The sequence below is a fragment of the Photobacterium arenosum genome (genome assembly GCF_014841115.1).
GTDB lineage: Bacteria > Pseudomonadota > Gammaproteobacteria > Enterobacterales > Vibrionaceae > Photobacterium > Photobacterium arenosum.
Window position 1 is genome coordinate 286,531 of the sequence record NZ_JACYTP010000002.1, and the last position, 57,671, is coordinate 344,201.

Sequence of the window (57,671 nt, forward strand, 5' to 3'; positions counted from 1 at the left end):
TGACAAAATCTGACAGGTATGGCCAATATAGTGACCCGGACTGATAACAACAACAGGAAATAACAATGTCCGATAAAGCACTTGGTAACGAACTGGTATTCTTCCATTCACCGCATACGCGCTCGTCCAGCGTTCTGATCCTGCTTAACGAGCTGAATGTGCCTTTTAAACTGAATGTGCTGAATATGCTGGTGGAGGAGAACAGACAACCGGCCTATCTGGCGATTAACCCGCTGGGGAAGGTACCGGCTTTACTTGATGACGGTGCCTTGATTACTGATCAGGTAGCAATCTATCTGTATCTGGCTGACTTATTTTCCTCCGGCGGCCTGGCTCCCGGCCTGAGCGATCCGCTGCGTGGTCCCTATTTGCGTTGGATGCTCTATTACTCCGCCTGCTTTGAACCCGCTGTTTGCGACAAAGCCATGGGGTGGGTGCCCAATGAGCAAAAGGTCAGCCCTTACGGAGACTACGACACTGTGCTCGGGATACTCATTGAGCAACTCAGGGCAGGCCCTTATTTGCTGGGAGAGCGTTTTACGGCGGCTGATCTGTTATGGGCAACAGCACTGAAATATTGCACGGCATTTGGATCGGTTGAGCCAGATCCTGTGATTACTCAGTACCTGGCGCGGGTCACTGCACGGCCTTGCTTTACATATGCCAAAGATCTGGATACCAAACTGGCGGCTGATCATGAAGCCGGGCGTTTAAAAATACTGGAAGCAGGGGAATTCGCACGCAGGTAGCGGTTTTCTGCCCATCGCGCAGACACCAAAAAATGGCTGGCTCAGATGGCATTCATCAGAGCTAGCCATACACCGCAGGGGCATGAATGCCCCTCTTTTTCAACGCGATGTCTTGTACAGAATCATCACCTTGAAAGGAGACGTTATCGTTGTGAGTCTAACGTTTCATTATTTTTCACAACATCTTGCGCTTTACCATAGCTCTCAATCAGGAGTTGGTAGGCCGGGAAAATCTTGGTATAAATTGCCGCCCATTCCATCGCATCTTCACGATTCCAGGTGCCTTGTAGCTCAGATGCAACAGCGGCGGTATCCATAGGAACCACACCAGCTTGTACCACTCTGGCAAGTGTGATCTCTTGGGCCATTTTCGAGTAGGTGCCCGAGGCATCCACAACCGCAAAAACCTTATAGCCATCGTAGACAGCACTGATAGCGGGAAATGCCATACATACACTGGTAATCGTGCCGGCAATAATGAGTGTTTTTCGCCCTGTAGCTTTTACAGCATTGACAAAGTCAGGGTTGTCCCACGCATTAATTTCACCTTTTCTAGCCACATATTGAGCATGCGGAGCGTTTTCATGTATCTCTGGAATCAACGGACCATTAGGCCCCTGAGGTACGGACGCTGTTGTAATGACAGGAAGCTCTGACAAAGTAGCCATTTTCGCTAAGGCAGCAGCCCGTTGGCGTAGTTCTGGCATAGGCATGTCACCGACGGTTTGGAACAGACCACTTTGGTGATCAATCAGTAGCATTACGCTATCGGCGGGATCGATTGTTGGTTTTGTATTTCCGAAATTAGCTGGAGAGCTCATTATTAATTCCTCAGTAAGTGCTTTATTTAGCTGATTTTTCCAAATTGGCCGTTGTTGTAATCAAAGATTGCCTGTGAAATTTCTTCACGGGTGTTCATTACAAAAGGGCCGTGACCGACAACAGGCTCGTTTAATGGCGCGCCATTCAGTAACAGCGCAGTTGTCTCTTCTTCTACACTGAAGCTAAAAACGTCTCCTTCACGTTCCATGACTGCGAGTTCAGCTTCATGAACAAGATGTTTGTCCTCAATCTTGACCTTACCTTTCAGAATGAAAAGCGCAGTGGTATGTCCTTCCGGCAGTTGAAAGGAAACGTGATGATTGGCTTTTAAACGCAAATCCCAAACATTCATCGGGGTAAATGTGCTGGCTGGCCCGGTAGTGTGTTCATAGGAACCGGCAATGATGCGAGCGATACCGGCATCGTCTGGCAGAGAGGCTTCAGGTATCTCCGCGTTGGTAATTCCCTGATAGTAAGGCGATGTCATCTTATCTTTTGCCGGTAAGTTCACCCACAGCTGGACCATTTCGAAGGCCCCGCCAGACTGAGCAAACGCCGGGCTATGATATTCTTCATGGATGATCCCTGAAGCGGCAGTCATCCACTGAACATCACCAGGCTCGATCGTGCCACCGGCACCGGAAGAGTCACGGTGTGATACGCCGCCGTCATAAACGATGGTGACGGTCTCAAAACCGCGATGCGGATGCTGGCCCACACCCAGTTTGTTTGTTGTGGGTGGAAAATAAGCGGGTCCGGCGTAGTCCATTAATAAAAATGGCGACATTTCTTGTGCAATATCAGCATAAGAAAAAATACCCCGTACCGGAAAACCATCTCCGACCCAATGATTACCGTTACTTTTTTTAATAAACGAAAGCTTTTTCATCATTCAACTCCTCAAGATTGCATGAATCTTAATGTAGTTGATACTCAGTTCTTTTATTAGGTAGTAAAATTCAAAAACACTTTTCAATGAGATGAACAATGGACTTTAATGAAACCGCAGTCTTCGTGAAGGTTGTTGAATCCGGAAGCTTTAGTGCAGCAGCAAGGCTGATTGGCTCGCCGACATCAACCATCAGTACGCGTGTTGCGCGGCTTGAAAAGCGGCTCGGCGTGACACTATTGCAACGCACAACCCGAAAATTGCAATTAACCGAGGCGGGGGAAATTTACTTTAAGCATGCCGCGAAAGGGCTGCATCATATCCTTGATGCAGAATCGGCAGTCGTGGAGTCGGTGGCGGAACCGGCGGGTCGCTTGTGTATTACGGCACCGGCCGATCTCGGTGATCATATTCTGTCTGAGATCATTTCGACAATGAGGCAGCACTGCCCGAAAGTCACCCTGGAGTTGGTCTTAATGAACCGGTATGTCGATCTGATTGCAGAAGGTATTGACGTTGCGATCAGGACGGGATCGCTGGCCGACTCAACCTTAGTAGCAAAAAAAGTCGGAACGGCATGCTGGGCACCCTTTGCGAGTCCGGCATTTTTAGAAACAATTGACCCCCCCGAAAACCCTCAGGATCTTCGTCATTACTCGTGCCTGCAATTCAGCGCATTAGGTAAAGCATCCTGGACACTGTACAACCAGAGCAACAGCGTCACTGTCCCTATGCCCGGTACCGTCGTGGTGAATGATGTCGGGCTCATGCATGCCATGGCGATTGCCGGCGAGGGCATTGCGTTATTACCGACGTATTTGTATGAAAATACGGGTCATGCAGGCAAGTTAGTGCGTATTCTACCTGAATGGCACGCAAAGGCTGATCCGATTCATATTGTTTATCCCCGACAACAATTTATGCCACCAAAGCTGAGGTATTTCATTGATTTAGCTTCAGAGCTGTTGGAGAAAAGGCTCGGTGGTATCAGTCGGTCATCGATGGCTGAAGGGTAATATTTGCATTGATGGCGGACAACGAGCTTACCCGGCTACAAACATGAGAGTTGCCGCCCATCGGCTTTCTTACCTAATGCAAGCAGAGGAAAGTACTGCTCCTTGCTAGCACCTCAAACAGTATTGACTTGCGGGCCGTAACCCAATAACCTCATCATATTCGAAATTTCATATATGATAGAGCCATGTGTGACGCATTAACGTTTTACAAATCACTGGCCGAGGAAACTCGGCTTAAATCATTGTTATTGCTGATGTCTAAGGGCGAGTTATGTGTGTGCGACCTGATGTCTTCGCTGGATCTGAGCCAGCCTAAAGTGTCTCGCCATCTGGCTGAACTCCGGAAGAATGGTCTGGTCAGCGATCAACGTCGTGGCAAGTGGGTGTATTACCGGCTGAATGACGAACTCCCTGTATGGATGCAGGAGGTTTTGAACCACACACTGAAAAACAATCAAGCGCTGATTACGGCAGAACTGCATTCGCTTTCTGCAAACCTATGTGATTTTTAGGAGGTTATTATGCCTGAGGTGCCAGAACTGTTGCCAAATATAGAAACGGATGAATTTCACATTCCGGAGACCGATATGCTTTGCCGTCAGTATGCCACGCACCCACCGCGAATTCTGCTGCTGTACGGCTCACTCCGCGAGCGATCGTATAGCCGCTTAGTGATAGAGGAATCTGCTCGGTTGCTCACCGCCATGGGCGCGGAAGTACGCATTTTTAATCCTGCTGGCCTGCCTCAGCCTGATACCTGCGAGGTGTCTCATCCTAAGGTGGCAGAACTGCGGGAGTTAATGATGTGGTCGGAAGGCCAGGTATGGTGCTCACCGGAGCGGCACGGTGCGATGACAAGCATTATGAAAAGCCAAATCGACTGGATACCGCTGAGTATTGGCTCCGTCAGGCCAACACAAGGTAAAACGCTTGCAGTGATGCAGGTTTCAGGAGGCTCCCAGTCGTTTAACGCGGTAAACCAGATGCGCATTTTGGGCCGATGGATGCGGATGTTTACGATTCCCAACCAGTCTTCGGTGGCGAAGGCATACATGGAGTTTGAAGAGGATGGCAGAATGAAACCGTCCGCTTACTATCGGCGCATCGTCGATGTGGTGGAAGAATTATTTAAGTTTACCTTATTGCTCCGCGACAATAAGGATTGGCTTGTTGACCGCTATTCTGAGCGTGTAGAGAGTGCTGAAAAGTTATCTGAACGTGTTAATCAGCGAAGCATCTAATTGAGATAGAGAATCTAACATGACAAATACACAAGCCTGCGCGGATGTGGCTGTATCCCATAAAATGCGTTTTCTGGACAGGTATTTAACCGTCTGGATTTTTTTAGCCATGGCGGCAGGCGTCGGCCTGGGGGGGGCTTTTCCTGAGGTGGCGCAATGGAATGAATCGATGTCAGTGGGAAGCACCAATATTCCGCTGGCGATTGGCTTGATTCTGATGATGTACCCGCCGTTGGCGAAGGTGAACTACAGCTTGCTGGGTGAGGTGACCCGGGATAAGCGTGCCATCACCCTGTCGCTGATCATGAACTGGATTATCGGCCCGATTCTGATGTTTTCACTTGCGGTGATTTTCTTGCGTGATCAGCCGGGATACATGGTTGGGCTGATTTTGATTGGGCTGGCACGTTGCATTGCAATGGTGCTGGTATGGAATGATATCAGTGGCGGCAACAAAGAGTACGGGGCGACCCTGGTTGCCCTGAACAGCGTGTTCCAGATTTTCACTTATAGCTTGATGGCCTGGCTGTTTATTACGGTACTGCCACCCATGTTCGGGCTGCAGGGATTTGCGGTTGATATTACCATTATCGACATCGCTGAGAGTGTATTGATTTATCTTGGCATACCTTTCCTTGCGGGCTTTCTGAGCCGCAAATGGCTGGTCGCCGCTAAGGGCGAGGATTGGTACAACCAGGTCTTTATCCCGCGCATTTCGCCGATCACCTTAATTGCTTTGCTGGCGACCATAGTGCTGATGTTCAGCCTGAAAGGCGAAATGATCATTGAGCTGCCAATGGATGTCGTACAGGTAGCGATACCGCTGGTGATTTATTTCTTGATCATGTTTTTTGCCAGTTTCTTTATCGGCAAAAAAATGGGCTTGCCTTACGATCAGAATACCTCGATTGCTTTTACCTCATCAGGCAACAATTTTGAGCTGGCTATTGCGGTGTCGATTGCGGTTTTTGGCCTGAATTCCGATCAGGCTTTTGTCGGTGTAATTGGCCCATTGGTGGAAGTACCGGTTTTGATTGCCTTGGTGAATGTCGCGCTGAAAATGAAGCGTAAGTATTATCCGGCCTAGTTGCGTATCTAGCACGCCATGAAATCCCGTCCAGCCTGCTGCGTGTAGTGGCGCAGAAAAGTGTGTTTTTTTGCCACTACACGCAAAAGGTACGGTTCAGTTGCTCTCTGGTTGATACCGAGAGCGACTGAAATCGAGGGCTGCTGATACTGGGATCTACTGAGCTATTTCACTCGTTTCTTGTGCATTTTTATCGACTATGTCCTGCAATCTGTCTTTGATCTGCTGGCTGGATTCAGTCTCAATCTGCTGTCGGAGTTGCTCCAGAGTCGTGTTGTCCAGCGCGCGATAACTGAGAGAATTGGCGGCCACTTCGCGGGTGGTGACATTCGTGTCATCTTTGAGCGTCTGCAACAAATAGTCGGTGGCATCCGAGCCGGGGACAAACCGCAAGGCATGGGTAGCCCGCTGGCGAATGTCGGTATTGGATTGCTCGGTATAAGTGTGCAAATCTCCGAAGCTCAGGTATTGCCCCATATTTCCCAGCACTGTTAGATGATGAAGGGTCGCCGAGGTATCGGGCGCAGATCTGAGTTCCCGCAATTGATCAGAGACATAAGCGTTGGCTGTGGTGCTGTCTTCCACACCCATACGCTGAACCATGGCGCTTTTGGCCAGATCGACATTGGCTGGCATCGACGCCGCCAATGGGCTGTTGCCGACCATATTGGAGAAGCGTTCAAAGGTTTGTGTATTGCCCTGCGGCGACAGCGCCAGCGACGCCATGATTGAGGCCGCCGCCTGATTCTCATTCATCCTGGTATTCAGCGTGGTTAGCATTGCTTCCTGCGAAGCGCGGCTGGCCACTGTACTCAGTGCACTCAGATACAGGCTGAACCCCGGTTCATGAGTACCAAATTTCGCCAGATCATCGGTCAGCAGATCCAGATCGCCGGGATAGGCGCGGGCAAAGTTCTGCAGCAGGGCGCTCAGCTGGCTTTCGGCTTTAACCCTTTCCAGACCATCCAGCGACAGCATGGCATCATAAAGGTCTTTAATTTCCTGATAAGCCTCTTCCGCTGAGGTGTTGATACCCTGAGTTGTCTGATCTGACTTTTGTTGCTCAGCACTCGCTGCTTTCTGAGCGCCGGCCCCCTGACTGGCTTTGCCCCCGGTGGAGAGAAACACCTCAGCGGCGGTTAACTCGATCTGACGCTGCGATTGAACCTGTTGGATCAGGGCTAGTTCAGCCTGACTGATGCTCTGAGACCATGACGTCAGGTTAAGCACCAAGCGGTTGTTATTGCTTGCCAGCGCCTGGTCGTTGAGCAGATGCTGGACGCTTTCATCCACAGACAACGATTGCAGCATTCTGTCTTGCTGATCCCAGCGAGCCTGATGGCTGAAGGAGTAGACAGGCTTGAGTGTGTTTGCCAGTCCGCGGGCCTGAGCCAATCCACGGGCTTGGTCATAGACGGCTTTGTCCAGTTCACGGCGTTTGAATAAGGTGTAGCTGTCGGTTGCCGGCGTCGGCGTGGTGTCCGGCTGCAGGCTGTAGAATGCGGTGAACTCGCCGTTGTAATCCTTTTCTGAGCGTTGCCATTGCGCGTTGCCGCTGAGCGTTTCCGGAATAATGTGTTGCATCATGAAGGCGATTGTCTCCATGGATTTCAGCGACGGATGAGGCTGTGTCAGATAGACTTCCAGGATCTCACCTTCAGCGGAGCTGATGAACTCTATCCCTTGCTGCACCTGCTGACGAATTGCCGCCACTATCTCGGGATTGGCCTGCTGATTGACGACGGCAGTGATGTCCGGCGACGGTATTCTTATCAGCTTGTAGATGAGATCATCCTGGAATTGCCGGTACTGGAACATTTCACCGGTAATATCAAAACGGATCGTTTGCTCAACTGTGGTGCCAGGGGCCGAAAAAGCGATATCGGCACTGTATTGCAGCGCAAAGACTTGTTTAGCAAATGCCTCAGAGGCGGTGTTGTCACTGTGTGAAGACGGCATGCCAGTGTGCTGAAAAGCCGGCGTATTGCTGTTCGTGCTTGTTTGCGTGGCGGGTGGCTGGACTAAGGCAGAATCGGATTCATGGTCAGGTACGGCGGAAGCGGGCGATTCTGAGAGACGAAACAGCGCGGCACCTGCGGCTACGCAGCTGACCAGCAGCAGGATAAAAAGTAATTTGTTCTTCATAGAATATTGACTCATGACACAGAGATGCTCCCCGCACTGTGGATGCGGGGAGGAAGGGCGCTGAGATTACTGAACGGGCAGGAAAGTGCTTCCTTGCGCTAATGTTTTCTCAAAGGTGTAGCCAGGCCATTCATAGATGGTCAATTTGTACTTATCGTTCACCGAACCGTAAATATTGCCACCGGCCAGATTGGCGGTATTGGTAATGCCGTAACCAAACGCAAAACCATTTTGCGGCGCATCCCAGCGACCATAGGCTTCAAAGGCCAGATCATCCGAGATAATAGACACTTCACCACCGAGAGAGATTTTATTCAGCAAAATGCGGGCGGAGGCTTCAGTGAATCCTGTCACATCGGCGCTGGGCACGGCTTTGGCGGTCAGTGCTAGATTGTCGTAGCCTGCTTCCAGTGCCACGTTGAGCTTGGTCCTTACGCCGACACCAACATCCAGAATGACAGGTCCCAGCGGGATACCCGCATACAGGCCAAGATCCGGAATGGGCAGAATCGGCAGGTCTTTCTTCAGCGATGGCCCTTCTTCTGCGGACATGGTGTATTCCTGAGAAAGGATATCGGTACCCATCACATTGACGCGACCATCAACGCCGAATTGCGCTGCATTGGTTGCTGTGGCACCTGCGGTGACAGACGCCACCTGAATATCATTATTCAGTAATTTGCCATCAATACCGGCAATACCTTCAACACGCAGGCAGTTGCTGCGGCCTTGCACGTTCAGATAACCTTTAATGGTAGAAGAGGCCAGATCCTGAGAAGAATCATCCACATCTTTGGTATAGGAGCCTCCGAACCTGGCGTCGACAAGTGCCTCACCGGAGGTAATACAGTCGGCGTACAATGAGGCGTGAGCAACTGGAGTCAGGCTGAATAAGGGTAAAGCGATGAGCGCTAATTGCTTAAATTTGGCCATAAAGGTTTCCTTATATAATAGGAGTGTTAACGCGTCTTGAGGTTTTTCTGGAATACACGAACGTGATGGATACCTTTTAAAAGTACGTTTTTGCTAATTTATTATTATCTAATGTTGTGGTTTTCTAATTAATCTTTTTTGTGAAAATAAAAGGAACGTTTTTCATGTTTGTATATGGGCTGGAAGCGAATAAAGAGTTTTCTGTTTTGCTGTTCCTTGTGGTGTATTGTTCACTGTTTTTTATTCTTTTATTGAAATTATCAAAATGAAAAAATAAAGTCCATCTAATTTTCGTTCGAGCGCCGTTTTTATCTGGACGTTGTTAATGTGAGCAAAACGGGTTGCCGTTAATTATTTGTAATGAATGCTACGAAAGGCGGTTGGTGTTGGGTTTTTATAAGCTTTCGGTTAACAATGATTTTATTAATTCTTTTATTATACTTTAGTAATATCTAATGCTTTGGCGGAGAAGAGGTGAAAGATTTAATTCGATGTTATATGAAGGGGTAAGCTGACGTGTATAAGTCAGACACGAAGGGTTGATAATAGTCCTTAACTGATATCATGGATGCTAACGGCATTTTACCGTGAGAGCAAAGCAACCATTATTCTTCATCGATGGTATTGAACCTTTGTGCAAGATAGTTAATGAGCGTGCGAACAGAAGGTAATAATCCGCGCCGGGTTGGGAATATGGCATGAATAATTTCCTGGTGAGGAGACCAATCAGGCACCACTCTGACGAGCAGGCCCTGTTTAAGTTGCTTTTGCACCATAAGTAATGGGAGCTGAACGATACCCACACCAGCTAATGCTGCAGTACGTAAGGCAATCATATCGGTCGTGATAAAGCGGGGAGTATGCTGCACTGTGATTTCAGATTGATCCGAACTAAACAGCTTCCAGGTGAAAACCTTCTGCTGACTACTCAGCCCGAGACTGGGCAGGGTAGTCAGATCATGCGGGGTGACAGGCGGGTTGAGTTGTCGAATCAGATCCGGGCTCGCCACCAGACACTGACCTCGCACCGCTAAGATACGCATAACAAGCTCACTGTCCTGGATTGGGGGTGGCCGGACACGGATAGCGATATCGATGGCTTCTTTGACCACATCAACCCGGCGGTTAGTGGCTTCCAGATGGATGGTAATCTGCGGATACATGGCCATGAAATCAGCCAGCATCAGTCCGATGTGCTGATGTAACAATGCAACCGGACAAGTTATACGAATAACACCTCGCGGCTCAGCCCGGGTTGTCTCAATGACCTCTTGCGCCGCCTCCGCTTCTACCAGCATGGCTTTACAATGTTCATAATAAGCACGGCCGATTTCCGTCATTATAAACTGGCGTGTGGTACGTTGAATGAGCCGGACACCGAGCTTGTCTTCTAAGTTAGCAATGCGGCGGCTGAGCTTGGATTTTGGGATACCCAATGCCTTGCCGGCGTGAGTAAATCCTCCATGATCTACAGCTTGAACAAAATAGTAGAGATCGTTCAGATCGTGCATCGTATACATTGTTCTGAAAATAGGACACTGATACTCATTTTAGCACCCTACTCTTCCCTGCGAGCAGTATCTACTTTTATACGATGCTGTCATCGGCCACCGTTCATGGCAGTTCGTGAAAAGCGTATGGCACTCACAGAACGGGGAAGGAGAAAACCATGAGTAAACAATATGTTCGGCTTGATAAAAATAATGCAGCAGTGTTGCTGGTGGATCACCAGACCGGTCTTTTGTCACTGGTTCGGGATATAGACCCTGATAAATTCAAAAATAATGTGTTGGCAGTCGGTGATTTAGCAAAATATTTCGGGCTGCCAACGATTCTGACAACCAGTTTTGAAACGGGTCCTAATGGTCCTCTTGTTCCTGAACTGAAAGAGCAATTTCCGGATGCGCCGTATATCGCCCGGCCGGGGCAAATCAATGCCTGGGATAATGAAGATTTTGTGAAAGCGGTTAAATCGACCGGTAAAAAACAGCTTATTATTGCTGGTGTAGTGACTGAAGTCTGTGTTGCATTCCCGGCATTGTCAGCGATTGAAGAAGGTTTCGATGTCTTCGTCGTCACCGATGCTTCCGGAACTTTCAACGAAGTGACCCGCCATTCTGCCTGGGATCGTATGTCTCAGTCGGGCGCGCAGTTAATGACCTGGTTCGGGTTAGCCTGCGAGCTTCACCGTGACTGGCGAAATGACATTGAAGGACTCGGCGCATTATTTTCAAATCATATCCCGGATTACCGCAATCTGATCACGAGCTTTAATACCCTGACTGAGGGTAAAAAGTGAGTGTTTTATTAATATTTATTGATTACCGCCGAGCCTCAGCTAGCCTAAGTAGGTACTGGGGAATCGGTGTTATTTAAATACTTGAATAGATCAGCTGTTCGAGCGCGTTTTCTAAATAAAAATACCGATTGAATTTAAAACAGAACTCAGAAAGATAGCGTGGGAAATACTTGTCGATAGCGTTGCAAGTGCCATACGCTGACTTTTTTATCTTAATAATCATTGCGTTAAATTACTTTAACTAAAGCAGATCCATGCCGTCTTCTCCAGCACCAGTGATAATCATTTTACGGTGTTTTACGATTATATATACCTGAGGAAGTTGTACTCAATGGTTCGTGGAAACGACCACTGATGACAGCGGTTAAACAATAATTGACTGAGTATCCGCACCTCAATGTTTAGAATAATGTTGGGGTGTGGGTTCGCTCAGTGATGAAATGTGATTCAATGATTTTATCTGCTTGGTTGTTACAATTTCTCAGATCTTCGATAATGCTACGGAACACGAAATCAGAGCATTAGTCTAATAATTGTCCAGGCTGTTGGACATAGTGCATTTATTACTACCCAGTCAACAAGAGCAAACTAAGCTGTCAGTAATGAGCTGGGTTGAGTGTAGTCTTGTAATGACAGGTATCGGGTGTCGTGTCAGTGTTAAGTTGGCTGGATTGGTCTTGGTGTCGGTATGCTTTGTTTCGCCTGCGACTCATGCGGCTTGGCATACAACCACCTCGATAGGGGGGCATGATACCTGGGTACCCGAGGCAGACTCGGATACCCCAGGGGGGAATCTTGGCCTCGGCCTGTTCTATTCCAATGCCGACAGTCTGGCTGGCCAAGCCAGTATTATTGCTTATTATGATAACGATAGTGATCATCTGGATCCTGATCATGACCCTTTCTGGACCATGGCAGGCGGCTTGCTATCCCAACCTCTGGTTAACCTGGATGATTCCGGCATAACACTTGGCTGGCAGACGGGTGTCAGCTGGCTTCAGAATACGGTGTTCGGCGTGGAAGAAGCCCTGCAGGCACAATTGGGAATTGTAGTGAATTATCAGCGCCAGGCAGACGCTGTCGGGCTGGCACTTGGCGCCGGCTACTACGGGCTGGAGTTCGATGACGATGTCCCAGAAACCAGAGGCTATAGCCGGGAAGCACTGAAACGCAGCAGTGACGCATTAGCCTGGAAGCTGTTTTTTCGGCGCTCTTTAAAGAATACATTTAGCTGGGAGGGCTACTGGCAGCAGTGGCGAGATCAGGATAACTGGCTGGAAAACCAACTCTCTCTGGCGATCCATTACCCGATTCTCCATCCCGTTATGAATAGCCTGAATGTCTCGGTGTCATACACCCGCTATAACCTGACGCCTTACCGTGTCCAGGGTAAAGCGCCGATCCTGCCTTGGGACGAGAATGTATTATTCCGGCTCTATACTGAGATCCCACTCAACTGGTAAAACGTTGGATTGTGGCTCTGGAGTCATAGTTAAGGCTTGCTGCAGGTTGTCTGCCATGGCTTCAGAAGCCAGCATACCCCGGCAGCTGGCCCAGTGATTACCGTCGACACCGATGAGCTGCCCGCTGGAAACGGCCTTCAGCGATTGCCAGGCAGGCCGTTGCTGCCACTGTTCTAGAATACTGCCAGGTTCCATGTTGCCGGATAGCAGAATGTCGGGATCCATGCTTGCGATATCGTCAAAAGTCAGCTGTCTCAGTGCTCTGTCTTCTTCGCCGACTTTCTCGGGCACCGTTAGCTTGAGGGCTTTCAATACGCCGCCAGGGTAGGCGGCCCCGGAATAAGCGTATAAGCCATTTTCGGACGCCACAGCGAAAAGCACGCTCTTACCGTGAAAGCGGCTGAGTGCGTTCGCCGCACCCTGCATAGTATCTTTGTGTTGCAGAAGCCGTGCCTGCATGACATCAGGATGGCCTGCGATGTCGCCAATCTTCAGGGCAACGTCAAGGTTCTCCTGGTAGGTTTCACCGCGGGATGCCAGCAGTACCGTCGGGGCAATCTGGCTGAGCGTGGCATAAATCGCCTGATGCCGGTTAACATCGGCGATAATCAAATCCGGTTTCAGCGCCGCGATCTGTTCAAGATCGGGTGTCGCTCTGCCACCGACGGATACCCATCCCTCCAGCTTCGCCAATACCGCAGGATGCAGATTGAGCGGATCATTATCATCGGCAATCCCCACGGGGCTGATATCAATAGCTGCCAGTGCATCAGCGAAGGCATACTCCAGTGTGATAATGCGTTGGGGTGGTGCGTCCAGGGTAAACGGGTTCCCAAGACTGTCGGTGATGGTAGTGGAAAAAGCTGTGGGGCTGGTGAAAAGGAAAAGAGAAAAGGTTATCCAGCGTAAATATCCCAACAGTGACATGGTACTCCCTTAAAAGTCAGAGAAAAATTTTACTTTTACTTGATAATGAAGTGCATTTCATTGCGCGACATTCTAATGGCTTTTGTTGGCAGTACAAGGGGGAGTGATGAGCTGGCCGTCAGTATTGGACCATGATCAATGCCTGTTGGGCATATTCCTCATCTGTCGCGAAGTGAGAAATATGCAGCAGTAATGAGTATGAAATTACGGCATGCTTGTGCTAACACATTGAATTTCACCTTATCTTAACTAGGTTTACCTTACAGCCTGTCTTGGAGTGGCGCTAAATGAAATCTGTTGGGTCATTGCAATTTATGGTGCTGACACTCTTGTTACTGGCTGGGTGCGACAATCGTCCGTCTTCTCTGGCACTGGGCACTCTGGAGCGCGATCGTATTACGTTGACGGCGACGGCAAATGAAATCATCCGCGACATGCCGGTAGCCGAAGGTCAGTCAGTGAAAGCCGGAATGGTGCTGGTCAGGCTGGACACGACCCGCCAGGCCGCTACTCTGGCGCAGGTTAAAGCCGAGCAGGCCAGAGCGGCGGCTTATCTGCTTCGGCTCACTAACGGTGAGCGGGTGGAAGATATTGCGGCGGCTAAGGCGCAGCTTGAACAGGCGAATGCCCGTCTGACCGATGCTGAAAAAACCTATCTGCGCAGAGAGAGCCTGGTGCGGCAGAAACTGATCAGTGTGGCCGAGCGGGATACCGCAAAAGCTGAGCGAGACAGTGCTCGGGCGCAAGTGGCTGAGGCGCGGGAGAATTTTACCAAGCTGACCCGGGGCGAAAGAATTGAAGACATTCAGCAGGCGCAGGCGGAACTGGAAGCGGCAACAGCCAATGTGGCGCTGCAGCAGCGGATTTTCAATGACCTCACTGTCGTGGCGACTCGCAACGGTATTTTGGACAGCCTGCCGTATAATCTGGGCGAGCGAGTGCCCATGAGCGCCGTTGTTGCCGTCATTCTGGCTGACAGCCAGCCTTATGCCAGAGTGTATGTCCCTGAACCATACCGAGTTGCATTGCAGCCCGGCAGCGTGGCAAAGGTGTATGTCGATGGCGTTTCAGAGCCTTATGAAGGCACTTTGCGCTGGATTGCGACAGAGCCGGCCTTTACTCCTTACTACGCGCTGAATGAAGACGACAGGGCGCGGTTGGTTTATCTGGCTGAGTTCGATTTGTCGGATGCCGAGACCTTGCCAGCCGGCGTACCTGTCCAAGTGGAGATGCCCCTTGAGTGATCTTGCTATCAAGGCAACAGGGTTGACGCGGCGGTTCGGCGATTTTACCGCAGTGAACAAGCTGAACCTGCAAGTACCCAAGGGCAACATCTACGGCTTTCTGGGGCCGAATGGCTGTGGCAAATCCACAACGCTGCGTATGTTAACCGGACTGCTGAGCCCCAGTGAGGGAGCGATTGAAGTGCTTGGCCTGCGTATTCCTGAACAGGCGGAAGCGCTACGGATGAAAATTGGCTACATGACGCAGAAATTTTCTTTGTATGAGGATCTGTCAGTCAAAGAAAACCTGCAGTTTGTTGGTCAGATTTATGGTTTACCAGGCAGAGAGCTGAAACCCAGGGTGGCAGAGCTCGGCAGCATTTATAACCTCAATGAATTGATGAAACAACGGGTTGGCAGCATGAGTGGCGGGCAGAAACAGCGGCTCGCCCTTGCGGCGGCTGTGATGCACAAGCCCGATTTACTGTTTCTGGACGAACCGACCTCAGCGGTGGATCCCCAGTCGCGGCGTGATTTCTGGGAGCAGCTTTTTGACTTGTCTGACGCTGGCACCACCATTCTGGTGACGACTCATTACATGGACGAAGCTGAGCGCTGTCACGGGCTGGCGATTATGGAAGCCGGTGAAATAAAGGCAGACGGCCCGCCTGATACCTTGATGAAGCAGATGGGGATCAGTGTGGTTGAAATTCAGGCACCGGGACTCAGGCAGATTAAAGACAGTTTACTGGCCATTCCGGCCGTGGTGTCTGCAGCGCAGTTAGGTATTCGTCTGCGGGTCTTGGTGCGCGCAGAAGAATCTGACCCTGTGGCCTGGCTGAAACGTCAGGTGCCGGCACTGGCTCAGGCTGAGCTGGATGTGGTTCGCCCCAGTCTGGAAGACGTTTTTGTGACCAGCACAGGGAGCAGGTAATGAATGTTATCACCTCCAGTCTTATCAGAATGAAAGCAATTCTGGTGAAAGAATTTCGCCAGTTGTCCCGCGACAGAATTACCTTTGGCATGGTAGTGATGATCCCTCTGATACAGCTGTTGTTGTTTGGCTTTGCCATCAATACGGATGTGCGCAATATTCCCGTGGCGATTGTGGATCAAAGCCAGTCTCAGTATGGCAGGGTGATTACCGAAGCGGTTAAAGCCACTCAGGTGGTCACTGTGGTTGCTACTTACGCCACGCCCAGAGAAGGCGAACAAGCCATTACTGCCGGGACAGTACGTGGTGTGCTTGTTCTGCCGAGGGATCTGGATCAACGATTGGCACAGCACAGAAAAGCCGGGCAATGGCTGGTGGATGGCTCTGATACTATGGTCAGTTCTGCCTTGCTGCAATTACAGAATATGCCGGTTGATCATCTGGTCTCGGATTACAAAGCGCAGCAGTCGAGTGTGATGACACCAACCTTTGAAGTCGCGCTGTACTTCAACCCGGAGCGGCGAACGGCGGTGAATATTGTGCCGGGTTTACTCGGCGTAATACTCACCATGACCATGATACTGTTCACCTCTGCGGCGATAGTCCGCGAGCGGGAAAGGGGGAATCTGGAGTTGCTGATCACCACACCTGTGCATTCCCTTGAACTTATGCTGGCAAAAATTGCTCCTTATATCGTTATTGGTCTGATTCAGGTGGTGATTATTCTTGGGCTGGGTCATTACATTTTTGCGGTGCCTATTAATGGCCCGGTCAGCCAGATTCTGTTGGGCACCTTGCTGTTTATTGCTGCCAGCCTGACTCTGGGGCTGGTGATCTCGACAATTGCCCAGACTCAACTGCAAGCCATGCAGATGACAGTGTTCATTCTGCTGCCTTCTATTTTGTTATCCGGCTTTATGTTCCCGTATGAAGGTATGCCCGTGGCTGCCCAATGGATTGCAGAAATTCTGCCTGCTACCCATTTTATGCGCATGATACGGGGCATAGTGCTGCGCGGCGCCGATGTGGCTGTGCTGTGGAAAGATGCACTTTGGCTGCTGGGTTTTACCTTGCTCGGGTTGCTGCTGGCTTCCTGGCGATTTAAGAAAACGCTGGACTGACCCGGCTCCCATCCTCACTACGTCCTGAACCCCTGACGGAAATTTATATCGCCATTGGCGACAACGGGCTGATATCATCCTGTGCGTTTAAGGTTGTCGTCAAATGGATCGGATGTCAGGGGGTTATGTGGGTAAAGGCGTTTTTCTGTCAGTGATGTCGTCGTGTCTGTTCGGGGCGCTGTATTACTACTCGACCCTGCTGCATCCTCTGAATGGCGAAGCTATCTTTAGCTGGCGGCTGTTACTGACCTTACCGTTTCTCACCGCTTTTCTGCTGTTTAGCAAAGAATGGCCACAGGTGATGGCTATTGTGACTGAAATCCGCCAGCGACCTAGCTTATGGCTGGGCTTGCCTCTGTCGGCTTTTCTGCTGGGTTTGCAGTTCTGGCTGTTCATGTGGGCGCCGATCAATGGCCGTGCTCTGCCGGTTTCTCTGGGCTATTTCATGATGCCGCTGGTGATGGTGGTGCTGGGCCGTTTCGTTTATCAGGACAGACTGAGCGGGCTGCAAAAAATCGCGGTTCTCTTTGCTGCAGTCGGTGTTGCCCATAAGCTTTGGCTTTCGGGAGGTTTGTATTGGGAAACGCTGGTGGTGGCGATAGGTTATCCCGGCTATTTTATGCTGCGGCGTAAACTCGGCACAGACAGTCTGGGCGGCCTGTGGTTTGATATGGCCATCATGATCCCACCGGCCATCTGGTGGTTGTTTTTCGAGCACGAAAGCCTGAGCGTTTTTGCCCAGCACCCTCATCTTAGCTGGCTCATTATGGGGCTGGGTGTCATCAGTGCTTTTGCGGTTGGCAGCTACATTGTGGCGAGCAAACTGCTGAGTTTCAGCCTGTTCGGGTTATTGAGCTATGTGGAACCGGTATTGCTGGTGGTGGTGTCTTTGGTACTCGGGGAAAGCATTGCCGACGGAGAGTGGCCGACCTACCTCTTTATCTGGGTGGCAGTACTCTTTCTGATCTTGGATTGTGTGCGTCAGATAGTGACCCAGAAGCAGATTCAGTCGGCAGTAAAGGCAGAAGAGTGAAGCATGCCTGCGCATAGCAGGCATGCCGGGGGAAGATTAATGATCCAGATACAGGTAGTTCTGCCAGCTCTTCATGCGAATTAATATCTTACGCATAACTGCCAGGTGGTGTGCGTGATCTGAATACACGGCAATTTCCATATTGGCCCCTAAAGGCAGTTGGTACTCACTGAGATCGTCAATCATTTTGAACCTGACCAGCGGCCGGCCCTGGCGCATTAGCATATCGGTGCCAATCAGCGTCCCTTGTGCTTGCGCCTGACCTTCACCAATGGCCGGTAATACATCAATGACTTCGGCTTTAAACGTTTTCCCCGGAATGGCACGGAAAATGATATCGGCTTCAAAGCCGGGTTTGAGGCGCAACAGCGAGTTCTGACGAAACGCACCTATGATGAAGTCATCGTTGGTATTGATAAAGGTCATCACTGGGCGCAGTGGCAATGGCACAGCCATCATGCCCGGGCGTAACAACACCTGAGTCACAAAGCCATCTGTAGGGGCACGAACGATAGTGGAATCCAGGTTAAACTGGGCTTTGACCAGCTGCGCTTGAATCTGAGCAACAGCTGTATTCTGGCCATTAATGTTAGACTCATAAGCCAGCTTTGCCCGGCGCTCATCAGCTTGCGCGGCTTCCAGTGCCGCTTCGGCGCTGCGGTAGAATTGCTCACGGTTATCAACATCGGCTTTGGTGAAAGCGCCGCGTTTATACCCTGTCGCATAGCGTTGGTACTGCTGATAGGTGCGATCGCGTTCTGCCTGCGCTTTGATGCGGGTTGCCATTGCCGCTTTGTAGCTGGCTTCCTGCCCAAGTACATTTTGTCGGGTTTCTGCAAGCTGGGCTTCCAGCCTGTCAACTTCCGCCTGAAAAGGCGTGGGATCAATTTTGAATAGAATATCACCTTCATCCAGCGGGGAATTCGGGGTGACAGGCACTTCAATGACCTTACCGCGCACGTTCGGCATGATAGGTGTGGAGACGAAATATTCACCGCCCAGGCTGGTATGGGGGTGGTTATAGTTCATGAACAGGACCAGAGCGCCGACAAGGATGATACCGCCAAGTACGGCCGTCGGCACTGTCCACTTATTTAACGGAATCCGGAAAACTTTGAAGATAAAAATACAGATGGCCGCGTAAGAGAGGACCAGTAACGTTTCCATTATTGATTACCCTCGCTGTTATTATTGCTGTTATTCATTGGCTGTCGTTGTTGTTTTAACGCGGTAAGTTCGGATTGCAGTAGCTGGAGTTGCATTTCCATTTTGGTTAACTGGGTCTGAAGCAATACTTGTTCATCATGAACCTGTTTGAACCCCCAGCCTCTTTCTTTACGCCACAGGGTCGCCCATATCCATAAAAATGGCCACAGAGCATGTAATGTGAACAGGCTTACCCAGCCCGCATAATGAATAGCATCCTGATGAGGGTGTTCTCGCTCTTTGGCGATCTCATAAGGAATATCGTGAATCGCTATGATGCCGTAAAACAAAACAAGGGCTACAAAAATAAGTAAACCCAATGCAAAATAATCCAAGAACATATATTTACCGTCAAATTTTAACCATGATATTAAGAATATAGCTAATAAATACACTTAGCAATTATGAGGTTTTTGTCTTTCAGGTTTAATACAGATTTCATCAGGCCAGCACTAGAGGCTGGCCTGACAAATATACTATCAGATTAATTGCATAGTTCAGCTATTAAGATGCATCATCAGCGGCTTTTTTTGCCTGGCTAATCCAGTTGTCAAATACTTGCTGGTGCGACTGAATCCAGCCGTTAACATGGTTTTCTATGTCTTTCTGGGAATTCTGGCCCTGACTCATACGCATATTCTGAGCACTGACGTCATTGATATTCAGTGTCATGATTTCAAACAGTTTGGCCGCAGCCGGATTGTCTTCAGCAAACTGTTTGTTGGCAACAATGCGCATGCTGTTCATTTCAAAGCCGTAGTTTTTACCGTTAGGCAGGGCGGTATCCACTTTTGCCCGCTCGCCCGGTAATGACGAGAACGGCACTTCCAGCCATACCACATCTTTACCCGGAACCAGCACACCGCTGACCCAGTAAGGGGTCCAGGTGTAGTACAGAATGGGTGAGCCATTGCGGTAGCGGGAGATGGTATCGGCAATGATGGCGGCGTAATTACCCTGGTTATGGGTGACTGTGTCACGCAGCCCGTAGGCATCCAGTTGGTGTTCGATCACCCCTTCACATCCCCAGCCTGGGTTACAGCCGGTCAGATCGGCTTTGCCGTTTCCGTTGGCATCAAACAGCTTTGCCAGCTCAGGGTCTTTCAGCTGGCTGATATTGGTGATGCCGTATTTATCGGCGGTTTTTTTATCAATCAGATAGCCCTGAGCGGCTCCGGTGATGTAATAGCCTTTGCGGTAGAATTTATTGTCTCCGCCTGATTGGATGAATTTGTCTTTATGAAGGGGTGCCCAGTTCACGGCCAGGAAAGTGGCATCGCCATTGGCAATCGAAGTGTAGCCTACATTATAGTCCACCTCTTTAGTGGGCCGGACGTCGTAACCCAGTGCCTCCAGTGCTTTATTGACGATCAGTGTCTGGAAGGTTTCTTCCGCCACTGTACTTTGTACTGGCTGTACGGTAACGCCTTCACCGGGTAAATCTGCTGCTATGGCAGGGAAAGAAAAGGCGCCGGCAAATAATGCCGTGCTCAGGGAAAGTGACTTCCAGGACCTTGTCATTGTCTTCTCCTCAGGGTTGTGAATGTGTTGTCAGATGCGGAGCCTGGTCTTTTTTGAACCGGCGATAAATGAACCCGATAGGGCCGTGTTCATACCAGTGACGGTAAGATCGGCCGCGCTCGGACGCTCCCATTGCCTGTGTCAGCCGGTCGAGCAGGATAGCCAGAATGACAATACCCAGCCCGCCAATGGCGGCCAGCCCCATATCCAGACGGCCGATACCGCGCAGCACCATCTGGCCCAGTCCGCCAACGGCTATCATGGAGGCAATCACCACCATAGACAGTGCCAGCATCAGGGTTTGGTTTACCCCGGCCATAATGGTGGGCATGGCCAGCGGCAACTGAACCTTATAGAGCATTTGTTTCGGGTTCGCGCCAAAAGAGTGGGCGGCTTCAATCAGTTCCTCAGGCACCTGGCGGATCCCCAGAATCGTTAGCCGGATAATCGGAGGCAGGGCAAAGATGATGGTTACGACGACACCAGGGACATTCCCGATACCAAATAACATCACTATAGGCACGAGATAGACGAAAGCGGGCGTTGTTTGCATCGCATCAAGAATAGGCCTGACAATTCTGGCCGATTTTTCACTCCGTGCCAGCCAGATACCGGTTGGTAAGCCAATCAGCAGACAAAAGAAAACGGATGTCAGAACCAGCGCCAGCGTGACCATCGCCTGATCCCAGGCTCCGATAGCCCCTATCAGCAGCATCGAGATCACACTGGCAATCCCCATGCGCAGGCCGGCAATCTGCCAGGCCAGGATCATGATCAGAAAAATCATCAGGAGTGCCGGTGTGCTCTGCAGTGTTGCCTGGAAGGCTGTGAGGATGTAATCAATCGGCACACTGATAGCCTGAAAGGCGGGCCGGAAATTGACAACCAGCCAGTTGATGCCGTCTTCGACCCATTGGTCGAAGGGGATCAGGGCATCCTGGAACGGATGGATCCAATCGATGGACGGGTCAACGGGCGTTGTATCTGTGGTATTGAGCCAGTCGGAGCCGGAATTGGGTGTCGAAGTGGCTGAATTGCCCCAGGGGTCGGTATTGCTGGTATCTGTGCTGGACCAGGGGTCTTGTGAGGCCGGTACGGATGAGGGACTGTTCGTCACCGGTGCGGATGACTCTGGATGATTTTCCTGGCTCATATCAGGCCTCCCGGTCTAGCGTCTGTAACAGGCGCGCTTTGGTAATAACACCATGATAAACCTGGTTTTCATCGACAACAGGCACACCGTAGGGCAGGTCGGCCACCCGACCTATCAGCTCACCTACAGGGGTTTCAGGCAGGAAAGTCACGGTATCAACCAGCAGAGCCTGAGTCAGGGTCTGATCTGCTTTGCTGGCCGTTTGCAGTGTGTCTGTTGATACCAGTCCGACATACAGGTTACGGCGGTCGACCACAATGCCGAACTCTCTGTCATTATCATTGAGCAGTTGCAATGCGGCACGCGGGCCGTCCGTTTCCCCCTTTTTAATCACAGTGACCTGGTGTTTGCGAGCGATGTCTTTGGCCGTAAAGACATTGGTAACATCTACGCCCTTAAAGAAAGAGCGCACATAGTCATTGGCCGGGTGATGGAGGATTTCATCCGGTGTGCCAATCTGAATCACTTCACCGTTCTGCATAATGGCAATCCGATCGCCAATCCGCATGGCTTCATCCAGATCGTGAGAAATAAAAACCACAGTGCGTTTGTCATCATTTTGCAGGCGGATAAGCTCATCTTGCATTTCGGTGCGGATCAGCGGGTCAAGGGCAGAAAAAGCCTCATCCATCAACAGGATGTCCGGGTCATTGGCCAGCGCTCTTGCCAGACCGACCCTTTGCTTCATACCGCCTGACAACTCGTCAGGGTATGAGGCAGCATAAGCTTCCAGCCCAACCCGTGTCAGCGCCTGGAGTGCCGTATCGTAACGGGTGTCTTTGTCGACCCCCGCGAGATCCAGGCCGAAGGCGGTATTATCAATAACCGTCATATGGGGCATGAGAGCAAATGATTGAAACACCATGCTGATATTGTTCCGCCGCACAGTACGCAACTCATCCTCTGAAATGTTGGCGATGTCTTTGTTATCAAGCAGTACCTGACCGCTGGTGGGCTCGATGAGGCGGTTAAGCAGGCGAACCAGAGTCGATTTTCCTGAGCCGGAGAGGCCCATGATCACGAAAATTTCGCCTTGGTTAATGGTGAGAGTGGCATCTTTGACGCCGACAGTCAGGCCGGTTTTTTCAAAAATGGCATCCTTATCTAACCCCTGTTCCAGTAATGGAAACGCCCTTTCAGGGGCACTGCCAAACACTTTGTAGAGATTCTTCACTTCCATTTTGACAGTCATAAATGAGGGTATCCGCTATACAATCCTTACAGATAAAACGTTTTGCTATCTAAGTAATTATGGCAGCTGATTTTAAGCGGGTAGGGTTTAATTTGGCTCAGTTTGTGTGATTGTGACGTGCGTTGGTTTAGTTTTTTGTTTTTTAATCAGATGAATAGGTGGCGATAGCGTCGTCGGCCAGATAGTCAGCTTATATGGTTAGGCCACTATTGAATGTGGCCGGTTTTGATCGGCAGGGTAACCAGAAAGCAGTTTTTGCCTGTCGAAGACTATGGCTCCAGTGAAATAGTGCCGCCATGCAGTTCAGCCAGTTCAGCGATGTTGCGGATGATGGACATGCCCAGTCCCATCAGATGACAAATTGTGCTTATGTTTAAGACCAGAAGGAACAGGGAGGCAACATAAGATTCTGTTTTCTCACGTAAAGGATGATCTTTATCAATATGCACCAAGGTTAATTTGTTAGAATTATGCTGATTCATCGCAAAGTTCCCCTGAAGGTATGTATGCACACCTTAGAAAGGGAAACTTAAAACAGACTTAAGACATAAAAATCATCATCTCATCTTTACGTCTTTTCAGTCGCTATTAGTTGATACATTGATTTTAGTTATGTTTTATATCTTCAATATTTGTGACCTTGCTCGTGGTGATATAAGAGGTACGTCCAGTTTATTGAGGGATATGTCAATTTCTTACAGGGAATTAACGTTTAACATAAATGTCACATTGAGATTTATTATTGTCATATTTTGTTGCGATGATGACCGCCAAGGAAAGGAGTGAAGAAGCGCAATGAACATGAAAATTCGAGCCAATCATCTGGAACCGATGGGATTTGAAGAGTTCTCCCGTTTAATCGATATGATTCCAGCTTCTCGCAGTCCTATGAAAGTCGAACCGCTGCTGGGTAGTGTGCTTTCCCATCATTCGGGTGAAGCACGGGAAGGGAAGATTGTTATGTTGTCGTCCGGTACGGCTGAGTGGCCGAAACGCCTGCGTACTGCTAACGGGTGTTAAGTCAGACGTTTGACACAGACAACGCTATATCAGGGATGCTTATTTCTTTTCCAGGCTTAACAGGTAATTCCTGAGATTTACCCCTCTGTTAGTAATCCCCAGTTTATTGCGTAAGCTGTTTCTGTGGTTTTCCACTGTCTTGCGCGCCACATTCAGGGTACTCGCAATTTCTTTACTCGACATCCCGCCTCGGATGAATTCTGCAACCTGCAGTTCTGACGGGGTCAGCACCTCCAGCAAACGACTATTCATCCCCGGTACATCGTTCAGCAGGCTTTCCATATTGGATTTCACAATCTCAAGGCACATTTTCAGCCCGGGATCCTGCACCTGTTTCAGGCGGGCTTCCACTTCCGGTAAATGGGTATTGCGTACTTCCTGCTGTAAATGCTCAGGCAGGTGATTCTCCGATGCCGTAGTGAGGAAACTCAGGGAGCTGGCAAGTTCGTTGATGATTTTATAATCCTGCTCAATGGCAGACAGTTTAGGCTCAGCTGTATTATCGTCCTTGGCTTTGATGTGCAGGCAATAGACAGCAGGCGCATTACCATCTTGCAGACACAGCGTCTCGAAGGCCAGATTGGCGACAGAAAACCGGCACTGCTCGGTTTGCTGCAACAGCACTGATCTGATCTGCGCAATATTGGCCGGGCCGACCAGAAAAACAAGATCATCCAACTGCTTCAGAGTGAGCGTCGCAACCGGGTAGTTACTGGCAATCACCTGCTCATGCTGATCAAATGCAATGAAGTAGATGTCGTGGTGCGCCAGAAGCTGTTGATAAATGCCGGCAGTCACTTTGGCTGCACTGCTGTTTTGATTGGCGGTGTGCTGACTCATGTTTCCTGATTACCTCGTTTTCTACTGACCGCGGCCTTGGCCAGTATTACCCTGCCATGATACCCAGCTTTTACCTATCAATCACCTTGCTTTTTTGTTTGTAGGTGTTTGGTGGGTGTTTTATCTCGTGTTATTACGTATCTAACTTGTGTTATTTGTCTGGTCAATGAGGAGTTCGTTGTTTTTCAGCTGTTATTGTGATTGTTATCACTATGTAAAAACAATGTGTCGAGATCTTGATCGCATTAAATACCTAAAAAACACCTATATTAATACTCATGTAATACTCAAAGCACAGATGGGACAGGGAATGAAATTGAAAAAAATAGCTCAGGCATGCCAAACCTTAGGTTTCACTGCTCTATTGGCAGTGGCCATGCCTTCAATGGCGGAAGTGACTTCAACACAAGGACCAAACGGAGAAACAGCAACGTCTTATACTGATGTGACTTTAAATGCATCACAGGAAAATGCGATTAAAACCAAGGATTACACTGCAGCGATTCTGATGCACAGCACATCAGACTGGTCTAATGCGCTGATTGATGGCGCGAAAGACATGTTTGCTGAACTCAATATTGATGTGGTGGCCGTGACCGATGCGGAATTTGATGCCAATAAGCAAAAAACCGATGTCGAAACCACTATGGCCATGAAGCCTGACATTCTGATTGCGCTGGTGGTCGACCCTGTGTCTGGCGCCGCGGCGTTTAAACCTGCAGTACAGCAGGGCAGCAAACTGGTGCTGATCAGTAATTTACCCAGTGGTTTTGAACATGGCAAAGATTATGCCGGTATTGTGACGGATGACTTGTTCCAGATGGGTAAACTGGCAGCCGATATGCTAGCAAAGGCGGTGGGTAATAAAGGCAAAGTCGGGTTTATTTATCACGAAGCCAATTATTACGTTACCAACCAGCGTGATCAGGCGGTACTGACCAATCTGCAGAAAAATTACCCGGATATTGAGATTGTGGCAAAGCGCGGTATTGCCAATGCGAATGACGGTGAGGTGGTGGCCTCGGCACTGATCACCCAGTACCCGGACATGACTGCCATTTATGCTCCCTGGGACAGCATTGCCGAAGGTGTAGTCGCGGCAACGCGCGCCGCGGGACGTAAAGATATCAAAGTCGTGACCATGGATCTCGGCGCTGCCAATGCGCTGGATATGGCCAAAGGCCGAAACGTTGCCGGTATCGTCACCGATTTGCCCTATGACCTGGGTCAGACACTGGCGCGTATGGGCGCTCTGGCAAAACTGGGTGAATACACGCCACCTTTTGTCACTGTCAGTGCCAGTGCTGTGACCCGCGAAAATCTGGCTGATGCCTGGCAGCAGGCGTTACGCCGCGAAGCACCGGCTTCTGTGCGAAAAGCACTGGGTAATTAAATTCGGTTTGCAGGTATGCCAGCTTGCTGTCGGCATACCGTTATGAAGAGGTATTCAATGGAAGTGAATGCAATTGAAGCCCGTCGCCTTAAGAAAGGCTTTGATGGTAATCCGGTGCTGAAAGAGGTCAATTTCACCCTGAAAGCCGGAGAAGTACATGCCCTGGTTGGTCAGAACGGGGCGGGTAAATCGACCCTGGTCAAACTGATCAATGGTTTTCATCAGCGCGATGGCGGCGAAATCCGTCTCTTTGGCGAAGAGAGCCATTTCGCCACCCCGAAAGACGCGCAAGCGAAAGGGATCGCTATGGTCTATCAGGATCTCAGTCTGATCCCCAGCCTGAGTGTGGCAGACAATATTTTTCTGACTCACTCAAACCAGCGCTCTGCGCTGATCTCCAACCGTGAGCGGGTACGCCAGGCTGAGCCAATTCTGGCAACCTTGGGCGTGGATATCGATCCCAGACAAAAAATTGAGACCTTAAGTGTCGGCGAGCAGCAGTTTATTGAGATTGCCAAAGCCATGGCAATGGATGCCCGTATTCTGGTGTTGGACGAGCCAACGGCTTCACTGTCGAATAATGAAATCAATGCACTGTTCACTGTGATAAGAAACCTCAAAAGCAGAGGCATTTCAATTATCTACATTACGCATTACATGAGTGACATTATGCGTATCTGTGATGCGGTCACTGTGCTGCGGGATGGCTATACCGTACTGGAAACCCAAACGGCTGACACCTCGGTTGATGCCTTGGTCGAAGCCATGCTGGGCAGTAAAACCGACACGGATTTTATCTGGGACCGTCCGGCCACATCCACATCAGAGACAGTGCCGTTATTAGAGCTGCGCAATGTTACGACCTGCGATCTTGATGCGGTATCGCTCAAGGTGATGCCGGGCCAGGTAGTGGGGCTAGCGGGTTTGCTGGGTAGCGGCAGAACGGAAATTCTGGAAGCCATTTATGGCTTAACACCGATACAGAGCGGCGAAGTACGGGTGAACGGCCGGACAGCGAATATTCACTCCCCCCGGCAGGCGATAGAAAACGGGATCAACATGGTGCCGGAAGAGCGCCGTTCGCAGGGGCTGGTGCTGGATTTTTCTGTCGAAGACAACGTATTGATGGCGTCGTTTGACCGGATTTCACGATCTATGGTGCTGGATAAAGCCAAAGGCCAGTCAATGGTGGAAGAGACCATTAAAAGGCTGGGCGTGAAGACCACTGGCGTGTCTCAGCCGGTACGTTTTTTGTCCGGCGGTAATCAGCAGAAAGTGGTGATTGGCAAATGCCTGTCTACAGACGCTAAAGTGCTACTGCTTGATGATCCGACCTTCGGCATTGATATCAATGCGAAATACGAAATCATGAAAATTGTGAATCAGTATGTCGCTCAGGGTAATGGCGTGATTTTTGTGTCCAGTGAATATGCCGAAGTTGGCAGTTTCTGCGATGTAATTTATGTGGTCAATAAGGGGCGTATCGTTCGCCATTTCAGTGGCCAGCGTATGACGGAAGAAGCATTGCTGGCAGCAGTGCAGTAAGGATAAGGGATTGCGAATGAACGAGAAAACACTTCAGCCGCCACGTACAAGCCGTATTAACTGGCGCGATTACATCATTTACTTTGTCTTTATCGGCATCTTCATTTTCTTTTCGGTGATGCTGCATGACAAAGGATTTCTGACCTCGATGAACCTGATGAACATTGCCCGCCAGACTGCGACTATCGCGATCATGGCAGTGGGGATGACTTTTGTGCTGAGTGCCGCCGAGATTGATCTGTCCTTTGGTGCCACGGTTGCCCTGGCCGCCATAGTGTCAGCCCTGACATTGCAGGAAACCGACAGTATTTTGCTCGCAATGTCTGCCGCTCTGATGGTGGGCACCATGATAGGTTTTGTGAACGGGGTTTTTGTTACTCAGGTGGGTATTCCATCTTTCCTGGTCACGTTAGGTACTACAGGCATTATTACCGGTATTGCCCGCTGGTCTACATCGTTGCAGTCGATTCCGATTGATAATGATACCTATACCTTCATCTTTGGCTCCGGCGACATAGGCCCGTTTTCCATCCTGTTTATCTGGACCATTATCGTCACCGTTATCGGCGCCTTTGTGCTGCGTAATACCACTTTTGGTAAACATGTACTGGCGACCGGCGGTAATAAAGTCTCTGCCATGTATTCGGGGATCAACGTCAACCGTATCAAGCTGTATGTGCTGATGCTGAACGGCTTTCTGGCGGCACTGGCCGGTATCTTGTATTCAGGCCGCCTTTACAGTGCCCGGTACACCTTAGGTGAGAACGACCTGATGCTGGTGATTGCTGCCGTGATCATAGGCGGCACCAACTTGTTTGGTGGTAAAGGGACGGTTATCGGCTCTGTGATCGGGGCGCTCATTATGGGAATGGTGAACAACGGCTTGATTCTGATGGGCCTGAATGTCGATCAGCAGCTGATCCTGCGCGGCATTATTGTGATCGTGGCGGTGACTTTCACTATGGGCCAGATACGTCAGTTACGTAAGAAATAATGATTTGATTTTTATTAAGGATGATAGGGAGAGAAACATGGCTGAAGACACAAAAGTGGCAGAGCTGATTGCCAGCTGGACGCTCAAGGAAAAAGTTGGCCAGCTGTTTATTCTGGCGTTTCCCGGCAAATCTGCCGAGGCGGCGCGCCAGATGGTGGCAGAGTATAACCTGGGCGGCTGTTACTTAAGTCAGGACAACGCGGAAACCTTTACCGAAGCGCATCAGCTGAATCAGTCTCTGGATGTCATCGTCAAGCACCATCATCGCTTACCTTTGTTACTGGGAGTGGATCAGGAAGGAGCCTGGGGTGTCCTGGTGGGAGAGTCGACAACAGGGCCGGGCAATCTGGCTCTGGGGGTACCGGATGCGGTGGCGGGGACGGAGCGTATGTATAAAGTGATCGGTGATGAAATGCGCTATGCCGGCTTTAACTGCATCCTTGGCCCCTGCTGTGATGTGAATTTTAATCCTGAATCGCCGATTATTGACACCCGTTCGTTTGGCGATCAGCCGAAGAAAGTCAGCGCGCATTCTGCCGCCGCGGTTCGCGGATTACACCAAGGCGAAATAACAGCCTGCGCCAAGCATTTTCCCGGCCATGGTGATACGCAAGGGGACACCCACAGAGATATCCCCCGCGTCGGTAAATCTTACGACGAGCTGAAAGCCAACGATCTGGCGCCGTTTCAGGCGGCGATCAATGCCGGCGTGGATCTGGTGATGACCAGCCACATTCTTTATCCGCAGCTCGATGACACATACCCGGCGACATTGTCATCAATTATCTTGCAGCAGGTGCTGCGCAAGGATATGGGATTTGAAGGCATTATTATTTCCGACAGCATGAACATGGGCGCTATCCAGCATCATTATACGCCGGTCGAGGCTGCTGTCAGAGCGATGCAGGCAGGGATTACCATGATCATGCTCTCTGAAGAGCACTATGATCACTCAGAGGCGTATCTGGATAAGCAACTGGCGATGATTCACGGTGTGATAGATGCCGTGAAATCTGGCGAACTTCCAGAACAAGTGATTGATGAGGCATTACAAAAAGTGGTGCGCTTTAAACTGGATAAGCTGTTGCCCATGCCGTTATTTCACAAAGTCTCTATGCCAGCCGGCCAGATAGTGGCCAGGCAGGCCGCAGAATCGGCAGTGACCTGGGTGCGTGGCGGCTTAGATATCAGTGGTCAGAAGCTGTATGTTGTCAATGCCACGCCAGATGCCAGCTATCATAACCTGATGAATCCCAGAGGGATTGGCCCTAACCAGTCTCAGCCTGCTTATGAGGCTTTCATTCAAACCCTGCGCCAGACGGAAGCCGTGTGGCAGGAAGTCAGTGTCGAACAGCTCCCTGACAACTGTAGTGATGGTTACCTGGTGGTGGTCACAGAAAATCATCCGCTACCCGGTGAAGACTTTGACCAGACGCAGGCTCAGCAACTGGTGCAGCAACTCAGTCAGGACTTCAGTAATCTGATCGTTGTGGCGCTGCGCAGCCCTTATGACTTGCTGCGTTATCCCACCGTCTCTCACTACCTCTGTGCTCACTCTTCCCGCCCTGAAAGTGCTGCCGCTGCAGCCAGGGTATTGGCGGGTGATCACGCAGCCGGACACGGCTGTGCTGTTAGCCGGGTGAGCTGACTGCTCACTGTCTAATCGAATTTACACATATTAAGTTTCCTGCTGGCGTGAGCCAGCGGGGTGGCCTCCTAGCGCTTTGCGATTAGGAGATTCGGGAGAGGTTTTGCCTCGTAGGAAAAGTAGAAAGGGAAAATATGTTGAACACGAAATATGGACTCGTCACTTTGCTGGTGGCGTCAGCACTCAGTGGACAGGCACAAGCAAGCGGAATTCAGGGGTTTCTGGATTCACTGCGTGATTTTGAGTCGGGGATTAATCCTGCTCTGGCAGATTTTTATGCCCAGAACCTTGATAATCCAGTGTATACCTATGCGCAAGTGACAGAACCAGGCCGGTTGGTGCGTGATTGCTCTACAGGTGTGATGATCTCTGAGCCAACGACTATCAGCCAGTTCTTTACCAAACTGGGTATTGATAATATTTATAACCCGAACACACCCAACGATCCGGAAATGTTCCGGCAGATGCAGTATAACTCCATGAATGCATGGGGATTCATCGGTTATCAGTTAGGTGAGGCGGTGCTGATTGATGCCGGTTATTACAGCCCTAATGTGGTAAACATTGATGGTACTGACTACGACAGTTTCTATATGTTTGTCCCTGATTCAACCTGGATTGGCTGTAAAACCGAAGCCTTAGCAGAAATCGAAGGTTCAGGGGGCAATCAGGTTTATGTGACAGATAATAATCGCTGGGAAGGCACATTTGTCGGTAAAAATGGTGTGAACTCTCTGGCTGATTTACGTCTGCCAGAAAAGCAAGAATTGGTGATGCGCGATGCGATGCACTTTAACGTGAAAGTGATCAGCAAGTTACTTGATGACGCGAACATGACCTGGGGACAGGCTCTGGCAAAAAGCTGGCCGGGTACAGACGATGACGGCAATCCGATTCAGGTTCAGGCAACAATGTCCGGTATTCTGGCTGCAGCCCACTTACGTGGCGCCTGGGGGACTGCCGCATTACTGACCAATGATCAGATTACCTGTGACGAGCTGGGAACGTGTATTACCAAATATGTGCATAAGTTCGGCGGTTATAACACAATTTTTGATACCCCGGGGAACGATGTCATTGAGGGTTCACCTTACGATGAAGTGCTGACTGCCGGTGAAGGTAATGACACTGTGATTACCGGTGGCGGTAAAGATCAGATTCTGCTGAATGAGCAAACGGGTGCGGTCACTACAGTGAACGATTTTACCGTTGGTGATGACATTATCGTGCTGCGCGGCTGGCAAGCTGCGGATCCATTGGCTGGTTTGGTCGTGTCGTCGGTTGCTGGTGGCACTGAGCTGCAATTTTCCGGACAGACAGTGATCTTAACCGGAGTTAATGCCTCAGATGTCCAGGCCAATACAGAGCAGGTTATTGTTAAATCGGATGTCTATGCGCTGGCCTGGAACTCAGGCAAGCAAGTGGTTACCGGGTTTGATCCGGCGGTTGATAAGATTGAAGGTACAGCGGGTATCGGCTTTAAGCACCTGAAAGCTTTTGAGACAACAACCTCTGTCGTTATCGGGCCTCAGGCCGAAGATGGCGGTATTTATGCCTCTTACGAGCTGGTGGGACTGACCCTGGCTGATCTAAACCCGGATATGTTTGTTAATGTGACAGGAGGTTATGACCGTCTGGGCTACATTGTGCCAATCAATAGTGTTACCTGGGGCTGGAATGTTGAGCTGGTTGTAAATAGTTTTGATGTGGCGAAAACTGTCATCACTACGCCCAGCAATGAAGCGATTCCGTTCAGTGCAGTGAAGCTGACTCAGGAAGGCGCAAACACTGTAATAACGTTACTGGATCCATTTGCTCAGGGAAATCAGAAGCGTTTGGTACTCAACAATACGGATGTGACTGCGCTGTCTGCCAGCAATTTCGCCGGTTTCACTGGCAGTTATACAGAGGCGACCATTGATACCCCTGTTTACTTTGATATCAGCGCAAGTGTCAGTGGCAGCGGTGGTACAATTTCACCTGCTCCTGATGCATCCGGTGTGCTGTCTGCTAAAGGTGGTGATGACTTTACTGTCAACTTTGTACCAGACAGCGGTTATACCGTCAGTTCAGTGACTGTTAATGGTGTCGCTCAGCCTGTGAGCAGCAGTTACACCTTCACAGCTGTGACGGCAAATCAGACTCTGGTCGTGAGCTTTGAGCCGGGTTCATCTTGCCCTGCCCCTTGGGTTAATGGACAGATTTATACCGCAGGCCAGCAGGCGATCTATGAAGGCAATATTTATGAAGCCAAATGGTGGACGGATGGCAATCAGCCTGATCAGGGTGGCCCTTGGGCATTGATTGGTCCTTGTAACTGATCGGTCATTGATAACAAATAAACGTATTCCTTGAGAGACTAACGAAAAAACCCGGTAAGCGATTATCGGGTTTTTATTTTATGAAAGGATCGCTTTTTAATCTGCATTAATTCCAATACATCATATCTCGTAAACTCAGCTAAGCTTCTTTTGAACATGGTGAATTCCGACGAGAGGAGTGAAAAATGGGTATTTTTTCCTGGATTATTCTGGGCCTGATAGCAGGTGCACTGGCCAAATGGCTGATGCCGGGTAAAGACGGCGGGGGCTGGATTGTGACTATGGCTCTGGGGATTGTCGGTGCTTTTGTCGGGGGCTGGGTAGGCAGCTTAATTGGCCTGGGGCCGGTTACTGGGGTGAATATTGGCAGCCTGATCACCGCGACCTTAGGGGCGTTTATTGTCTTGCTTGTTTATAACAAGTTCATTCGCTCTTAGCCGATCATCTCGTTGCGGGTAAGCCGCTCATACTGAGCGGCTTACCCGTCAATCCTGAAGGATTATGCGGCGGGCTGATCCTGTTGTACCGCAGGCGAAACAAGTTCGCCGGAGGTAGTGGAAGAGTTGTCACTGGGCAGCTGTGGCGAGGTTTCAGCGTGTTTTACCGGCTGAATGGGCTGAACAGCGGTGGCCGGAGATGGTGGCGACTGGGTCGTTTTTTCTGCCGGCAGGTTATTGACGGTCAATTGGGCAATTTGTTGTATCAACAGGTTTTTTTCTACTGCATACTGGCTTTGAAGTGCCGCAACCTGCTGTTTTGCTGCCACCAGTGAGACTGCCAGTTCATCACCGCGTTGGGTTTGCTCTGCCAGTTTGTTTTTGGCTTCTGCTAAGTGTCTGGCTTCATCGCCTTGTTCATTCAGCGTGTCACGAATAGCGGACACCAGTGTTTTGCCCTGCTCTGAAATGGGCTGATTACGCAGATCTTCCGCCCCCAGCTCCTGACTGATCGCCAGCAGAATGTTTTCATAGCTCAGAATGTGGCGCTCGTAATCACTGGTTTTCATGGCTTTGAGCTGTTTAACAACATGCGCGATATGTCTGGCGTGTGCCAGTGCAAAAGCTGTTGCGTCCGCTTTTTCCTGAATAGCGTCTTTCGCGCGAGGTTCTGCGGTAATGAAAGCTTCTGTTGCTTTGAGCGTCGTCTCGGCATGTCTCAGTGTTTCGGGGGCATGTTGTCCGGCTTGTTCGGCCTGGAGGCGTTTGAGCTCTTTCTGGCTGTCAGCCAGATAAATGGTCGTCACGGTATCCACTTCTAAAGCACGTTGTTTTCGCAATAAATCCGCCTGACCGTTAATGGCTTTGTCATTGTTATTATCAGCGATGTAATCAACGAGCTTTTTCAGTTCTTTTTCTGCTTGTGCCATTGCCTGAGGGAAATAAGCAGCAGCACTGATGCTGTTTAACTCAGTGCGGTTACTGAACGCTTCACTTAGTATTTTCGTGGCTTCAGCACGCGTGTGATTGGCGGTTTCAATATGCTGATTGAACTGGGTTAAGGCTTCCTGTGTGGCCTGCAGGTAGGTTGTTGAGGTGAAAATCCCGATACTGTCGTTCGCTTTACCTGAATCTAAGCCATATTCACTGAAGTATTCCAGGGCCTCATCCAGCGCTTGTCTGGCCTCATCCATACTGTCAGTTGCAAACCAGCTGAGCGCCTGGTTTTGCGCAAAAGTCTGTTCGGCGGCTTTGATCTTTGCTTGTATGTCTTTTAATGGCTCAAGGCTGGTGGCGCTGGCATTGGTTTCAGTTTTTGGGCTGGCAACAGATGCCGAGTCTGAGGCGCAGCCGGTTAATAGCAGCAGGCTGGCAATACTGGTGAGTTTCAGTCCATTAACAATAGACAGGTTGCATAGTTTGGTCATTCTTAATTATCCCTGGAAAAGCAAACCATCATCAGGTATCCGTTCTGATACTGGCTGATTCATTATTTTTATCAATCTGAGCAGATATCTTAGAGAAGAACACAATGAATCTGAATTGATATATTACGTTTTAGGATAAATAAAAAGCGGGATCATTAAACGACGGGTTTAATTTAATGTTTCGTCATTATTTTGACGGGTAAGTTTACTCATCGCTTTTTCGCTGCAACTTCGCCTGCAGATCGGTTTTTACTATTTCCAGCGCGGCCAGTGCCAGTTCGGGGTCAACCTTGTTGGTTTCCAGCAGATAGATCAAATCCACTGCCAGCTGAACCTCTTTCGGGGCGTCGGTGAGCGAATGTTTCACTGTGTGTTGTCCGGTTGACTGTTGCTGTTGTTTTTTGTTCATCATGCATCCTGAAAGTCGACAGTGCCAGCTGGCGCAGTGATTTGTTTATCGGGTTGATGGACAGCCAGCGCTGCCCAGAAGAGCTGGGCATGGATATTAACCAATTGCTGGTGATCGTCACGGTATCCGCCTCCTACCACAGCGGCAAGCGGGATGTTGTTATCGTGGCACTGGCTGATGACAAAATGATCCCGCTGAAAAATACCCTCAGTGGTGACGTTAAAATAGCCGAGTGCATCGTGCTGGTGGATATCCACCCCTGCATCATAGATCACCAGATCAGGCCGGTGCTGTGCCAGCGCCAGTGTCAGCACAGCCTTAAAGGCCGATAAATATTCATCGGTGCCGGTTTCGCGCGGTAAGGCTAAATCAATGTCAGAGTCAGGTTTGCGCGCCGGAAAGTTTTTGTCGCAGTGGACAGAAAAGGTCAGGATGTTGTTGTCATCGGCCAGCAAGGTGGCGGTGCCGTCACCCTGGTGGACATCGCAGTCAATGATCATGACTTTATCAATACCAGGCAGCGTCAGGGCATGCCGGGCCGCAAACGCCAGATCATTGACCAGACAGAAACCGCTGCCGAAGTCATAGTGTGCATGATGATAACCGCCACTTAAATGCAGACTGATACCGTACTGACAGGCCAAATCCACAGTCATTCTGGTTCCGCCTGCCGATGTCAGGGTCCGCTCTATCAGCTGCGGACTCCAGGGAAAGCCGATACGGCGCATTTTTGCTGCCGGTAAAGTGTTGTTTATCAGGCTGTCTATATAGTTGGCCTGATGCAGCGTTTTGAGGGCGTCGGGCGTGACAGCTTCCGGCTGGAAAAAAGCCACATCGGCCCATGTCTCAATCTGTTTTTCCTGAGTAAGGTGCAGGAACAAGCGCTGATATTTGGTAATAGGGTATCTGTGCTTTGCTGGCAGAACCAGCTCAGAGTACACAGGATGATAGACTAGTGGCAGCATAGTTACCCTTTACGTTCAAGCTGGAGGATCGCCTTTTCAAGGCGTGTCATTGCCTGCTGGCAGCGGGCAAGCCGGCCTTCCAGCGCGAGCAGTTGTTGTTGCAAAGGCTGGCGTGAACTGGCCTGTGGTGCCTGCTCCAGCGCAAACGCCTTATCTTTCACCATAGCGGCAAGCCGCCTTTCCCAGTCCTGATGCTGTGCCAGTTCATCGTACAGCTCGTGCAGGCTTTTACGTTGTTTGACCTGGTATTTCGGCTCGGACTCACGAATCTGTTTGGTGGCCATTTCCCGCTGTACTGCCTGGATCTGAGCCAGAATTTTTTCGCAGACATAACTGGCTCTGGTGGCGTGTAACCGGCCTGATGCCTGCTCGCTTTTCAGTGCCGCAATCTCTTGCTGAATCTCGCGAATACAGGGAACCAGCAAGCGCGACTGGCCGTGAAATAATTGTTTGTCAAAAAGGGGTTTACTGCTTTCTCTGCGCTGATGATCCAGTGCTTCGGCAGGAGAGAGCAGCTTGTCGACCAGATCAGAAAGGCGATGAAGGTCGTTTGTCATAGCTGTTTTTCCTCTTACCTGTTTATAACCAGGCTTGCCAGGCCAGCCGGATGGCCAGAATAACCACCACGGTCACAAATACCGGGCGAATGAACTGACTGCCAAAGCGAATGGCAGAGTGCGCGCCAATATAGGCGCCGAGCATCAGGCAGACGCCCATGGTCAGCCCGAGGGCAACATTGATATGACCCAGTATGGCAAAAGTTATCAGTGAGGTCAGGTTACTGGTGAAGTTCATGGCTTTGGCCAGGCCGGATGCCAGCAAAATGTCCAGCTTATAGAGCGCCATGCTCGACACCGTCCAGAACGCGCCGGTTCCCGGTCCGGCCAAGCCGTCATAAAAGCCCAGCCCCGTGCCCTGCAGCCACTGTTTACGTTTCAGACTGGCGTTGGGTTCAGGCAGCTTGTGACTGTCGGCTTTGGGGTGCGGATGCCAGATCGTATAAATTGCCGCTGCAAGAATGATCAGCGGGAGCACTTTCTCCAGCCAGCCAGTACTGATGATGTTAACAACCAGCGTACCTGTCACGGCGCCAATCAGGGTCGCGACAAATGAGGCTTTCCAGAAAGCCGGGGAAAACAACTGCTTTTTATAGTAGGTCAGCGCGGCGGTAGAGGAGGCAAAAGTCGCCGCCAGTTTATTGGTCCCTAATGCGATGTGCGGTGGCAATCCTAACGACAACAAGGCCGGGACTGTCAGCATGCCGCCGCCGCCGGCGACCGCATCAATAAATCCGGCAGCCAGGGCTACCAGACCGAGAATGAGCCACATGCCCGGATCTATCATTTCAATCATTAATTATTCATTTTTCTTTGATGGTGTGTTCAATTACGCGCTTAAATGGCGGCAAGGAATCGAGCAGTGCTTTGCCGTAGCGCCGTGTGATGATCCGTCTGTCGAGCAGCACAACTCTACCAAAATCCTGCTCTTTGCGCAGCAGTCGGCCTGCAGACTGGATCAGCTTCTTACTGGCTTCCGGTACGGCAATCTGTAAAAAGGGATTACCACCCCGACTTTCAATGTATTCCGCATGCGCTTCTTCAACCGGCGAGGTAGGCACCGCAAACGGTATTTTTGTGATCACCAGATTTCTCAGAAGATGCCCGGGTAAATCGAGGCCTTCGGAAAAGCTGCCGGTGCCGAACAGAATGCTGGCTTTTCCTTGTTCGCAATTGCTCTTGTGTTTATCCAGGAGGATTGTACGTGACTCTTCTCCCTGTACCAGCAGTTCCCAGCTGTTTTTTTGACAAAGCGGCTTTAAGGCTTCCGCGACCTTGTTCATTTGCCAGTAGGAAGAAAACAGCACCAGGCTGGCGGTCTCCCCTTCAAAATACTCAGGCAGGGTTTCTATCAGTAAGTCAGTGAACTGCTCTGCCTGCGGCTCACATTTCATCTGCGGGATCACCAACCGGCCGTTATTCTGGTAATCAAACGGCGAGGCGAGGGCAAGAAAGCGTGTCCCTTCCGTTTCGCTGATACCGGCCTGACGACAGAAGTAGCTGAATTGATTCAGAGCCCTGAGTGTCGCCGACACTAAAATGGAACCTGCTGCCCGGCTCCACAAAAGCTGATCGAGTCGATAGCCGATTTCCAGCGGTGACACCTGAACGATAAAATCCCCGTCCTGTTCCGGATTTTTTTCCAGCCAGCGCGCTAACGGAGCGCCCTGATCTTTGAGGGGCTGTGCCATGAGCGACCAGACTTTCTCCAGATTTTCAAGCCGCTGCAGATAGTGGCCAGATTCTGCCAATGCCGGTTCTGCGCTACGTGCCGGTACTTCGTCATCTTTCAGACGTTCAGTGATCATGTCATGCATTTTTGCCAGAGATTGCCTGGCTTTCTTGCTGGCATCCCGGCATCCCTGAGCCTCTTCTGTCAGCCAGGCAGGCAGTTCGCCGTGTGGAAAACGGTAACTGCCGTCTTTGCTGAATACCGCTGGATCGACCTGACCGGCCAGCTGGCGTAATGTAGGCACTAAGTGCTGGATAGATTCCTGCAGCGTATTTTGAAAACGGCCGGCCTTTTGGACATCAGCCAGATCAGCCAGCTTACTGACCGACTGATTGAGCTTTTCCAGCCAGTTACTGGCACCTTTCAGGCTGGCTGCCGCGGCAGAGAAGTCCCTTGCCACTTGTGGCAGGTGGTGCGCTTCGTCAATCGCATAAATGGTGTGTTCAGGCTCTGACAATATAATGCCACCGCCTAATTCCAGATCGGCCATCAGCAGCGCATGGTTGGCAATAATCACATCGGCTTTATCCATGTGCTCTCTGGCTTTCGCAAAAGGGCAGCTCCGATGTTTGGCCATGCCGGAATTACAACTGTGCTTATCCGATACGATTTGCTGCCAGACGCGATCCGGCACCACAGTCGGCCAGCTGTCTCTGTCGCCATCCCACTTTCCCTGTTGCCAGGCGGCAAGCATGCGTTTAAGCATACTGAGGTCAGACTTTTTCGGTTTCTCCTGCCAGAGCGCCAGCTGACTGTCGTCCTGACCGGCACAGCTGGCTTCAAGACGATGACTGCAACAGTAACGCTGACGGCCCTTCGCCAGAATAAAACTAAATTCTTTCGGAAAAATTTGCCTGAAAAGCGGTAAATCCTTATGAACCAGCTGCTCTTGCAAGGCAACGGTTGCCGTCGCGATCAGTACTTTTTTGTTATTGAACAGTGCAAACGGGATACAGCCAATCAGATACGACAGGGACTTGCCGATTCCCGTGCCCGCCTCTGCAACCAGCATTCGCTGTTTATCATGGTATTCGCCCGATAGCGTTTTAGCGATTTCAGCAACCAGATAGTTTTGCGCACGACGGGGTATAAAATGCTCAAGTTGTGCACTCAGGTTGGTATAGCACTGTTTAATATCACTTTTTATCTGGTTGTGAAGCATGATTGAAACTTAATCTGGATTGGGGCCGTCATTATAACACGAAGCTCTGGTCGTGGAGCCTCTCGCTGATCCTCGCGCATTTTTAACTTGAAATGGGATTCTCCTCACGAAATAAGATTGAACCCCAGTTGAATGGTGTGCTGTTAACTACTTGATTAATTCAATTGCCTTAAAGTTGTGGATTTTAAGGTGTAATATTCTGCATTTAATGTGTATTTAAATACTTTTGTGGCTATAAATTCTTTTATTTGATTCTATTAAGTAACCATTAAATTGCGTGTGCTAAGTGTATCTTTGTTAAATTTCTGCTAAATAAATATCTTAAGTAATTGAAAATTAAGGGTGTATGAAAAATTTGTTGTTACACAGTGAGAATTTGACATGGTAATAATTTCTCTGTCAGGATGAGTTCCGCAAGTTACGCCATCCCGGCATGGTTTTGCATGATCAGGTTTTTCTGAACCGAACACAGGCTGCCGGGAAGGGATATAAAAAAACAATAGGGATTCTGGAAATAGGAATTCCATCCATAAGAAAAGGCAGTGGATATCATGAAAAAAACGCTAATTGCACTATCTGTACTGGCTGCAGGCTCTGCAAACGCTTCTGTAAACCTGCTGGACCAAGACGGCGTTATCGTCGACTTGTCTGGTTCTGCTGAAGTTCAGTTCATCCAAAAGATTGTGGCTGACAATGTAGATTCTGATCCAAGCATCCGTCTGGATGATGGTGACATCACGCTGAACACCACTATCCCGGTTAACAACAACTTGAACGTAGTTGCTGGCCTGAGTTTTGACCTGTCTAACACTAATGCAGACGGCAGCTCTTCTGATTTCTTCAATGACGAACTGTACGCTGGTTTCCAGGGCAATAGCTTTGGTACTCTGACTTTCGGTCGTCAGTTCCTGATCTCTGATGACGCAGGTATCGGTAAAGACTACGAGATGGGTACTGAAGAGTTGGGCTTTGATGCAACTCAGGGCAGTGAAGTTATCAAGTATGTTTACGATAACGGTCAATTCTACTTTGGCGCATCTCACGATGTGAACGCAAACGACAATGGCGGCATCACTGATGCACGTCTGGGTGCCCGTTTTGCCGGTCTGGATGTTCGCGGTTATTATTACATTTCTGAAGATGTCAATAATGCTGGTGAAGAGATCACAGGTTACAACTTGGAAGCTGAGTATGTATTTGGTGCATTCGCAGTTGCAGGTTCGTACGGCAATGGCGAGGTAGAGAATGCCGCTGGTCAAACAACGTTGGACGCAGACATAATTTCTCTGGCAGGTTCTTACACTATGGATAAGAACACCTTCGCACTTGGTTACAACCGTGGTGATGTTGATGGTGGCGAAGCTACTGACAACGTTTATGCTAACGTAACTCACCAGCTGCACAGCAACGTGAAGCTGTACGCAGAGCTGGGTTGGGCTGACGGTGACAACACTGACTATGATCTGGGCTACGTAGCGGGTATGGAAGTACTGTTCTAAGAACGGTTCTTACCTGATACAACAGATATTGCAAAAGCCGCCGTTTGGGCGGCTTTTTGTTTTGGTTGACAACACAACAAGACTGATTGGCTATGAAAAAAATTATTTTATTTGCATCGCTGCTGGCGACGCATGTGCAGGCAGCAACCCTGTCGGTAAGCAATGGTATTGAGTTGTTGGTGGTAGATGGTAAAGAAGTGAGCACATCGCTGTGGTCACGTGCGACAGAGGTAGAGCTGCCTGCGGGTAAGCATCAGGTAGTCTTGCGCTACGATGCCGAACTGAAAAACGGCAGCAAGAACACCATTTATACTACCCGGCCTTATTTATTTGAGTTAACTATGCCGGCGCAGGATGCCCGTATTGAACTGCCTGCCATGGTTGCTCTCAGTCAGGCTCAGGCTTATTTCCAGCGTGGCCCGGAATGGACGCTGGTGCAGGCCGATGGCAGCAAGCGTGTTTTACCTTTTGTTGAATTGCAGGGCGATGGCGTCGCGGCATTCAGTGATATGGAAGCTTTGGTGTCTGAGTACAACCGGCAGCACGCTATCACCTTTGAGCAGGGTTATGCCGTTGATTTGCAGCAAGCGGCTGTGGCAGTCGGGCAAGACGGCAAAGTGGAAATTACCGGTGATTCGCTGGCGCAGCTTAAGTTGTGGTACAGCAAAGCGAAACCCGAAGAGAAAGCCGCCTTCAAGGCATGGATGGCTAACCAGCCATAAAGGCGAAACGCTAGGGACAATACCACTATCAGGTGAGGGGCAGGTTATGAGCGCTGATGGTGGTATTTACTGTGTGACTGGCACTGATGGCAGCGGGGCTGCGCGGGGTCCTGCTCAAGGGTGGCTGTATCAATCGGTTCTTCGCAGTCGGTACAAATGCCGTACAAATCTAACCGTATTGCACATAATGCGGCATCAATGGCTTCCAGGCGCCGTGCTTTTCGTCCCAGTGCCGGTTCGGTGCTATGCGTTGCCAGCGTCAGCAATTCATTGATGGTTTTTTCGGGCTGTTTTTTTTCTGTGCTGTCAGCACGAATAGCATTCAGCGCTGAATAGAGTTCCACTGAAAGTGCCTCATATTCTTGCTCCAGTCGAGTGGACTGCTGTTGCAGGTAATCACTATTCATAGAGAGACTCCTAGGTAAACTGAGTCACAGTGTATGCCTAAACGTCACGCCAATACTGACTTATGTCAAAGCAACAGCAGAATAACCCTTCTTTTTGTCGGTTTTTGTTGTCAATAGAATGCTTTATAGTTCCTTGCTGTTTTTATGTGGCCACTTTGCCACTTTTTTCTATTTTTCAGTACGTTAAATTTTGGAAAAGGAAGATACAATGGAACATGATTTCAAAGAACCGTATAATCTTAATTACTTTATCGGTTTTCTGATTGCTATGCTGCTGCCGACATTACCTGCAAGCCTGACCTGGCTGGGTATTCTGAGCAATTAATCCGTCAGTAGCGGAAAGCCTGAAACAGGCTGAAAGTAAAAGAGAGGGAATGTGAAACAACTGATCTGGCGAACCCTGTTGCTGGTTTCCGGCTGGTGTTTCGTAATCTTAGGCGTGTTGGGCATTTTCCTTCCTCTTTTACCTACCACTGTCTTTTTATTGTTAGCCAGCGCCTGTTTCATGCGTGGCTCCCCCAGAATACACGCCTGGTTACACAGTCATCCTAAGCTGGGTCCCGTACTGGATAACTGGCATCAGCATCATGCCATCAGCCGGGCAGTCAAACGGCGTGCCAATCTGACCATAACCCTCAGTTTCGCTTTATCTATCTTCATCGTGCCTGTCTCTTGGGTCAAAGTTTTTCTGTTTGTAATTGCTATCGTTTTGCTGATTTGGTTTAACCGTTTACCTGTCAGGGAAACGCAATGTTCCGGACGTGGTGAAAGCCGTTAACCCCGGTGAGCTCTTACATTTCAGAGTGAAAGTTGCCCCTTACCGTAAAAATCACTACTATTTGCGCCTAAACTGCCTGATAACAGGCGTCAAATACCTAAACAAACTGCTGTAATTATGCAGCCGGTGGAAAAGACTATGAGCCAAGATACCCTTGTCCAAGACGATTTCAGTTTGATCAAAAACAGCATCAAAACGATTCCGGATTATCCTAAGCCAGGCATACTGTTTCGCGATGTTACCAGCCTGATGGAAGACCCGGCCGCGTACGGTGCAACGATGCAAGTTTTGCTTCAGCAGTTCAGTGACAAAGGGATAACAAAGGTCGTTGGGACCGAGGCTCGGGGGTTTCTGTTTGGTGCCCCGCTGGCGCTGGCGCTGGGTGTCGGTTTTGTGCCGGTACGTAAGCCGGGTAAATTACCGCGCAATGTGATCAGCGAAAGTTATGAGCTTGAATATGGCCAGGACACGCTGGAAATCCATGTAGATGCCATTGTTGAAGGCGATAAAGTATTGCTGGTCGATGATCTGCTGGCAACCGGCGGCACCATTGAAGCTACCACGAAACTGGTTCGCCGTTTGGGCGGTATTGTGGAAGATGCGGCTTTTGTCATTAACCTGTCTGAGATTGGTGGTCAGCAGCGGTTGCGTAATATTGGCCTCAATGTCTTTAGTATCTGCGACTTTGACGGTCATTGATTGACCCGTTCTGTTTAAATCTGGGGGATGTGGATTTTCAGGTTAAAATGTTGTCAGTAACAATCTGGAAAGGAAACATCCCCTTGAGTTCTCTCGCGCCTTTTCACTCCCTGTGCTAGCATGGTCGACTGGATTCAGTCTGGCGGATCACCGTCACTGATTGATCGGATTCTGTAGGATTTATCACCATGAGTTACCAGGTTCTGGCTCGGAAATGGCGGCCGCATCGTTTTGATGATGTGGTAGGCCAATCCCATGTCCTGACAGCCCTGACCAATGCGCTGACACATAACCGACTTCATCATGCTTACCTGTTCAGTGGTACCCGTGGCGTGGGGAAAACAACCATTGCCCGCCTGTTTGCCAAAGGGCTCAACTGTGAACAGGGCATCACAGCATCCCCCTGTGGCAAGTGCCATACTTGTCTGGAAATTGAGCAGGGACGTTTTGTTGATCTGCTGGAAATAGATGCCGCCTCCAGAACAAAGGTCGAAGATACCCGGGAACTGCTGGATAACGTACAGTACAAACCGGCGCGAGGGCGCTTCAAGATCTATTTGATCGATGAAGTGCATATGCTGTCTCGTCACAGTTTTAACGCCTTGCTGAAAACGCTGGAAGAGCCGCCAGAGCACGTAAAATTCATTCTGGCGACCACAGATCCTCAAAAACTGCCTGCCACGATTCTTTCCCGTTGCCTGCAGTTTCATCTCAAGCATCTGGATAATGCCCAGATACAGCAACAGCTGAGCCATGTCCTGACCGAAGAAAGTGTCACCTTCGACAGCAAAGCGCTGAGTCTGCTAGCACGTGCTGCAGAAGGCAGCATGCGAGATGCACTCAGCCTCACCGATCAGGCGATTGCTCTGGGTAACGGCCAGGTACAGTCAGACTCAGTTGCGGCTATGCTCGGTACGCTCAATACAGAGCAGGCGCTGTATCTGCTGGAAGCAATGGCTCAGGGCCAGGTCGAGCCTGCAATGGCTTGCCTGGCAGAGCTGGCCACTGTTGGTGTGGAGTGGGATAGCCTGCTGAGTGAATTAGCCGCGCAGCTTCATCGTGTGGCTATGTATCAGGTGTTACCTGCCGCGCTGGATCTGTCCGCACCTGATGCCGACAGAATCGTTCTGCTGGCCAAATCAATGTCGCCGCAAGATGTGCAGCTGCACTACCAGATCGCATTGCAGGGCCGGCAGGATTTACCTTTGGCACCGGATGGCAGTACAGGACTGGAAATGGTGCTGTTGCGTATGCTGGCATTCCGTCCTGTCGCGGCGGGCGCATTAACTCCTCAGGCGGTTCCTGTACCGGCATCAGTACCAGCTGGTCGTCCGGCTGCATCTCAGCCAAGAACTGCACCTCCGGACACTTCAGCGGTTCGACCGGCAGTGCAGTCAGAAGCGGTAAGGCCTGTATCTGAAGGTGACTCACCTTCGCAGCCTGTAGCGGCTTCCGAGACAGCAACAGTTCACGATCCTGCATCAGTTCGTGAGCCAGCAATGGCGCCTGAACATGCCCCTGAGCCGCAAACGGCACCTCAGCCTGTAATGCAAGCGCAGCCGGCTGAGCACAACCCGCCTCAGTCAGCGGCAATGACACAGGCTGCATCACCGGCGTCCGGGCTACTGGCGGCAAGGAATCGCTTGCGTAGCCAGAGTCGGCGAGGCCAGGAAGCTGTCGAGCCAAAAAAGACTGAGCCGGCGTCGGTGAAGAAACCTGCTTCCAGTGTGCTGGAACGGATCACGAGCCAGCATGCTGGTCGCCGTTCTCAGCCAGCAGGCGCAAATCACGTGTCGCCGGTCGCTCAGCAACAGCCAGTTGAGTCAGCCAAAGCTGAGGATTATCAGTGGCAGCCGACGAGTCAGCCCGAGCCTGACACTCAATTGCCGGAGGTGATCGCGCCCACCGATCTGAAGCAAGCGCTGGAGCACGAAAAAACACCTGAAATGGCGGAACTGCTTGTCAGTGAAGCGGCAAAGCAGGATAGTTGGTCAGAACTGGTGACCCGGTTAAATACCGATCGTTTGGTACAGCAACTAGCATTAAATTCTGCGATGGAGCAGCAGGGTAGTGACCTGACTCTGTATCTGCGTCCGTCTCAGCAGCATCTGGATACACAAAAAGCCAGGGCTCAGTTAAGCACAGCACTGGCTGAGATACTGGGACAAGAGATAGAATTACACATCAAGCCTGGTGATAATGGACGTACTCCCCTGGAATGGCGGGAATACATTTATCAACAGAAACTGGATCAGGCTAAGACAAGTCTGCAGCAGGATCCTCACGTGACTTTCATCTGTCAGCGATTCAGTGCTGTACTTGATGAAGAGAGCGTAAGACCCTTATAAATTAACCAGACCGATAGAGAGAGAAGATATGTTTGGTAAAGGTGGTATGGCGAACATGATGAAGCAGGCGCAGCAGATGCAAGAGCGTATGCAGCAAATGCAGGAAGAAATCGCCAACATGGAAGTGACAGGTGAAGCGGGTGCCGGCATGGTAAAAGTGACCCTGACCGGCGGTCACAGCGTTCGTCGTGTTGAGCTGGATGACAGCTTGATGGAAGACGATAAAGAAATGTTGGAAGATCTGATTGCGGCTGCTTTTAACGATGCGGCACGTCGTATTGAAGAAGCGCAAAAAGAAAAAATGGCCAGTGTTACCGGCGGCATGAACTTGCCTGCTGGCTTCAAGATGCCATTCTAATCAATGCGTACAAGTCCGTTACTTGAGCAGTTGATGGACGCGCTGCGCTGCCTGCCCGGTGTTGGGCCAAAATCAGCGCAGCGTATGGCTTTCAGCCTGTTGCAACGCAACCGTCAGGGTGGGTTGCAGTTGGCTGATGTGCTGGGGAAAGCCATGACCGAAATCGGCCATTGCCGCGATTGCCGCACCTTCACTGAAGAAGACGTGTGTGCTATCTGCGAAAACCCCCGTCGTCTGGAAAATGGCCAGATTTGTGTGGTGGAAAGTCCGGCAGATATTATGGCCGTTGAAGCGACAGGTCAGTTTTCAGGCCGATATTTTGTTCTGATGGGACACCTGTCGCCATTAGATGGCATCGGCCCGAGCGATATCGGGTTAGATGTGCTGGAATACCGTTTGCAAAATGAACACATTGCCGAGCTGATCCTGGCCACCAATCCCACGGTTGAAGGTGAGGCTACTGCGCATTTCATTGCCGAGCTTTGTCAGGCTTATCAGGTACCTGCGACCCGGATTGCACATGGTGTACCTGTGGGTGGTGAGCTGGAGCTGGTGGATGGGACAACACTGTCGCATTCTCTGGCAGGCCGGCAGAAACTGTATTAAAGCCGCTTTGCCATATTCTTGACCTGTTATGAATAACCGACGATTACCGTCGGTTTCTTTCGTTAAAGGTTGGCGTTCAGCACCTGAGATCGGGTATTCAGTCCGGTTAACAGCACGGCTTTTTCACTCATGATATCAATCCGGTTACTTTGTTCCGCATTGAGCTGAAAATACTGGTTGATAGCGGTAATCTGCTTGTTGCTGAATGCGCTTTCATTACCTGTTTTCATCTCATTAAAGTGCGTCGGCCGAATCTGCAGATAACCACCACTGACTTCCCACCGGCCATATTCAGTAATCGTCAGGTGAAGCTGGCCCTGCTCCTCATTAATCAGAGTCACCCGGGTTACCCGGGAATATGACTGGTTAGGCATATAGACAATATGGCTGGTTTCAATAACCTTTTTAAGAATTTCGAGCCCGGGCACCTCTGTTGAAGCCACATCTGTGACCGCGTAAGACTGCCAGTTATACGAAGTAAGAAAACGGGAAATCTTATGGTCACTGCTGAAGAAATAGTAAAGGCTGCCCAGGGTCACCAGGCATGTTAATGCAATGATGATAAACAAGTAATATCTGTGCGTTTTGCCCGGCTGGGTTAGTGTACTGAACATGGCAGATCCCTTTCTCTGTCAAGTGTCACTATCGTCAGTGTCATATTTTTCCGGTAATCAGCCGGCGTATAAATCAGATTAATCCACAGCTGATTATGCGCCCCGCCTGTGACAATGATTTTGGCCGGTGCTGCTGACGGCTTGTTGTCATTGTTCAGCATCTGGGCGGAGACACATTGCCTGATGAGTGGACGCCATTTCCCGGTAACCTCAACCTCACTGGGAATCAGCACGGGAATATCATTGATCATAAAGGCTTTATAGAAGGCGCTCGATGAAGGTGGCGGTGCCAGGTATGCCCAGAGCGGTAATACAATACACAGTATGAAGGTTGCCAGGGCGCTGATCATGTACCTGGGCTGGAAAAACCGGTGTGTTGACGGGGCGTGCGTTATCTGTGTCGCTGGCTGTATACACGTTGTGTCAGGTGTATCCTCAGCCAGGCTTGCAGATACCGGAAATGGTTTGGGCGAATCAATGAAGCCATCATTGTTATCAGTCTGTACACCATTGGGGATATCGGCTGGAGGGGCAGGGGCTGCGTCAATACGATCGACACTGGCTATCATCTGATAACCGCGCTTGGGTATCGTCTTGATAAAGGCTGGCGAGCGAGTTGAGTCCTGCAGGTACTTACGCAAGGTTGAAATCGATTGGGTCAGGCTCGAGTCATCCACCTCAAACCCTTGCTCGCGCCAGATAAAATCATGCATACGCTGACGGGAGATTATGGTGCCCGGTTCATCCAGCAGCAAATGCAATGCCCGGCTTTCATTGATACCTAAATAAATGGTTTCTTCCGGCTGAAGATTGTCAGCCAGGCTATTGTGTTGGGGGGAGAAAGTAAATCTGTTGCCAATCAGAAATTTACAATGCGTATGATCCATTACCAGCCTTTTGGTGACTTGTGACTCGTATATCATAGTCGTCCGATCGTTCATTGAATAGCTAAGATGCTGACTTGAGGGCAATCTTAGATTTTTTCACGCTAAGGCTTGATTTAAGTTGAACTGACCATATCTAGGTATCAGTAATGAGGTAAACCTGGATTACGGAGTTCAAATGAGCGAGCAAACTTTAGAGAAAAATAAAGAAACACGTGGTTTTCAGTCAGAAGTGAAGCAATTGCTTCATTTAATGATCCACTCATTGTACTCAAATAAAGAGATATTTTTACGGGAGCTGATTTCCAATGCTTCTGATGCGGCTGACAAACTGAGGTTTCGTGCCCTTTCATCTCCTGAGCTGTATGAAAACGATGGCGAGCTGGCAGTGCGTTTGTCGTTTGATGAAAAAGCGGGCACTGTCACTATCAGTGACAATGGTATTGGTATGACCCGCGATGAGGTGATCGAGCACCTGGGGACTATTGCCAAGTCCGGTACTAAAGACTTTTTCTCGAAGCTGAGTGAAGATCAGAGCAAAGATTCTCAGTTGATTGGTCAGTTTGGCGTCGGCTTCTATTCTTCGTTTATTGTTGCCGATGCAGTGACTGTCAAGACCCGTGCCGCCGGTGCGGCCGTCGAGCAGGCGGTAAGCTGGCACTCAACCGGTGAAGGCGACTATACGGTTGAGGACATCGAGAAAACAGGCCGTGGTACCGAGATCATTCTTCATTTGCGTGAAGAAGAAAAAGAATTCCTCAGCGAGTACCGCCTGCGCAATATCATCAGTAAATATTCAGACCACATTGGCATTCCTGTGCTGATGGAAACGGCTGAGCACGATGAGGAAGGCAAGGAGACCGGTAAAAAGTGGGAGCAGGTCAATAAAGCACAGGCGTTATGGACCCGCAGTAAATCTGATATTTCAGATGATGAGTACAAAGAATTCTACAAACACGTCTCCCATGACTTTGCTGAGCCACTGAGCTGGAGCCATAACCGTGTGGAAGGCCAGCAAGACTACACCAGTCTGCTGTATATTCCGTCCAAAGCGCCGTTTGACCTGTATAACCGCGACAGCAAGCACGGCCTGAAACTGTATGTTCAGCGTGTGTTTATCATGGACGATGCCGAGCAGTTCATGCCGATGTACCTGCGCTTTATGCGCGGTCTGATTGACTCGAATGATCTGCCGTTAAATGTGTCCCGTGAAATTCTGCAGGACAACAAGGTGACTCAGGCGCTGCGCAAAGCCTGTACCAAGCGTGCCTTGTCCATGCTGGAAAAACTGGCGAAGAAAGATGAGTATGCATCGTTCTGGCAAGAGTTCGGCCAAGTGCTGAAAGAAGGTGTGGCGGAAGATTTTGCCAACCGCGAGAAAATTGCCGGGTTGCTGCGTTTCAGTTCAACCCATAACGATACGTCTGAACAAAGCGTTTCTCTGGCAGATTACGTCAGCCGGATGAAAGAAGGTCAGGAAAAGATTTATTATATTACCGCAGACAGTTTCAAGGCGGCGAAAAACAGCCCGCACCTGGAGCAGTTCCGTGCCAAAGGCCTGGAAGTGGTGCTTATGCACGACCGCATTGATGAATGGCTGATGGGTCATCTGCCGGAATTTGACGGTAAGCCGTTCCAGTCAATTACCAAGGCTGGTCTGGATCTTTCTAAGTTTGAAAACGAAGAAGAGAAAGAAGCGCAGCAGCAGACAAAAGAAGAATTTGCTTCGGTTATCGAGCGCACCAAAGCCTATTTGGGTGATCGTGTGCAAGATGTCCGGGCAACGTTCAAGCTGCAGGATACACCGGCTGTGGTGGTGACGGATGAAAATGAAATGGGAACACAGATGGCGAAACTGCTGGCTGCGGCTGGTCACGAAGCGCCGGAAGTGAAGTACATTTTTGAGCTGAATCCGAAACACCCGGTAGTGAATCGTATGGCCGATGAAGCAGACGAAGATGCATTTGGCCGCTGGGTTGAGATGTTACTGGGGCAGGCGATGCTTGCTGAACGGGGTTCGATGGAAGATCCATCCCAGTTCCTGGCGGCAGTCAATAAACTGTTGGCGCAGCCATAATAAACCACGGGCGCAGAGGCAATCTGCGCCCGTTTTGCTTCAAAGAGTATGCTGATAAAGAATGTAATCGTTTAGCTTCCAGAGACGCGGACTTGCGAGTATGGTCTAATCAGTGTATTTTTCTGACTTTCCAAAAACTCCGGCTAATTACTAGAAAAGGGGATCAAGATGCGCATCATTCTTCTGGGCGCTCCAGGTGCAGGTAAAGGCACACAGGCACAATTCATCATGGAGAAATTTGGTATTCCTCAGATTTCGACGGGTGATATGCTGCGTGCGGCAATCAAAGCGGGTACTGAGCTGGGTAAACAAGCGAAAGCCGTGATTGACGCAGGTCAGTTGGTGTCTGACGATATTATTCTGGGTCTGGTCAAAGAGCGTATTGCTGAAGACGACTGTGCAAAAGGCTTCCTGCTGGACGGTTTCCCACGCACTATTCCTCAGGCTGATGGCCTGAAAGAAGTTGGCGTGGCAGTGGATTACGTCATTGAATTTGACGTTCCAGACAGCGTAATTGTCGAACGTATGGCGGGCCGCCGTGTACATTTGGCGTCAGGCCGTACTTATCATGCCGTTTACAATCCGCCGAAAGTGGAAGGTAAAGATGACGTCACTGGCGAAGAACTGGTTATCCGTGAAGATGACAAAGAAGAAACAGTTCGTGCACGTCTGGGTGTATACCATAATCAAACTGCTCCGCTGATCAGCTATTACAGCAAAGAAGCAGATGCTGGCAACACTACCTACATCAAAATTGATGGTACACAGCCAGTGGCTGATGTCAGTGCAGAGCTGGCAAAAGCTTTAGCTTAATCGAATATCAGTGATGTTCCACAGTCAATGCGATTAACCGAATCGGGTTAGCAGACTGTATGGTCAAAAAGCGGGAGGTTAACAGCCTTCCGCTTTTTTTATGCTGAAGACTGCGATACCCAGGGCAAATCAACCGCTTAATGGTACACTATCACTGTCATTGAATAACAAGATGAACTGCAGGTGATGATGGAGAATAAAGGCATTGGCGTACTCTTGGTCAATCTGGGTACACCGGATGAAGCAACCCCAGCGGCTGTAAAGCGTTTTCTGGGTGAATTTTTGAGTGACCCCCGTGTTGTCGATCTGTCTAAATGGCTATGGCGACCGGCGTTGTACGGGGCAATTCTTCCTATCCGTTCTCCTAAGGTTGCGAAACTGTATCAGTCGATTTGGCTTGAGGAAGGCTCGCCGCTGATGGTCTATTCGCAGCGTCAACGCGACGCGCTGGAAGAAAGGCTGAACATACCGGTTGCACTCGGTATGACGTACGGTAACCCCAGTATTCAGTCAGCCTTGTCGATGCTCAATGATCAGGGTTGCCGAAAGGTGATTGTCTTACCGCTCTATCCACAGTATTCGCGCACGACTACCGCTGCTGTGTTTGATAAAGTGGCGCGCAGCCTTCAACAAACAGATTATCTGCCAGAGCTCAGGTTTATCAATCAGTACCAGGACCACCCTGGCTATATTTCGGCGCTTGCTGAATCGGTCACTAATGTCTGGGCCGAGCATGGAGAGCCTGACTACTTGTTGTGCTCGTACCATGGAATTCCAAAACGTTACGCTGATCTGGGCGATCCTTATCCCGAGCACTGTAACCAGACAACGGCACTTCTGGCGGAAGCGCTGGCGATGCCAAGAGAAAAGATGAGCATGAGCTATCAGTCAATTTTTGGTCGTGAAGAATGGCTGAAGCCCTATACCGAGCCAACGATTATTGAACTGGCAAAAAAAGGGGTTAAACGGCTGGATGTGATTTGTCCTGCGTTTTCAGTCGATTGTCTGGAAACCATCGAAGAAATCGCAGAGGGCTGTAAAGATGCCTTTATCAATGCCGGAGGTGAAACCTTCAACCTGATCCCCTGCCTCAATGATAACAGCACCCATATTGCTATGATGGAAACCCTGATCCGGCAGCATACCCAGGGCTGGTAACCTTTTCTTAACTTCTACATATATCATGATCTGGCTCGCACTTATTGTTTGGGCCATTTCTTCACTGAACTATATTTTGTGATATCATCCGCAAGTTTTTTCTACCCGGCAGCGCGATATCATGAAATTTCCTGGTCAACGTAAATCAAAACACTATTTTCCCGTCCATGCCCGAGATCCGCTTCTGACTCAGGCCAGCAGCAAACCGCTTGCGCGTACGCATGTCGTTGGCATAGACCAAACGCTGGTGGATATTGAAGCGTGTGTCGATGATGAGTTTCTGAGTCGCTATGCGCTGAGCAAAGGACACTCTTTGGTTATCGCCGAAGAGGCAGCAGAAGCACTTTATCGTGAATTGAAAGAAAAAGACCTGATTCGTCATGAGTTCGCGGGTGGAACGATAGGAAATACGCTGCACAACTATTCGGTACTGGCGGATGATAAATCCGTGCTTCTGGGCGTGATGAGCCAGGATATCCAGATTGGCAGTTATGCATACCGGTACCTGGTCAATACATCCAGCCGTATGGATCTGAATAACCTTCAGCCGGTGAACGGGCCGATTGGCCGCTGCTTCGCCTTGATCACGCCTGATGGTGAGCGGACGTTTGCCATTAACGAAGGCCGGATGAACCAGCTGGAACCAGACAGCATTCCGGAATCGATCTTTGAGCGTGCTTCTGCGCTGGTGCTGACGGCATACCTGGTGCGTTGCAAAGAGGGCGATCCAATGCCGGAAGCCACCATGCGTGCCATTCAGTATGCTAAGAAATACGATGTGCCGGTTGTACTGACATTGGGTACCAAGTTTGTGATTGCGGATGATCCGCAATGGTGGCGCGATTTCCTGCGTGAGCATGTCACGGTTGTTGCTATGAATGAAGACGAAGCCGAAGCACTGACAGGATTTTCCGATCCATTACTGGCTTCTGATAAAGCCCTGGATTGGGTTGATTTTGTGTTGTGTACCGCGGGTCCTGTAGGTTTGTACACAGCAGGTTATACGGAAGAGAGCACTAAGCGAACGACTAGTCTGCCGCTGCTGCCTGGTGAGATTCCTGAGTTTAACCGCTACGAGTTTAGTCGTCCGATGACCAAAGCCGATTGCGAAACGCCTCTTCGGGTTTATTCGCACATTGCCCCTTATATGGGTGGGCCGGAGCGCATTAAAAATACCAATGGTGCCGGGGACGGCGCACTGTCCGCGCTACTGCACGATATGGCAGCGAACCGTTACCATAAAGAAAACGTGCCGAAATCCAGTAAGCACAGCTACGATTTCCTGGCCTATTCATCGTTTTCTCAAATCTGCCTGTATTCGAATCGCGTCAGTTACGAAGTGCTGGCTCAGCACTCTCCGCGTTTGTCACGAGGATTACCCGAGCGGGAAGACAGTCTGGAAGAGGCGTATTGGGAACGTTGATATCCCCGATTCCGATGAAAAGCACAGGCTTTCATGTTTGTAAAAAACCGCCATTTTGGCGGTTTTTTGTTTTTCAGCCTTGGTAAGATCGGCATGATTCTGGGTGTAGAGTCACGGTTATATTCAGGCAAACGATTTCGTTTGATAGGTTTTGTTAATTACTTTCAGAAAGCCTACCAAATAAGGCGCTCAGCATGTCGTGATGAAAACTGGCCGGTGAGGATGATTTTGCACTAAAGACGCGACGCGAAAAGTGTGCAGTATTGGCCTGCTTGCCATGATTTTTTTTCAGAAGGTAAAATATTTAGATTTTGATTTTTGCTCAACTTCGCGGCGTTTTTTTATGCTTTTCATGTAATTTCAGCTCAAGTCATTCGACAAAGCTAAGGTGGCTACCTGAAAATGGGCGGGCAGTGAGATATTTTATCCGGCCTTCATGTTTCAGTTTTTATGTCAGTTGATAGAATTAGCGGGATGTAACTTTGTGACAAATGCAGATATAGTGTGCTCCATCTTGGGGAACCCCACTTTCTGATAGGTATAACCTATCAAATTGAGAGGCCAGGACATCAGCACATTGTCGTTCTGAATGTTATGCTTTGCCGGAATTAGACCCGTCAAACTTGTATACCTGTTAGGGAAAGATAAAGAACATGGTCATACCTGAAAACAGCGATATTGTTATTTTTGGTGCCTCAGGCGATTTAACGTATCGTAAGCTTATCCCAGCGCTGTATCATCTGTATGTTAATCAGATGCTACCTTCTGATTTCTCTATCCTTGGCGTAAGCCGTACTGCAAACAGTGATGAGGAATACAGAGAAAAAGTCCGGGCTTCTCTGGTCAAAACCGAGAAGACGGATCCCGAGAAGTTGGCTGCATTTTGTCAGCATGTTGGATATCAGGCCATCAACACGTTAGATTGTGATGACTATGGTAAGTTGCAACAGCGACTGGAAGAAAAAGCCACTCAGTCTGTTGCTCCTCGTAACACTCTATTCTATCTCGCCACTCCCCCCAGCTTATATGATGTGATCCCGGCCAGTCTGGCTGCCCATGGTCTGAATGATGAAAGCACCGGCTGGAAACGACTGATCATCGAGAAGCCGTTTGGCTACGATTTGGAAACCGCTCAGGAACTGGATAAGAAACTGCACAAGCACTTCAAAGAAAGCCAGATTTTCCGTATTGACCATTACCTGGGCAAAGAAACGGTTCAGAACCTGCTGGTATTTCGCTTTGCTAACGGTATGTTTGAGCCATTGTGGAACCGTAACTTTATAGACTACGTTGAGATTACCGCAGCGGAATTCCTGGGTGTGGAAGAACGCGGTGGCTATTACGAAAACGCAGGTGCGGTTCGCGACATGCTACAGAACCATCTGCTGCAGGTTTTGGCCATGGTTGCTATGGAGCCGCCATCGGCTATCAATGGCAACGTAATGCGTGATGAAGTGGCCAAAGTGCTCAATAGCCTGCAGCCACTGTCTGAAGAAGACTTGCGTAAGAACCTGGTTCTGGGGCAATACACAGCCTCTGAATTACGTGGTAAAGAGCTTGCCGGTTATCGTGAAGAGCCAGGCGTTGCTGAAGATTCCCGTACCGAAACTTATGTCGGCCTGAAAGCCTTTATCAATAACTGGCGCTGGAACGGTGTACCGTTTTACATCCGAACCGGTAAACGTCTGCCAACGCGTGTCACCGAAGTGGTTATTCACTTCAAGAAAACGCCGCACCCTGTATTTGGTAAAGATGCGCCCGATAACAAGCTGGTTCTGCGTATCCAGCCTGACGAAGGCATTTTGATGAACTTTGCTCTGAAACGTCCGGGCGCAGGATTCAAAACCCAGGAAGTGGCGATGGATTTCCGTTACGACGAACTGGTTGACAGCAATGTGCTGACAGCCTACGAGCGTTTGCTGCTGGATGCCATGGCCGGTGACTCAACCTTGTTTGCACGCAGCGATGCGGTTGAGGCTTGCTGGCGTTATGTTCAGCCGATTCTGTCATTCAATCAGGATCCGCATGCCCTGTTTGGTTATGCTTGTGGTACCTGGGGGCCGAAAGAAGCCGATGAACTGCTGGCCAGAGATAATCGCCAGTGGCGCTTCCCGTGTTCAAACCTGACTGATACCGAATACTGCGAGTTATAATTATGACTGATCTTAAAATTCATGCTGATGCGCAAGCCGTGGTTAAGAGCCTGGCTGACGACATGATGGCTATCAGCCAGCAAGATAAGCCTGTGCATATTTCGCTGTCAGGTGGTAGCACACCTAAACAGTTGTTTGCCGCTTTGGCCCAGGCACCGTATGCCGAAGGTGTTAACTGGCAGAATCTGCATTTCTGGTGGGGCGACGAGCGTTGCGTTGCACCGGATGATGCAGAAAGTAACTATGGATGTGCCCAGGCTCTGTTGTTTGATCACGTTGCAATCCCGGTAGCCAATATCCACCGCATCCGTGGTGAAGATCAGCCTCAGGCCGAAGCCAAGCGTTTCGCTGAAGAAATGGCAGCGGTGATTCCGGCTGAAAACGGATTACCTGTTTTTGACTGGATTTTACTGGGTGTCGGCGACGATGGTCATACTGCGTCTCTTTTCCCGGGACAGACTGACTATGATGAACCCGGTTTAAGCCTGGTTGCGCCTCATCCGCAAAGCGGTCAGTTGCGTGTCAGCAAATCAGCCCGTCTGCTGGAAGCGGCAAAACGAATTTCTTATCTGGTTATCGGTGCGGGTAAAACCGAGATTGTGGCAGAAATCCACTCTCAGCCAGCCGATAGCCTGCCTTACCCGGCCGCCAAAATTCAGGCTCGCCAGGGTAAGACCGAATGGTATTTGGATGCACTAGCAGCCAGTAAGTTAGCGATTGGAGAATAAATAAATGAAAGGTGATATTGGTGTAATCGGCCTTGCCGTTATGGGCCAGAACCTGATCCTGAACATGGATGACCACGGTTTTAAGGTCGTTGCGCATAACCGTACAGCTGCCAAAGTCGACGAATTTCTGAATGGCCCGGCTAAAGGCACTAAGATTCAGGGCGCTTACAGCCTGCAGGAGCTGGTAGACAAGCTGGAAGCCCCTCGCAAAATCATGCTGATGGTACGTGCCGGTGATGTGGTCGACAGTTTTATCGAGCAACTGATCCCGCTGCTGGACAAAGGCGACATCATTATTGATGGTGGTAACTCTAACTACCCAGACAGCATCCGCCGTGTGGATTACCTGAAAGACAAAGGTCTGCGTTTCATCGGTGCGGGTGTCTCCGGTGGTGAAGAAGGCGCACGTTTCGGACCTTCTATCATGCCTGGTGGCGATGCGGAAGCATGGCCATTCGTGAAGCCGATTTTCCAGGCGATTGCGGCTAAAACTGAGCAGGGCGAGCCTTGCTGCGACTGGGTTGGCGAGTCAGGTGCCGGTCACTTTGTAAAAATGGTTCACAACGGTATCGAATACGGTGATATGCAGCTGATCAGCGAAGCGTATCACTTCATGAAAACCGGTCTGGGTATGACCCACGAAGAAATGGAACAGACGTTCCGTGACTGGAATGAGACTGAGCTGAACAGCTACCTGATCGAAATCACTGCTGATATTCTGGCCTACCGTGATGAAGATGGTGAGCCACTGGTTGAGAAAATCATGGACTCGGCCGGCCAGAAAGGCACGGGTAAATGGACAGGCATCAATGCGCTGGACATGGGTATTCCGCTGACACTGATCACTGAATCTGTGTTTGCCCGCTGCCTGTCTTCGCTGAAAGGTCAGCGTGAAGAGGCAGAGAAGCTGTTTGGCAAAACAGTCGAAGCTGTTGAAGGCGACAAAGCAGAGTGGCTGGACGCAGTACGTCACGCACTGCTGGCCTCTAAGATTATCTCT

At 50.0% G+C, this 57,671-nt stretch carries 54 protein-coding genes and 1 pseudogene (1 of these 55 running past the window's edge); 32 read left to right on the plus strand and 23 right to left on the minus strand.

Annotated elements, in window-relative coordinates; genetic code table 11:
- Positions 1–65 precede the first annotated feature (65 nt).
- A complete protein-coding gene (locus IFO68_RS04565) occupies positions 66–749 on the plus strand; it encodes a glutathione S-transferase family protein (protein WP_192014786.1) in 684 nt (227 codons plus the stop codon).
- A gap of 143 nt (positions 750–892) precedes the next feature.
- Here IFO68_RS04565 and IFO68_RS04570 read toward each other — a convergent pair whose 3' ends face one another.
- Positions 893–1,570, minus strand: coding sequence for a hydrolase (locus IFO68_RS04570; protein ID WP_192014787.1), 678 nt, complete (start codon positions 1,568–1,570; stop codon positions 893–895).
- Between the two features lie 26 nt (positions 1,571–1,596).
- Positions 1,597–2,463, minus strand: a complete 867-nt coding sequence (locus tag IFO68_RS04575; RefSeq protein WP_225445044.1) for a pirin family protein — start codon at positions 2,461–2,463, stop codon at positions 1,597–1,599.
- Positions 2,464–2,558: 95 nt separating this feature from the next.
- Here IFO68_RS04575 and IFO68_RS04580 point away from each other — a divergent pair, with 95 nt between their 5' ends.
- The 4 genes from IFO68_RS04580 (at position 2,559) to arsB (ending at position 5,804) form a co-directional block, all read left to right on the plus strand.
- The gene (locus IFO68_RS04580) at positions 2,559–3,476 is read left to right on the plus strand and encodes a LysR family transcriptional regulator (RefSeq protein ID WP_192014788.1); all 918 of its coding nucleotides are present in this window, start codon (positions 2,559–2,561) and stop codon (positions 3,474–3,476) included.
- Positions 3,477–3,661: 185 nt separating this feature from the next.
- Positions 3,662–3,988 carry a metalloregulator ArsR/SmtB family transcription factor gene (locus tag IFO68_RS04585; RefSeq protein ID WP_192014789.1) on the plus strand — a complete coding sequence of 109 codons (327 nt, stop codon included), beginning with the start codon at positions 3,662–3,664 and terminating at the stop codon, positions 3,986–3,988.
- Positions 3,989–3,997: 9 nt separating this feature from the next.
- Complete coding sequence (arsH, locus tag IFO68_RS04590) at positions 3,998–4,717, plus strand: arsenical resistance protein ArsH (RefSeq protein ID WP_192014790.1); 720 nt, start codon at positions 3,998–4,000, stop codon at positions 4,715–4,717.
- A gap of 19 nt (positions 4,718–4,736) precedes the next feature.
- The gene (arsB, locus tag IFO68_RS04595) at positions 4,737–5,804 is read left to right on the plus strand and encodes an ACR3 family arsenite efflux transporter (protein ID WP_192014791.1); all 1,068 of its coding nucleotides are present in this window, start codon (positions 4,737–4,739) and stop codon (positions 5,802–5,804) included.
- Positions 5,805–5,960: 156 nt separating this feature from the next.
- Here arsB and IFO68_RS04600 read toward each other — a convergent pair whose 3' ends face one another.
- From IFO68_RS04600 to IFO68_RS04610, 3 genes are all read right to left on the minus strand, one after another.
- Positions 5,961–7,964, minus strand: coding sequence for a hypothetical protein (locus tag IFO68_RS04600; RefSeq protein WP_192014792.1), 2,004 nt, complete (start codon positions 7,962–7,964; stop codon positions 5,961–5,963).
- Between the two features lie 51 nt (positions 7,965–8,015).
- Positions 8,016–8,882: a hypothetical protein gene (locus tag IFO68_RS04605; RefSeq protein WP_192014793.1), complete on the minus strand. Its 867-nt coding sequence runs from the start codon at positions 8,880–8,882 to the stop codon at positions 8,016–8,018.
- 605 nt (positions 8,883–9,487) lie between these two features.
- On the minus strand, positions 9,488–10,393 hold the full coding sequence (locus IFO68_RS04610; RefSeq protein ID WP_192014794.1) for a LysR family transcriptional regulator: 906 nt from the start codon (positions 10,391–10,393) through the stop codon (positions 9,488–9,490).
- A 158-nt stretch (positions 10,394–10,551) separates the two neighbouring features.
- Here IFO68_RS04610 and ycaC point away from each other — a divergent pair, with 158 nt between their 5' ends.
- Positions 10,552–11,181: an isochorismate family cysteine hydrolase YcaC gene (gene ycaC / locus IFO68_RS04615; protein WP_192014795.1), complete on the plus strand. Its 630-nt coding sequence runs from the start codon at positions 10,552–10,554 to the stop codon at positions 11,179–11,181.
- A gap of 73 nt (positions 11,182–11,254) precedes the next feature.
- Here ycaC and IFO68_RS22130 read toward each other — a convergent pair.
- Positions 11,255–11,410, minus strand: a pseudogene (locus IFO68_RS22130) (IS1595 family transposase); the annotation flags it as partial.
- Between the two features lie 373 nt (positions 11,411–11,783).
- Here IFO68_RS22130 and IFO68_RS04620 point away from each other — a divergent pair.
- Positions 11,784–12,644 (plus strand): hypothetical protein, encoded by an 861-nt coding sequence (locus tag IFO68_RS04620; RefSeq protein ID WP_192014796.1) that lies wholly within the window; start codon positions 11,784–11,786, stop codon positions 12,642–12,644.
- On the opposite strand, the gene IFO68_RS04625 is transcribed toward IFO68_RS04620, so the two are convergent.
- Complete coding sequence (locus tag IFO68_RS04625; protein ID WP_192014797.1) at positions 12,606–13,571, minus strand: ABC transporter substrate-binding protein; 966 nt, start codon at positions 13,569–13,571, stop codon at positions 12,606–12,608. The two genes, IFO68_RS04620 and IFO68_RS04625, sit on opposite strands and share 39 nt — an antisense overlap.
- 287 nt (positions 13,572–13,858) lie before the next feature.
- On the opposite strand from IFO68_RS04625, the gene IFO68_RS04630 reads away from it, so the two are divergent.
- The 4 genes from IFO68_RS04630 (at position 13,859) to rarD (ending at position 17,882) form a co-directional block, all read left to right on the plus strand.
- Entirely contained in the window at positions 13,859–14,815 is a 957-nt protein-coding gene (locus tag IFO68_RS04630; RefSeq protein WP_419555436.1) for an HlyD family secretion protein, read from the plus strand.
- Entirely contained in the window at positions 14,808–15,728 is a 921-nt protein-coding gene (locus IFO68_RS04635; protein ID WP_192014798.1) for an ABC transporter ATP-binding protein, read from the plus strand. Before IFO68_RS04630 ends, IFO68_RS04635 begins: the two co-directional genes overlap by 8 nt.
- Positions 15,728–16,849 (plus strand): ABC transporter permease, encoded by a 1,122-nt coding sequence (locus IFO68_RS04640; RefSeq protein WP_192014799.1) that lies wholly within the window; start codon positions 15,728–15,730, stop codon positions 16,847–16,849. Before IFO68_RS04635 ends, IFO68_RS04640 begins: the two co-directional genes overlap by 1 nt.
- Before the next feature lie 103 nt (positions 16,850–16,952).
- Positions 16,953–17,882: an EamA family transporter RarD gene (gene rarD, locus IFO68_RS04645; protein WP_225445045.1), complete on the plus strand. Its 930-nt coding sequence runs from the start codon at positions 16,953–16,955 to the stop codon at positions 17,880–17,882.
- 36 nt (positions 17,883–17,918) lie between these two features.
- Here rarD and IFO68_RS04650 read toward each other — a convergent pair whose 3' ends face one another.
- The 6 genes from IFO68_RS04650 to IFO68_RS04675 form a co-directional block, all read right to left on the minus strand.
- Positions 17,919–19,049, minus strand: a complete 1,131-nt coding sequence (locus tag IFO68_RS04650) for an HlyD family secretion protein (RefSeq protein WP_192014800.1) — start codon at positions 19,047–19,049, stop codon at positions 17,919–17,921.
- Positions 19,049–19,429 carry a DUF3302 domain-containing protein gene (locus IFO68_RS04655; protein WP_192014801.1) on the minus strand — a complete coding sequence of 127 codons (381 nt, stop codon included), beginning with the start codon at positions 19,427–19,429 and terminating at the stop codon, positions 19,049–19,051. The genes IFO68_RS04650 and IFO68_RS04655 overlap by 1 nt, the downstream gene beginning before the upstream one ends.
- A gap of 163 nt (positions 19,430–19,592) precedes the next feature.
- Complete coding sequence (proX, locus tag IFO68_RS04660; RefSeq protein WP_192014802.1) at positions 19,593–20,609, minus strand: glycine betaine/L-proline ABC transporter substrate-binding protein ProX; 1,017 nt, start codon at positions 20,607–20,609, stop codon at positions 19,593–19,595.
- Positions 20,610–20,619: 10 nt separating this feature from the next.
- Complete coding sequence (gene proW / locus IFO68_RS04665) at positions 20,620–21,762, minus strand: glycine betaine/L-proline ABC transporter permease ProW (RefSeq protein ID WP_192014803.1); 1,143 nt, start codon at positions 21,760–21,762, stop codon at positions 20,620–20,622.
- A gap of 1 nt (position 21,763) precedes the next feature.
- The gene (gene proV, locus IFO68_RS04670) at positions 21,764–22,954 is read right to left on the minus strand and encodes a glycine betaine/L-proline ABC transporter ATP-binding protein ProV (protein ID WP_192014804.1); all 1,191 of its coding nucleotides are present in this window, start codon (positions 22,952–22,954) and stop codon (positions 21,764–21,766) included.
- 269 nt (positions 22,955–23,223) lie between these two features.
- Positions 23,224–23,436, minus strand: a complete 213-nt coding sequence (locus IFO68_RS04675; protein WP_192014805.1) for a hypothetical protein — start codon at positions 23,434–23,436, stop codon at positions 23,224–23,226.
- A gap of 313 nt (positions 23,437–23,749) precedes the next feature.
- Here IFO68_RS04675 and IFO68_RS04680 point away from each other — a divergent pair, with 313 nt between their 5' ends.
- Positions 23,750–23,974 (plus strand): hypothetical protein, encoded by a 225-nt coding sequence (locus IFO68_RS04680; protein ID WP_192014806.1) that lies wholly within the window; start codon positions 23,750–23,752, stop codon positions 23,972–23,974.
- Positions 23,975–24,013: 39 nt separating this feature from the next.
- On the opposite strand, the gene IFO68_RS04685 is transcribed toward IFO68_RS04680, so the two are convergent.
- The gene (locus tag IFO68_RS04685; protein ID WP_192014807.1) at positions 24,014–24,814 is read right to left on the minus strand and encodes a response regulator transcription factor; all 801 of its coding nucleotides are present in this window, start codon (positions 24,812–24,814) and stop codon (positions 24,014–24,016) included.
- A 376-nt stretch (positions 24,815–25,190) separates the two neighbouring features.
- On the opposite strand from IFO68_RS04685, the gene IFO68_RS04690 reads away from it, so the two are divergent.
- The 6 genes from IFO68_RS04690 to IFO68_RS04715 all read left to right on the plus strand — a co-directional run bounded on the left by IFO68_RS04690 (position 25,191) and on the right by IFO68_RS04715 (position 33,152).
- On the plus strand, positions 25,191–26,207 hold the full coding sequence (locus IFO68_RS04690; protein WP_192015051.1) for a substrate-binding domain-containing protein: 1,017 nt from the start codon (positions 25,191–25,193) through the stop codon (positions 26,205–26,207).
- A 57-nt stretch (positions 26,208–26,264) separates the two neighbouring features.
- The gene (locus tag IFO68_RS04695; RefSeq protein ID WP_192014808.1) at positions 26,265–27,752 is read left to right on the plus strand and encodes a sugar ABC transporter ATP-binding protein; all 1,488 of its coding nucleotides are present in this window, start codon (positions 26,265–26,267) and stop codon (positions 27,750–27,752) included.
- Between the two features lie 16 nt (positions 27,753–27,768).
- On the plus strand, positions 27,769–28,746 hold the full coding sequence (locus IFO68_RS04700) for an ABC transporter permease (RefSeq protein ID WP_192014809.1): 978 nt from the start codon (positions 27,769–27,771) through the stop codon (positions 28,744–28,746).
- Between the two features lie 37 nt (positions 28,747–28,783).
- Positions 28,784–30,394 (plus strand): glycoside hydrolase family 3 N-terminal domain-containing protein, encoded by a 1,611-nt coding sequence (locus tag IFO68_RS04705; protein ID WP_192014810.1) that lies wholly within the window; start codon positions 28,784–28,786, stop codon positions 30,392–30,394.
- 134 nt (positions 30,395–30,528) lie between these two features.
- Positions 30,529–32,715 carry a carbohydrate-binding protein gene (locus IFO68_RS04710; protein WP_192014811.1) on the plus strand — a complete coding sequence of 729 codons (2,187 nt, stop codon included), beginning with the start codon at positions 30,529–30,531 and terminating at the stop codon, positions 32,713–32,715.
- Between the two features lie 185 nt (positions 32,716–32,900).
- Positions 32,901–33,152 (plus strand): GlsB/YeaQ/YmgE family stress response membrane protein, encoded by a 252-nt coding sequence (locus IFO68_RS04715; protein ID WP_046219430.1) that lies wholly within the window; start codon positions 32,901–32,903, stop codon positions 33,150–33,152.
- 62 nt (positions 33,153–33,214) lie between these two features.
- On the opposite strand, the gene IFO68_RS04720 is transcribed toward IFO68_RS04715, so the two are convergent.
- From IFO68_RS04720 to dinG, 6 genes are all read right to left on the minus strand, one after another.
- Positions 33,215–34,579, minus strand: a complete 1,365-nt coding sequence (locus tag IFO68_RS04720; RefSeq protein WP_192014812.1) for a coiled-coil domain-containing protein — start codon at positions 34,577–34,579, stop codon at positions 33,215–33,217.
- A 205-nt stretch (positions 34,580–34,784) separates the two neighbouring features.
- Complete coding sequence (gene rsmS, locus IFO68_RS04725) at positions 34,785–34,988, minus strand: pleiotropic regulatory protein RsmS (protein ID WP_225445046.1); 204 nt, start codon at positions 34,986–34,988, stop codon at positions 34,785–34,787.
- Complete coding sequence (locus IFO68_RS04730; RefSeq protein WP_192014814.1) at positions 34,988–35,953, minus strand: histone deacetylase family protein; 966 nt, start codon at positions 35,951–35,953, stop codon at positions 34,988–34,990. The genes rsmS and IFO68_RS04730 overlap by 1 nt, the downstream gene beginning before the upstream one ends.
- Positions 35,954–35,955: 2 nt before the next feature.
- The gene (locus IFO68_RS04735) at positions 35,956–36,510 is read right to left on the minus strand and encodes a primosomal replication protein (protein WP_192014815.1); all 555 of its coding nucleotides are present in this window, start codon (positions 36,508–36,510) and stop codon (positions 35,956–35,958) included.
- A 22-nt stretch (positions 36,511–36,532) separates the two neighbouring features.
- Entirely contained in the window at positions 36,533–37,306 is a 774-nt protein-coding gene (locus IFO68_RS04740; RefSeq protein ID WP_192014816.1) for a sulfite exporter TauE/SafE family protein, read from the minus strand.
- A gap of 7 nt (positions 37,307–37,313) precedes the next feature.
- Positions 37,314–39,404: an ATP-dependent DNA helicase DinG gene (dinG, locus tag IFO68_RS04745; protein WP_192014817.1), complete on the minus strand. Its 2,091-nt coding sequence runs from the start codon at positions 39,402–39,404 to the stop codon at positions 37,314–37,316.
- A 551-nt stretch (positions 39,405–39,955) separates the two neighbouring features.
- On the opposite strand from dinG, the gene IFO68_RS04750 reads away from it, so the two are divergent.
- Together IFO68_RS04750 and IFO68_RS04755 are read left to right on the plus strand one after the other, a co-directional pair.
- Entirely contained in the window at positions 39,956–40,903 is a 948-nt protein-coding gene (locus IFO68_RS04750; RefSeq protein ID WP_192014818.1) for a porin, read from the plus strand.
- A gap of 92 nt (positions 40,904–40,995) precedes the next feature.
- Complete coding sequence (locus tag IFO68_RS04755) at positions 40,996–41,625, plus strand: YccT family protein (protein WP_192014819.1); 630 nt, start codon at positions 40,996–40,998, stop codon at positions 41,623–41,625.
- Between the two features lie 44 nt (positions 41,626–41,669).
- Here IFO68_RS04755 and IFO68_RS04760 read toward each other — a convergent pair whose 3' ends face one another.
- The gene (locus tag IFO68_RS04760; protein ID WP_192014820.1) at positions 41,670–42,032 is read right to left on the minus strand and encodes a TraR/DksA family transcriptional regulator; all 363 of its coding nucleotides are present in this window, start codon (positions 42,030–42,032) and stop codon (positions 41,670–41,672) included.
- 376 nt (positions 42,033–42,408) lie between these two features.
- Here IFO68_RS04760 and IFO68_RS04765 point away from each other — a divergent pair, with 376 nt between their 5' ends.
- From IFO68_RS04765 to recR, 5 genes are all read left to right on the plus strand, one after another.
- A complete protein-coding gene (locus IFO68_RS04765; protein ID WP_311567931.1) occupies positions 42,409–42,810 on the plus strand; it encodes a YbaN family protein in 402 nt (133 codons plus the stop codon).
- Positions 42,811–42,948: 138 nt separating this feature from the next.
- Positions 42,949–43,509: an adenine phosphoribosyltransferase gene (gene apt / locus IFO68_RS04770; protein WP_192014821.1), complete on the plus strand. Its 561-nt coding sequence runs from the start codon at positions 42,949–42,951 to the stop codon at positions 43,507–43,509.
- Between the two features lie 188 nt (positions 43,510–43,697).
- Positions 43,698–45,857, plus strand: coding sequence for a DNA polymerase III subunit gamma/tau (dnaX, locus tag IFO68_RS04775; protein WP_192014822.1), 2,160 nt, complete (start codon positions 43,698–43,700; stop codon positions 45,855–45,857).
- A gap of 28 nt (positions 45,858–45,885) precedes the next feature.
- Entirely contained in the window at positions 45,886–46,215 is a 330-nt protein-coding gene (locus IFO68_RS04780; protein WP_192014823.1) for a YbaB/EbfC family nucleoid-associated protein, read from the plus strand.
- 3 nt (positions 46,216–46,218) lie between these two features.
- Positions 46,219–46,821 carry a recombination mediator RecR gene (gene recR / locus IFO68_RS04785; RefSeq protein ID WP_027252661.1) on the plus strand — a complete coding sequence of 201 codons (603 nt, stop codon included), beginning with the start codon at positions 46,219–46,221 and terminating at the stop codon, positions 46,819–46,821.
- A gap of 62 nt (positions 46,822–46,883) precedes the next feature.
- Here recR and IFO68_RS04790 read toward each other — a convergent pair whose 3' ends face one another.
- Entirely contained in the window at positions 46,884–47,435 is a 552-nt protein-coding gene (locus tag IFO68_RS04790; protein WP_192014824.1) for a regulatory protein ToxS, read from the minus strand.
- Positions 47,420–48,322: a transcriptional regulator gene (locus tag IFO68_RS04795; RefSeq protein WP_192014825.1), complete on the minus strand. Its 903-nt coding sequence runs from the start codon at positions 48,320–48,322 to the stop codon at positions 47,420–47,422. The genes IFO68_RS04790 and IFO68_RS04795 overlap by 16 nt, the downstream gene beginning before the upstream one ends.
- A 175-nt stretch (positions 48,323–48,497) precedes the next feature.
- On the opposite strand from IFO68_RS04795, the gene htpG reads away from it, so the two are divergent.
- The 7 genes from htpG to gnd form a co-directional block, all read left to right on the plus strand.
- Entirely contained in the window at positions 48,498–50,396 is a 1,899-nt protein-coding gene (gene htpG / locus IFO68_RS04800; protein WP_192014826.1) for a molecular chaperone HtpG, read from the plus strand.
- A 168-nt stretch (positions 50,397–50,564) separates the two neighbouring features.
- The gene (gene adk / locus IFO68_RS04805) at positions 50,565–51,209 is read left to right on the plus strand and encodes an adenylate kinase (RefSeq protein ID WP_027252658.1); all 645 of its coding nucleotides are present in this window, start codon (positions 50,565–50,567) and stop codon (positions 51,207–51,209) included.
- Positions 51,210–51,398: 189 nt separating this feature from the next.
- On the plus strand, positions 51,399–52,367 hold the full coding sequence (hemH, locus tag IFO68_RS04810; protein WP_192015053.1) for a ferrochelatase: 969 nt from the start codon (positions 51,399–51,401) through the stop codon (positions 52,365–52,367).
- A 121-nt stretch (positions 52,368–52,488) separates the two neighbouring features.
- Positions 52,489–53,790, plus strand: coding sequence for an inosine/guanosine kinase (locus IFO68_RS04815; protein WP_192014827.1), 1,302 nt, complete (start codon positions 52,489–52,491; stop codon positions 53,788–53,790).
- Positions 53,791–54,443: 653 nt separating this feature from the next.
- Positions 54,444–55,943: a glucose-6-phosphate dehydrogenase gene (gene zwf, locus IFO68_RS04820; protein WP_192014828.1), complete on the plus strand. Its 1,500-nt coding sequence runs from the start codon at positions 54,444–54,446 to the stop codon at positions 55,941–55,943.
- Positions 55,944–55,945: 2 nt separating this feature from the next.
- Positions 55,946–56,671, plus strand: a complete 726-nt coding sequence (gene pgl / locus IFO68_RS04825; RefSeq protein ID WP_192014829.1) for a 6-phosphogluconolactonase — start codon at positions 55,946–55,948, stop codon at positions 56,669–56,671.
- 4 nt (positions 56,672–56,675) lie between these two features.
- Positions 56,676–57,671 carry the 5' portion of a decarboxylating NADP(+)-dependent phosphogluconate dehydrogenase gene (gene gnd / locus IFO68_RS04830; RefSeq protein ID WP_192014830.1) on the plus strand. Its footprint extends 453 nt past the window's final position, so only the first 996 of its 1,449 coding nucleotides appear in the window; it begins with the start codon at positions 56,676–56,678; its stop codon lies off the right edge, out of view.

Coding starts and splice junctions, on each gene's coding strand:
- IFO68_RS04565 (WP_192014786.1), top strand. CDS start 66: ATGTCCGATAAAGCACTTGGTAACGAACTGGTATTCTTCCATTCACCG.
- IFO68_RS04570 (WP_192014787.1), bottom strand. CDS start 1,570: ATGAGCTCTCCAGCTAATTTCGGAAATACAAAACCAACAATCGATCCC.
- IFO68_RS04575 (WP_225445044.1), bottom strand. CDS start 2,463: ATGATGAAAAAGCTTTCGTTTATTAAAAAAAGTAACGGTAATCATTGG.
- IFO68_RS04580 (WP_192014788.1), top strand. CDS start 2,559: ATGGACTTTAATGAAACCGCAGTCTTCGTGAAGGTTGTTGAATCCGGA.
- IFO68_RS04585 (WP_192014789.1), top strand. CDS start 3,662: ATGTGTGACGCATTAACGTTTTACAAATCACTGGCCGAGGAAACTCGG.
- arsH (WP_192014790.1), top strand. CDS start 3,998: ATGCCTGAGGTGCCAGAACTGTTGCCAAATATAGAAACGGATGAATTT.
- arsB (WP_192014791.1), top strand. CDS start 4,737: ATGACAAATACACAAGCCTGCGCGGATGTGGCTGTATCCCATAAAATG.
- IFO68_RS04600 (WP_192014792.1), bottom strand. CDS start 7,964: ATGAGTCAATATTCTATGAAGAACAAATTACTTTTTATCCTGCTGCTG.
- IFO68_RS04605 (WP_192014793.1), bottom strand. CDS start 8,882: ATGGCCAAATTTAAGCAATTAGCGCTCATCGCTTTACCCTTATTCAGC.
- IFO68_RS04610 (WP_192014794.1), bottom strand. CDS start 10,393: ATGCACGATCTGAACGATCTCTACTATTTTGTTCAAGCTGTAGATCAT.
- ycaC (WP_192014795.1), top strand. CDS start 10,552: ATGAGTAAACAATATGTTCGGCTTGATAAAAATAATGCAGCAGTGTTG.
- IFO68_RS04620 (WP_192014796.1), top strand. CDS start 11,784: ATGAGCTGGGTTGAGTGTAGTCTTGTAATGACAGGTATCGGGTGTCGT.
- IFO68_RS04625 (WP_192014797.1), bottom strand. CDS start 13,571: ATGTCACTGTTGGGATATTTACGCTGGATAACCTTTTCTCTTTTCCTT.
- IFO68_RS04630 (WP_419555436.1), top strand. CDS start 13,859: ATGAAATCTGTTGGGTCATTGCAATTTATGGTGCTGACACTCTTGTTA.
- IFO68_RS04640 (WP_192014799.1), top strand. CDS start 15,728: ATGAATGTTATCACCTCCAGTCTTATCAGAATGAAAGCAATTCTGGTG.
- rarD (WP_225445045.1), top strand. CDS start 16,953: ATGGATCGGATGTCAGGGGGTTATGTGGGTAAAGGCGTTTTTCTGTCA.
- IFO68_RS04650 (WP_192014800.1), bottom strand. CDS start 19,049: ATGGAAACGTTACTGGTCCTCTCTTACGCGGCCATCTGTATTTTTATC.
- IFO68_RS04655 (WP_192014801.1), bottom strand. CDS start 19,429: ATGTTCTTGGATTATTTTGCATTGGGTTTACTTATTTTTGTAGCCCTT.
- proX (WP_192014802.1), bottom strand. CDS start 20,609: ATGACAAGGTCCTGGAAGTCACTTTCCCTGAGCACGGCATTATTTGCC.
- proW (WP_192014803.1), bottom strand. CDS start 21,762: ATGAGCCAGGAAAATCATCCAGAGTCATCCGCACCGGTGACGAACAGT.
- proV (WP_192014804.1), bottom strand. CDS start 22,954: ATGACTGTCAAAATGGAAGTGAAGAATCTCTACAAAGTGTTTGGCAGT.
- IFO68_RS04675 (WP_192014805.1), bottom strand. CDS start 23,436: ATGAATCAGCATAATTCTAACAAATTAACCTTGGTGCATATTGATAAA.
- IFO68_RS04680 (WP_192014806.1), top strand. CDS start 23,750: ATGAACATGAAAATTCGAGCCAATCATCTGGAACCGATGGGATTTGAA.
- IFO68_RS04685 (WP_192014807.1), bottom strand. CDS start 24,814: ATGAGTCAGCACACCGCCAATCAAAACAGCAGTGCAGCCAAAGTGACT.
- IFO68_RS04690 (WP_192015051.1), top strand. CDS start 25,191: ATGCCTTCAATGGCGGAAGTGACTTCAACACAAGGACCAAACGGAGAA.
- IFO68_RS04695 (WP_192014808.1), top strand. CDS start 26,265: ATGGAAGTGAATGCAATTGAAGCCCGTCGCCTTAAGAAAGGCTTTGAT.
- IFO68_RS04700 (WP_192014809.1), top strand. CDS start 27,769: ATGAACGAGAAAACACTTCAGCCGCCACGTACAAGCCGTATTAACTGG.
- IFO68_RS04705 (WP_192014810.1), top strand. CDS start 28,784: ATGGCTGAAGACACAAAAGTGGCAGAGCTGATTGCCAGCTGGACGCTC.
- IFO68_RS04710 (WP_192014811.1), top strand. CDS start 30,529: ATGTTGAACACGAAATATGGACTCGTCACTTTGCTGGTGGCGTCAGCA.
- IFO68_RS04715 (WP_046219430.1), top strand. CDS start 32,901: ATGGGTATTTTTTCCTGGATTATTCTGGGCCTGATAGCAGGTGCACTG.
- IFO68_RS04720 (WP_192014812.1), bottom strand. CDS start 34,579: ATGACCAAACTATGCAACCTGTCTATTGTTAATGGACTGAAACTCACC.
- rsmS (WP_225445046.1), bottom strand. CDS start 34,988: ATGAACAAAAAACAACAGCAACAGTCAACCGGACAACACACAGTGAAA.
- IFO68_RS04730 (WP_192014814.1), bottom strand. CDS start 35,953: ATGCTGCCACTAGTCTATCATCCTGTGTACTCTGAGCTGGTTCTGCCA.
- IFO68_RS04735 (WP_192014815.1), bottom strand. CDS start 36,510: ATGACAAACGACCTTCATCGCCTTTCTGATCTGGTCGACAAGCTGCTC.
- IFO68_RS04740 (WP_192014816.1), bottom strand. CDS start 37,306: ATGATTGAAATGATAGATCCGGGCATGTGGCTCATTCTCGGTCTGGTA.
- dinG (WP_192014817.1), bottom strand. CDS start 39,404: ATGCTTCACAACCAGATAAAAAGTGATATTAAACAGTGCTATACCAAC.
- IFO68_RS04750 (WP_192014818.1), top strand. CDS start 39,956: ATGAAAAAAACGCTAATTGCACTATCTGTACTGGCTGCAGGCTCTGCA.
- IFO68_RS04755 (WP_192014819.1), top strand. CDS start 40,996: ATGAAAAAAATTATTTTATTTGCATCGCTGCTGGCGACGCATGTGCAG.
- IFO68_RS04760 (WP_192014820.1), bottom strand. CDS start 42,032: ATGAATAGTGATTACCTGCAACAGCAGTCCACTCGACTGGAGCAAGAA.
- apt (WP_192014821.1), top strand. CDS start 42,949: ATGAGCCAAGATACCCTTGTCCAAGACGATTTCAGTTTGATCAAAAAC.
- dnaX (WP_192014822.1), top strand. CDS start 43,698: ATGAGTTACCAGGTTCTGGCTCGGAAATGGCGGCCGCATCGTTTTGAT.
- IFO68_RS04780 (WP_192014823.1), top strand. CDS start 45,886: ATGTTTGGTAAAGGTGGTATGGCGAACATGATGAAGCAGGCGCAGCAG.
- recR (WP_027252661.1), top strand. CDS start 46,219: ATGCGTACAAGTCCGTTACTTGAGCAGTTGATGGACGCGCTGCGCTGC.
- IFO68_RS04790 (WP_192014824.1), bottom strand. CDS start 47,435: ATGTTCAGTACACTAACCCAGCCGGGCAAAACGCACAGATATTACTTG.
- IFO68_RS04795 (WP_192014825.1), bottom strand. CDS start 48,322: ATGGATCATACGCATTGTAAATTTCTGATTGGCAACAGATTTACTTTC.
- htpG (WP_192014826.1), top strand. CDS start 48,498: ATGAGCGAGCAAACTTTAGAGAAAAATAAAGAAACACGTGGTTTTCAG.
- adk (WP_027252658.1), top strand. CDS start 50,565: ATGCGCATCATTCTTCTGGGCGCTCCAGGTGCAGGTAAAGGCACACAG.
- hemH (WP_192015053.1), top strand. CDS start 51,399: ATGGAGAATAAAGGCATTGGCGTACTCTTGGTCAATCTGGGTACACCG.
- IFO68_RS04815 (WP_192014827.1), top strand. CDS start 52,489: ATGAAATTTCCTGGTCAACGTAAATCAAAACACTATTTTCCCGTCCAT.
- zwf (WP_192014828.1), top strand. CDS start 54,444: ATGGTCATACCTGAAAACAGCGATATTGTTATTTTTGGTGCCTCAGGC.
- pgl (WP_192014829.1), top strand. CDS start 55,946: ATGACTGATCTTAAAATTCATGCTGATGCGCAAGCCGTGGTTAAGAGC.